At 67.5% G+C, this 57,671-nt stretch carries 50 protein-coding genes and 1 pseudogene (1 of these 51 only partly in view); 29 read left to right on the plus strand and 22 right to left on the minus strand.

From position 1 onward, the window contains the following. Positions 1-162 precede the first annotated feature (162 nt). The 17 genes and pseudogenes from rpsB to N5C18_RS01200 all read left to right on the plus strand — a co-directional run bounded on the left by rpsB (position 163) and on the right by N5C18_RS01200 (position 21,498). On the plus strand, positions 163-969 hold the full coding sequence (gene rpsB / locus N5C18_RS01120) for a 30S ribosomal protein S2 (protein WP_006427162.1): 807 nt from the start codon (positions 163-165) through the stop codon (positions 967-969). A 126-nt stretch (positions 970-1,095) separates the two neighbouring features. After that, positions 1,096-1,971, plus strand: a complete 876-nt coding sequence (gene tsf / locus N5C18_RS01125; protein ID WP_006427160.1) for a translation elongation factor Ts — start codon at positions 1,096-1,098, stop codon at positions 1,969-1,971. A 250-nt stretch (positions 1,972-2,221) separates the two neighbouring features. After that, positions 2,222-3,760, plus strand: coding sequence for a GGDEF domain-containing protein (locus N5C18_RS01130; protein WP_053508235.1), 1,539 nt, complete (start codon positions 2,222-2,224; stop codon positions 3,758-3,760). Positions 3,761-3,881: 121 nt separating this feature from the next. Then, positions 3,882-4,610, plus strand: coding sequence for a UMP kinase (gene pyrH / locus N5C18_RS01135; protein ID WP_006427124.1), 729 nt, complete (start codon positions 3,882-3,884; stop codon positions 4,608-4,610). 96 nt (positions 4,611-4,706) lie between these two features. Further along, entirely contained in the window at positions 4,707-5,261 is a 555-nt protein-coding gene (gene frr / locus N5C18_RS01140; RefSeq protein ID WP_279943608.1) for a ribosome recycling factor, read from the plus strand. Positions 5,262-5,266: 5 nt separating this feature from the next. Beyond that, entirely contained in the window at positions 5,267-6,034 is a 768-nt protein-coding gene (gene uppS, locus N5C18_RS01145; RefSeq protein ID WP_049456922.1) for a polyprenyl diphosphate synthase, read from the plus strand. Next, positions 6,031-6,867, plus strand: a complete 837-nt coding sequence (locus tag N5C18_RS01150; protein ID WP_279943609.1) for a phosphatidate cytidylyltransferase — start codon at positions 6,031-6,033, stop codon at positions 6,865-6,867. Before uppS ends, N5C18_RS01150 begins: the two co-directional genes overlap by 4 nt. Positions 6,868-6,869: 2 nt before the next feature. Then, positions 6,870-8,060 carry a 1-deoxy-D-xylulose-5-phosphate reductoisomerase gene (locus tag N5C18_RS01155; RefSeq protein ID WP_053508237.1) on the plus strand — a complete coding sequence of 397 codons (1,191 nt, stop codon included), beginning with the start codon at positions 6,870-6,872 and terminating at the stop codon, positions 8,058-8,060. Positions 8,061-8,115: 55 nt separating this feature from the next. Continuing rightward, entirely contained in the window at positions 8,116-9,474 is a 1,359-nt protein-coding gene (gene rseP / locus N5C18_RS01160; RefSeq protein WP_053508239.1) for an RIP metalloprotease RseP, read from the plus strand. Between the two features lie 74 nt (positions 9,475-9,548). Next, a complete protein-coding gene (gene bamA / locus N5C18_RS01165) occupies positions 9,549-11,912 on the plus strand; it encodes an outer membrane protein assembly factor BamA (protein ID WP_053508240.1) in 2,364 nt (787 codons plus the stop codon). Between the two features lie 427 nt (positions 11,913-12,339). Then, a complete protein-coding gene (gene lpxD / locus N5C18_RS01170; RefSeq protein WP_053449209.1) occupies positions 12,340-13,362 on the plus strand; it encodes a UDP-3-O-(3-hydroxymyristoyl)glucosamine N-acyltransferase in 1,023 nt (340 codons plus the stop codon). Continuing rightward, the gene (fabZ, locus tag N5C18_RS01175; RefSeq protein ID WP_008265823.1) at positions 13,359-13,817 is read left to right on the plus strand and encodes a 3-hydroxyacyl-ACP dehydratase FabZ; all 459 of its coding nucleotides are present in this window, start codon (positions 13,359-13,361) and stop codon (positions 13,815-13,817) included. Before lpxD ends, fabZ begins: the two co-directional genes overlap by 4 nt. Positions 13,818-13,833: 16 nt before the next feature. Then, positions 13,834-14,625, plus strand: a complete 792-nt coding sequence (gene lpxA / locus N5C18_RS01180) for an acyl-ACP--UDP-N-acetylglucosamine O-acyltransferase (protein ID WP_053508242.1) — start codon at positions 13,834-13,836, stop codon at positions 14,623-14,625. A 92-nt stretch (positions 14,626-14,717) separates the two neighbouring features. Further along, a pseudogene (gene lpxB / locus N5C18_RS01185) lies at positions 14,718-15,881 on the plus strand (lipid-A-disaccharide synthase); the annotation flags it as partial. After that, positions 15,878-16,546 (plus strand): ribonuclease HII, encoded by a 669-nt coding sequence (locus N5C18_RS01190; protein ID WP_279943610.1) that lies wholly within the window; start codon positions 15,878-15,880, stop codon positions 16,544-16,546. The pseudogene lpxB and the gene N5C18_RS01190, both read left to right, overlap by 4 nt. A gap of 268 nt (positions 16,547-16,814) precedes the next feature. Then, positions 16,815-20,405 carry a DNA polymerase III subunit alpha gene (gene dnaE, locus N5C18_RS01195; RefSeq protein ID WP_279943612.1) on the plus strand — a complete coding sequence of 1,197 codons (3,591 nt, stop codon included), beginning with the start codon at positions 16,815-16,817 and terminating at the stop codon, positions 20,403-20,405. 133 nt (positions 20,406-20,538) lie between these two features. Next, positions 20,539-21,498 (plus strand): acetyl-CoA carboxylase carboxyltransferase subunit alpha, encoded by a 960-nt coding sequence (locus N5C18_RS01200; RefSeq protein ID WP_053449205.1) that lies wholly within the window; start codon positions 20,539-20,541, stop codon positions 21,496-21,498. A 313-nt stretch (positions 21,499-21,811) separates the two neighbouring features. On the opposite strand, the gene N5C18_RS01205 is transcribed toward N5C18_RS01200, so the two are convergent. Beyond that, positions 21,812-22,267 (minus strand): CopD family protein, encoded by a 456-nt coding sequence (locus N5C18_RS01205; RefSeq protein ID WP_053508248.1) that lies wholly within the window; start codon positions 22,265-22,267, stop codon positions 21,812-21,814. A gap of 149 nt (positions 22,268-22,416) precedes the next feature. Here N5C18_RS01205 and N5C18_RS01210 point away from each other — a divergent pair, with 149 nt between their 5' ends. Both N5C18_RS01210 and phaZ read left to right on the plus strand, forming a co-directional pair. Beyond that, positions 22,417-23,007 carry a class I SAM-dependent methyltransferase gene (locus N5C18_RS01210; protein WP_279943613.1) on the plus strand — a complete coding sequence of 197 codons (591 nt, stop codon included), beginning with the start codon at positions 22,417-22,419 and terminating at the stop codon, positions 23,005-23,007. 93 nt (positions 23,008-23,100) lie between these two features. After that, entirely contained in the window at positions 23,101-24,408 is a 1,308-nt protein-coding gene (phaZ, locus tag N5C18_RS01215; RefSeq protein ID WP_049458151.1) for a polyhydroxyalkanoate depolymerase, read from the plus strand. 200 nt (positions 24,409-24,608) lie between these two features. Here the strand turns inward: phaZ and N5C18_RS01220 are convergent, their stop codons facing one another. Together N5C18_RS01220 and N5C18_RS01225 are read right to left on the minus strand one after the other, a co-directional pair. Then, positions 24,609-25,598 carry a sensor domain-containing protein gene (locus N5C18_RS01220; protein ID WP_279943614.1) on the minus strand — a complete coding sequence of 330 codons (990 nt, stop codon included), beginning with the start codon at positions 25,596-25,598 and terminating at the stop codon, positions 24,609-24,611. Beyond that, entirely contained in the window at positions 25,595-25,960 is a 366-nt protein-coding gene (locus N5C18_RS01225; RefSeq protein ID WP_049458153.1) for a PadR family transcriptional regulator, read from the minus strand. Before N5C18_RS01225 ends, N5C18_RS01220 begins: the two co-directional genes overlap by 4 nt. 136 nt (positions 25,961-26,096) lie before the next feature. Here N5C18_RS01225 and N5C18_RS01230 point away from each other — a divergent pair, with 136 nt between their 5' ends. Continuing rightward, positions 26,097-26,999, plus strand: coding sequence for a peptidylprolyl isomerase (locus N5C18_RS01230; RefSeq protein ID WP_279943616.1), 903 nt, complete (start codon positions 26,097-26,099; stop codon positions 26,997-26,999). 247 nt (positions 27,000-27,246) lie between these two features. On the opposite strand, the gene N5C18_RS01235 is transcribed toward N5C18_RS01230, so the two are convergent. Further along, on the minus strand, positions 27,247-27,501 hold the full coding sequence (locus N5C18_RS01235) for a hypothetical protein (RefSeq protein ID WP_279943617.1): 255 nt from the start codon (positions 27,499-27,501) through the stop codon (positions 27,247-27,249). A gap of 139 nt (positions 27,502-27,640) precedes the next feature. Continuing rightward, a complete protein-coding gene (locus N5C18_RS01240) occupies positions 27,641-28,513 on the minus strand; it encodes a DMT family transporter (protein ID WP_279943618.1) in 873 nt (290 codons plus the stop codon). Positions 28,514-28,628: 115 nt separating this feature from the next. Here N5C18_RS01240 and N5C18_RS01245 point away from each other — a divergent pair, with 115 nt between their 5' ends. Both N5C18_RS01245 and N5C18_RS01250 read left to right on the plus strand, forming a co-directional pair. Next, complete coding sequence (locus tag N5C18_RS01245; RefSeq protein WP_049456458.1) at positions 28,629-29,573, plus strand: LysR substrate-binding domain-containing protein; 945 nt, start codon at positions 28,629-28,631, stop codon at positions 29,571-29,573. A 69-nt stretch (positions 29,574-29,642) separates the two neighbouring features. Further along, positions 29,643-29,936: a hypothetical protein gene (locus tag N5C18_RS01250; RefSeq protein WP_005408721.1), complete on the plus strand. Its 294-nt coding sequence runs from the start codon at positions 29,643-29,645 to the stop codon at positions 29,934-29,936. 41 nt (positions 29,937-29,977) lie between these two features. On the opposite strand, the gene N5C18_RS01255 is transcribed toward N5C18_RS01250, so the two are convergent. Then, entirely contained in the window at positions 29,978-30,760 is a 783-nt protein-coding gene (locus tag N5C18_RS01255; protein ID WP_279944492.1) for a DUF4349 domain-containing protein, read from the minus strand. Between the two features lie 32 nt (positions 30,761-30,792). Further along, positions 30,793-31,149, minus strand: a complete 357-nt coding sequence (locus tag N5C18_RS01260) for a GFA family protein (RefSeq protein WP_164241123.1) — start codon at positions 31,147-31,149, stop codon at positions 30,793-30,795. Positions 31,150-31,261: 112 nt separating this feature from the next. On the opposite strand from N5C18_RS01260, the gene N5C18_RS01265 reads away from it, so the two are divergent. Beyond that, a complete protein-coding gene (locus N5C18_RS01265; protein ID WP_279943619.1) occupies positions 31,262-33,070 on the plus strand; it encodes a DUF885 domain-containing protein in 1,809 nt (602 codons plus the stop codon). Between the two features lie 84 nt (positions 33,071-33,154). On the opposite strand, the gene N5C18_RS01270 is transcribed toward N5C18_RS01265, so the two are convergent. Next, positions 33,155-33,391, minus strand: coding sequence for a hypothetical protein (locus N5C18_RS01270; protein ID WP_049456456.1), 237 nt, complete (start codon positions 33,389-33,391; stop codon positions 33,155-33,157). A 165-nt stretch (positions 33,392-33,556) separates the two neighbouring features. Between N5C18_RS01270 and N5C18_RS01275 the strand changes: the two genes are divergently transcribed. Next, positions 33,557-34,555, plus strand: a complete 999-nt coding sequence (locus N5C18_RS01275; RefSeq protein WP_164241121.1) for a polysaccharide lyase — start codon at positions 33,557-33,559, stop codon at positions 34,553-34,555. Between the two features lie 9 nt (positions 34,556-34,564). On the opposite strand, the gene agp is transcribed toward N5C18_RS01275, so the two are convergent. The 3 genes from agp to N5C18_RS01290 all read right to left on the minus strand — a co-directional run bounded on the left by agp (position 34,565) and on the right by N5C18_RS01290 (position 39,324). Next, on the minus strand, positions 34,565-35,776 hold the full coding sequence (agp, locus tag N5C18_RS01280; RefSeq protein ID WP_164241120.1) for a bifunctional glucose-1-phosphatase/inositol phosphatase: 1,212 nt from the start codon (positions 35,774-35,776) through the stop codon (positions 34,565-34,567). Continuing rightward, on the minus strand, positions 35,773-37,605 hold the full coding sequence (gene smrA / locus N5C18_RS01285; protein WP_279943620.1) for a multidrug efflux ABC transporter SmrA: 1,833 nt from the start codon (positions 37,603-37,605) through the stop codon (positions 35,773-35,775). The genes agp and smrA overlap by 4 nt, the downstream gene beginning before the upstream one ends. Positions 37,606-37,761: 156 nt before the next feature. Then, entirely contained in the window at positions 37,762-39,324 is a 1,563-nt protein-coding gene (locus N5C18_RS01290; RefSeq protein WP_279943621.1) for a serine hydrolase, read from the minus strand. Between the two features lie 110 nt (positions 39,325-39,434). On the opposite strand from N5C18_RS01290, the gene N5C18_RS01295 reads away from it, so the two are divergent. After that, positions 39,435-39,878: a VOC family protein gene (locus N5C18_RS01295; RefSeq protein WP_164242607.1), complete on the plus strand. Its 444-nt coding sequence runs from the start codon at positions 39,435-39,437 to the stop codon at positions 39,876-39,878. Next, positions 39,875-40,750: a DUF72 domain-containing protein gene (locus N5C18_RS01300; protein WP_279943622.1), complete on the plus strand. Its 876-nt coding sequence runs from the start codon at positions 39,875-39,877 to the stop codon at positions 40,748-40,750. Before N5C18_RS01295 ends, N5C18_RS01300 begins: the two co-directional genes overlap by 4 nt. On the opposite strand, the gene N5C18_RS01305 is transcribed toward N5C18_RS01300, so the two are convergent. Then, positions 40,671-41,285 (minus strand): Pr6Pr family membrane protein, encoded by a 615-nt coding sequence (locus N5C18_RS01305; RefSeq protein ID WP_164242605.1) that lies wholly within the window; start codon positions 41,283-41,285, stop codon positions 40,671-40,673. The two genes, N5C18_RS01300 and N5C18_RS01305, sit on opposite strands and share 80 nt — an antisense overlap. Before the next feature lie 79 nt (positions 41,286-41,364). On the opposite strand from N5C18_RS01305, the gene N5C18_RS01310 reads away from it, so the two are divergent. Next, the gene (locus N5C18_RS01310; protein ID WP_279943624.1) at positions 41,365-42,312 is read left to right on the plus strand and encodes a DMT family transporter; all 948 of its coding nucleotides are present in this window, start codon (positions 41,365-41,367) and stop codon (positions 42,310-42,312) included. Between the two features lie 30 nt (positions 42,313-42,342). Here the strand turns inward: N5C18_RS01310 and N5C18_RS01315 are convergent, their stop codons facing one another. From N5C18_RS01315 to N5C18_RS01340, 6 genes are all read right to left on the minus strand, one after another. Then, positions 42,343-43,503 (minus strand): AAA family ATPase, encoded by a 1,161-nt coding sequence (locus N5C18_RS01315; RefSeq protein ID WP_053508313.1) that lies wholly within the window; start codon positions 43,501-43,503, stop codon positions 42,343-42,345. Between the two features lie 164 nt (positions 43,504-43,667). Further along, the gene (locus N5C18_RS01320; RefSeq protein ID WP_053508276.1) at positions 43,668-44,738 is read right to left on the minus strand and encodes a sensor domain-containing diguanylate cyclase; all 1,071 of its coding nucleotides are present in this window, start codon (positions 44,736-44,738) and stop codon (positions 43,668-43,670) included. A 134-nt stretch (positions 44,739-44,872) separates the two neighbouring features. Beyond that, positions 44,873-45,595, minus strand: coding sequence for a pseudouridine synthase (locus N5C18_RS01325; protein WP_005408708.1), 723 nt, complete (start codon positions 45,593-45,595; stop codon positions 44,873-44,875). Between the two features lie 34 nt (positions 45,596-45,629). Continuing rightward, a complete protein-coding gene (locus N5C18_RS01330; RefSeq protein WP_230078882.1) occupies positions 45,630-47,258 on the minus strand; it encodes a GGDEF domain-containing protein in 1,629 nt (542 codons plus the stop codon). 145 nt (positions 47,259-47,403) lie between these two features. Continuing rightward, complete coding sequence (locus N5C18_RS01335; protein ID WP_345782061.1) at positions 47,404-49,698, minus strand: EAL domain-containing protein; 2,295 nt, start codon at positions 49,696-49,698, stop codon at positions 47,404-47,406. Between the two features lie 351 nt (positions 49,699-50,049). Beyond that, on the minus strand, positions 50,050-51,996 hold the full coding sequence (locus N5C18_RS01340; RefSeq protein ID WP_053508283.1) for a DEAD/DEAH box helicase: 1,947 nt from the start codon (positions 51,994-51,996) through the stop codon (positions 50,050-50,052). 266 nt (positions 51,997-52,262) lie between these two features. Between N5C18_RS01340 and N5C18_RS01345 the strand changes: the two genes are divergently transcribed. After that, a complete protein-coding gene (locus tag N5C18_RS01345; RefSeq protein ID WP_108760017.1) occupies positions 52,263-52,484 on the plus strand; it encodes an RNA-binding S4 domain-containing protein in 222 nt (73 codons plus the stop codon). An 11-nt stretch (positions 52,485-52,495) separates the two neighbouring features. Here N5C18_RS01345 and ubiM read toward each other — a convergent pair whose 3' ends face one another. The 4 genes from ubiM to N5C18_RS01365 all read right to left on the minus strand — a co-directional run bounded on the left by ubiM (position 52,496) and on the right by N5C18_RS01365 (position 55,923). After that, on the minus strand, positions 52,496-53,674 hold the full coding sequence (gene ubiM / locus N5C18_RS01350; protein WP_279943626.1) for a 5-demethoxyubiquinol-8 5-hydroxylase UbiM: 1,179 nt from the start codon (positions 53,672-53,674) through the stop codon (positions 52,496-52,498). Between the two features lie 80 nt (positions 53,675-53,754). Further along, positions 53,755-54,144 (minus strand): MAPEG family protein, encoded by a 390-nt coding sequence (locus tag N5C18_RS01355; RefSeq protein WP_279943627.1) that lies wholly within the window; start codon positions 54,142-54,144, stop codon positions 53,755-53,757. Between the two features lie 11 nt (positions 54,145-54,155). Further along, positions 54,156-54,701 carry a DUF4019 domain-containing protein gene (locus N5C18_RS01360; RefSeq protein WP_053449184.1) on the minus strand — a complete coding sequence of 182 codons (546 nt, stop codon included), beginning with the start codon at positions 54,699-54,701 and terminating at the stop codon, positions 54,156-54,158. Positions 54,702-54,759: 58 nt separating this feature from the next. Then, positions 54,760-55,923 (minus strand): hypothetical protein, encoded by a 1,164-nt coding sequence (locus N5C18_RS01365; protein ID WP_279943628.1) that lies wholly within the window; start codon positions 55,921-55,923, stop codon positions 54,760-54,762. Between the two features lie 328 nt (positions 55,924-56,251). Between N5C18_RS01365 and N5C18_RS01370 the strand changes: the two genes are divergently transcribed. Then, a protein-coding gene (locus N5C18_RS01370; protein WP_279943629.1) for a DNA-3-methyladenine glycosylase 2 crosses the window boundary here: on the plus strand, positions 56,252-57,671 show its 5' portion. It continues 59 nt past the right edge of the window; 1,420 of the gene's 1,479 nt are visible here — the first part of the coding sequence; the start codon lies at positions 56,252-56,254; the stop codon falls past the right edge of the window.

A 57,671-nucleotide genomic window follows, 5' to 3' on the forward strand; every position in this document is an offset into this window, starting at 1 on the left:
TGAATCCACACCTGCTGCCCCCATCCGTGCCGGGGTGCTCCGCGAGGAGTTCGGCCACGGAGGCAACAGGGAAGCCCAACCCCGGAACCGATCGCGCTTCCACGCGTCCCGCACACCTATCCCCGCGGGCGGAATCGCTGGTTCCCTATCAGGAGTATTGCAATGCCCCAGGTCACCATGCGTCAGATGCTGGAAGCCGGCGTCCACTTCGGCCACCAGACCCGCTACTGGAACCCGAAGATGGCTCCGTACATCTTCGGCGCCCGCGGCAAGATCCACATCATCAACCTGGAAAAGACCGTCCCGCTGTTCAACGACGCGATGAACTTCATCTCGTCGGTGGCCCAGAAGCGCGGCACCGTCCTGTTCCTGGGCACCAAGCGCAGCGCCCGCGAAACCATCAAGGAAGAAGCCGAGCGTTGCGGCATGCCGTTCATGAACCAGCGTTGGCTGGGCGGCACCCTGACCAACTTCCGTACCGTCAAGCAGTCGGTTGCCCGCCTGAAGGAACTGGAAGCCGGTGAAACCGACGGCACCTTCGAGAAGCTGGTCAAGCACGAAGTGCTGGGCCTGCGTCGCGAGCGCGACAAGCTGGAAGCCTCGCTGGGCGGCATCAAGGACATGAACCGCCTGCCGGACGCCATCTTCGTGATCGACATCGGCCACGAAGACATCGCGATCAAGGAAGCCAAGAAGCTGGGCATCCCGGTCATCGCCGTGGTCGACACCAACTACAACCCGGAACTGGTTGATTACGCCATCCCGGGCAACGACGACGCCATCCGCGCCGTGCAGCTGTACGCCCGCGCTGCGGCCGACGCCGTGCTGGAAGGCAAGGCTGCTGCTCCGCACGCCGCCTCGGTGCGTGAGGAAGAGTTCGCTGAAGCCGCTGCTGAAGGCGAAGACAAGCCGGCCCGCCGCGCTCCGGCGAAGAAGGCCGCCAAGAAGGGCGACGACGCCCAGGCCTGATCCAGGCCCCGGGGTGGACGCCCGGCGTCCACCCTCCCTGCGCGCAGCCCTTGGCGCGTGACAGGACCGTGTCACACGGGCCGGCCACCATGCCGGCCCAACCCCTTTCTTTCGTGAGGTAATCCCGTGGAAATCACTGCTTCCCTGGTCAAGGAACTGCGCGAGCGCACCGGCGCCGGCATGATGGAATGCAAGAAGGCGCTCACCGAAGCCAACGGCGACATCAACGCCGCTGCTGAAGCCATGCGCAAGTCCGGCGCTGCCAAGGCCGACAAGAAGGCTGACCGCGTGGCTGCCGAAGGCCGTCTGGGCCTGGCCCAGGATGGCGGCAAGGCCGTGCTGGTCGAAGTCAACTCGGAAACCGACTTCGTCGCCAACGACGACAACTTCAAGTCCTTCGTCAACGCCGTCGCCGCTGCTGCCCTGGCATCGGGCGCCAACGACGTCGAAGCCGTGAAGGCTGCCAAGCTGGCCGATGGCCGCACCGTTGAAGAAGCCCGCGCCACCGCCGTGCAGACCCTGGGTGAGAACATCCAGATCCGTCGCATGGTGAAGGTGGATGGCAACAACACCATCGGCGCCTACGTCCACACCAACGGCAAGGTCGGCGTGCTGGTCGACCTGGTCGGCGGCGACGTCGAGCTGGCCCGTGGCCTGGCCATGCACGTGGCCGCGCTGAAGCCGCCGCACAACAAGGCTGCCGATGTGCCGGCCGAGTTCGTCGAGAAGGAAAAGGAAATCGAACTGGCGAAGATGTCCGAGAAGGACAAGTCCAAGCCGGCCGACATCCTGGAAAAGATCATCAGCGGCAAGATCAACAAGATCGTCAGCGACGTGACCCTGTACGGCCAGACCTACGTGCTGGGCGACACCACCGTCGAGCAGGTGGTCAAGGCCGCCGGCGCCGACGTGGCGGGCTTCAAGCTGCTGATCGTGGGCGAAGGCATCGAGAAGGTGGTGGAAGACTACGCCGCCGAAGTCGCCAAGGCGATGCAGGTCTGATTCCAGCCCTCCGGCTGTGAAGCGACCAGAAGAGCCGCGGGAAACCGCGGCTCTTTTTTTATGCCCACTGCACCCGTGGGTGCGCACCGTTGGTGCGCACACCGACACCGGCGCCCAGGGACCTTTGCGTTGCGCACCAATCAAGCCGATACTCGGCGCAGGGAAACCGCAGTCATTTAGCAGGAACGAAAATTGCGGACTGTGATGCATTCCTAGGTATTCTTGTCCCAATGGAATTGAACGACCCGACATGCCTCCCGAGCTGACAGCTGCCCTGGCGCTCTGCCGCAACCTGCCTTCGCCACCCGGTATTGCCCTGCGCATCATCGAACTGGCCCAGGACCCGGAAGCGGACATCGCCACCGCCGCCGACATCATCGCCATCGACATGGCGTTGAGCGCTCGCATGCTGCGCATCGCCAATTCCCCCCTGTACGCCAGCCGGCGCCGGATCGAGAACCTCGGCCAGGCGCTGACCATGCTCGGCCTGAACGCCACGATCAGCCTGGCCCTCGGCTTCACCGTCACCCAGGGCCTGACCGGCGGCAGTGGCGAGGGCCACGACCTGCGCCAGCGCGCCTGGAAGCGCAGCATCCTCAGCGCCCTGGCCGCCAGCCAACTGGGACAGGCCCGCGGCCTGCGCCGCCTGGAAGAACTGATGCTGGCCGGCCTGCTGCAGGACCTGGGCGTGCTGTGCCTGGCCCAGGCCGAATCGGAACGCTACCTGCCCCTGCTGCGCGAAGCGCGCGACAACACCGACCTGGTCGCGCGCGAGCGCGAGGAACTGGGCTGCAGCCATGCCGACGTCGGCGCCTGGGTGGCCGAGCAATGGGGCCTGCCGCGCTATCTGGTGGAGAGCATCAGCCACAGCGAGGACCAGGACGCGGTCGAATCGCCCTTCCAGGCCTGCGTGCAGCTGTCCGGCGCCGTCGCCGACATCTGGCTGGACGAGGATGCCGACACCGCCCGCGAACGCGCCCTGCAGCAGGTGCACGACCAGCTGGAACTGGACAGCGCCCGCTTCGACCAGGTGCTCGCCCGCATCAGCGAGGCCCTGCCGGACATCGCCAGCCTGTTCGAGGCCGGGCTGAACTCGCCTTCGCGCGTGCGTGAACTGATCGACCACGCACAGGAGCTTGCCACCCTGCGCAACCTGCGCGAACTGCAGGATGCCGACCAGGCGCGCCGCCGCGCCGACGAATTCGAAGCCCGGGCCAAGCGCCTGGCCGACCAGGCCCATCGCGACGCGCTGACCGGCGTGCTCAACCGCCGCCAGCTGGAAGCGGTGCTTGAGCAGGAGTTCCTGCGTGCCGGCCGCCAAGGCTGGCCGCTGTCGGTGGCGTTCATCGACCTGGACGATTTCAAGAAGATCAACGACGCGCATGGCCACCTGACCGGCGATGAGGTGCTGCGCGCCTTCGCCGGCAAGCTGCAGGGCCAGCTGCGCAACAGCGACACCGTGGCCCGTTTCGGTGGCGAGGAATTCGTCGCACTGCTGCCCAATACCAGCGAAACCGTGGCACTGGACGTGATCCGCCGGGTGCTGGCCAACATCGTCGCCACCCCGATGGCCGAGCTGGAAGGCGGCCCTCTGTTCGTCACCTTCTCGGCCGGCGTGGCCACCCAGGGCGGCTACGAGCGCTTCGCCGACGTGCAGGACCTGTTGCGCGCGGCGGACGACGTCCTGTACCGATCCAAGAATCTCGGCCGCAACCGGGTGATCGCCCGCTCCCCTGGCGCTCTTGGCCACGATGAGCTGTCGGCGACCGCTGGCGCCGAACTGGGCTGAACGGGGAGCCCCGGCTGGCTGGGGCAAACGCCGGAATTTTGCGCCGCAGTGCACAAAACACTTTGGCAGGACGCTGCATGCGCGTAGAATCGCCCGCGATTTCCACGCACCCGAGGTCCCCATGTCCAAGCTCGCCTATCGCCGCATCCTTCTGAAACTGTCCGGGGAGGCGCTGATGGGAGATGAGGACTACGGCATCGACCCGAAGATCATCAACCGCCTGGCCCGCGAGGTCATCGAAGCCCAGCAGGCCGGTGCCGAAGTGGCCCTGGTGATCGGCGGCGGCAACATCTTCCGCGGTGCCGGCCTGGCCGCTGGCGGCATGGACCGCGTCACCGGCGACCAGATGGGCATGCTGGCCACGGTCATCAACGCCCTGGCCATGCAGGACGCCCTGGAGAAGCTGGGCGCCAAGGCCCGCGTGATGAGCGCGATCAAGATCAACGACGTGTGCGAGGACTACATCCGCCGCCGCGCCATCCGCCACCTGGAAAAGGGCCGCCTGGTGATCTTCGCCGCCGGCGTCGGCAGCCCGTTCTTCACCACCGATTCCGGCGCCGCCCTGCGCGCGATCGAGATCGGCGCCGACCTGCTACTGAAGGCCACCAAGGTCGACGGCGTGTACGACAAGGACCCGAACAAGCACAGCGATGCGGTGCGCTTCGACAGCCTGAGCTACGACGAAGTGATCCGGCGCGGCCTGGAAGTGATGGATACCGCCGCCTTCGCCCTGGCCCGTGACAGCGACCTGCCGATGCGCGTGTTCGACATGGGCCAGCCGGGCGAGCTGCTGAAGATCCTCAACGGCGAGAACATCGGCACCCTGGTCCAGGGCCGCGATCAGGCCTGAGCCTGAGCGCGAGGCGACAACCGGGCCGATCCAGGCCCGGCAGCGTCCCGTATTCGCCTATAATCGCCCGATTCCAGATACATCCAGGACCGGGCGATGCTCAACGACATCAAGAACAACGCGCAGACGCGCATGGCCAAGAGCATCGACGCTCTGAAGCACACCCTCACCTCCATCCGCACCGGGCGTGCCACTCCCGCCCTGCTGGACCGCGTGACGGTGAATGCCTATGGCAATGCCAGCACCCCGCTGAACCAGGTCGCCTCGATCTCCAACGCTGATGCCCACTCGCTGCTGGTCACGCCCTTCGACAAGAGCATGATCAAGGAAATCGAGAAGGGGCTGTACAACCACGAGTTCACTCCGAACACGCTGGGCGCCGCAATCCGCATCAACATGCCGCCGCCGACCGAAGAGCGCCGCAAGGAGCTGGTCAAGCAGGTGCAGAAGGAAGGCGAAGGCGCCAAGATTGCCGTGCGCAACATCCGTCAGGACGCAAACAAGGAAATCGCCAAGCTGGTCAAGGACAAGGCGATCAGCGAAGACGAGAAGAAGCGCGGCGAAGACGACATCCAGAAGCTGACCGACGCCAACATCAAGGACGTCGACAAGGTCGTCGCCGACAAGGAAAAAGAACTGCTGTCGGTCTGAAGTCGATGCCTTCAGTCCCGCCTCCGTTGCCGGCTGCCCTGCCCCGCCACGTTGCCATCATCATGGATGGCAACGGCCGTTGGGCGCAGCAGCGCCGCCGCCCGCGCGTGATCGGCCACCGTGCCGGCGCGCGCGCGGTCAACCGCACCATCGAGCGCTGCCTTGAACTGGGCATTCCCGCGCTGACCCTGTTCGCGTTCTCCAGCGAGAACTGGGGCCGGCCGCAGGAAGAAGTCGATGCGTTGATGAAGCTGTTCCTCGGCGCGCTCGACCGCGAAGTGGACGAGCTGCACCGGCGTGGCGTGCGCGTGCGCTTCATCGGTGAACGCGAGCGCTTCGGTGCCGGCCTGGTCAGCCGCATGCAGCTGGCCGAGCAGCGCACCGCTGACAACACCACCCTGACCCTGTCGATCGCCGCCAGCTACGGTGGCCGCCAGGATATCGCCCGTGCCGCGCGCGCCCTGGCCGTGGAAGTGGCCGCGGGCCGCCTGCTGCCCGAACAGATCGACGAATCGCTGCTGGGCAGCCAGGTGGCCCTGGCCGACCTGCCGGCCCCGGACCTGTTCATCCGCACCGGCGGCGATACCCGCATCAGCAACTTCCTGCTGTGGCAGCTGGCCTACACCGAGCTGTGGTTCACCGAGGCCCTGTGGCCGGACTTCGATGCCGAACTGCTGCAGCAGGCGCTGGACGCCTATGCCAGCCGCGAGCGTCGTTTCGGTTTGACCAGCGCCCAGATCGCCGCACTGGCCACCGAGACCTCCAGCCCATGACCAAGACCCGAGTACTCGCCGCGCTGATCATGGCGCCGGTGGCCATTGCCGCGATCCTGCTGCTGCCGACGCAATGGCTGGCCGCCGCCGCTGCCGCCGTGCTGCTGATCGGCCTGTGGGAGTGGCTGAAGCTGGCCGGCATCGAAGACACCCTGGCGCGCACCGTGCTGCTGGTGCTGAACCTGCTGCTGATGGTGCTGCTGGTGTGGGCCGATGGCAGCACGCTGGTGCTGTTCCAGATCACGACACTGGCCGGTGTCGCCTGGTGGCTGGCCGCGCTGGTCTGGCTGCGCTTCTTCCACTTCGGCGCACAGCCGACGGCGCCCTCGCGGATCGTGAAGATGCTGGCCGGCACCCTGGCCATCGTGCCGGCCTGGGCCGCACTGGTGCTGATCCATGCCGGCGGCGATCCGCCGGGCAAGCAGGGCCACCTGTGGCTGCTGGCCGCGCTGGCGCTGGTCTGGGCAGCCGATTCGGGCGCCTATTTCGCCGGCCGGCGCTTCGGCAAGCACAAGCTGGCCCCGCGCATCAGCCCCAACAAGACCTGGGAAGGCCTGTTCGGCGGCCTGCTGGCCGGTGTTGCCGTGGCCGTGGGCCTGGGCTGGTTGGCGGGCATCGACGTCGCGCACCTGCCGGGCCTGCTGATCACCTCGGTGGTGGCGGTGTTCGCATCGGTGCTGGGCGATCTGTTCGAAAGCCTGATCAAGCGCCACGCCGGTGCCAAGGACTCCGGTCACCTGATTCCGGGCCATGGCGGCGTGCTCGACCGTGTCGACGGCGTCCTCGCCGCCGTTCCGGTGTTCGCGCTGGGCAAGGAAATCTTCGGGTTCTGACCATGAATGCTGCTGCAGACCTGCGCCGGGTCGCCGTTCTCGGCGCCACCGGCTCGATCGGTGCCTCCACGCTGGACGTGATCGCCCGCCACCCGCAGCGCTACCGGGCGACCGTGCTGGCTGCCGGCCGCCAGCTGCAGGCCTTGCTGGCACTGTGCCGCCAGCACGAACCCGAGCACGCGGTGATCGCTGACGAGTCGCTGTACGCCGGGCTGCGCGATGGCCTGCGCGAGGCTGGGCTGTCCACCGAGGCCCATGCGGGTGCCGCCGCACTGGACCAGCTGGCCGCCAGCGATGCCTGCGACACCGTGGTCGCGGCCATCGTCGGCGCCGCCGGGCTGTCCTCGACCCTGGCCGCCGCAGCGGCCGGCAAGCGCATCCTGCTGGCCAACAAGGAGTCGCTGGTGCTGGCCGGCGAGCTGCTGACCCGCACCGCCGAACGTGCCGGCGCCGAAATCATCCCGATCGACAGCGAACACAGCGCGATCTTCCAGTGCCTGCGCTCGCGCGATGCCAGCATCGAGGGGGCCGGCGTACGCCGGATCCTGCTGACCGCCTCCGGCGGCCCGTTCCGTGGCCGCAGCCGTGCCGAGCTGGCCCAGGTCACCCCGGCGCAGGCGGTGGCACACCCGAAGTGGTCGATGGGGCCGAAGATCTCGGTCGATTCGGCGACGTTGATGAACAAGGGCCTGGAAGTCATCGAGGCGCATCACCTGTTCGCGGTGCCCGGCGAGCGCATCGAGGTGCTGGTGCATCCGCAGAGCCTGGTGCATTCGCTGGTCGAGTTCGTGGACGGCTCGACCCTGGCGCAGATGGGCCTGCCGGACATGCGCACCACGCTTGCGGTCGGCCTCGGCTGGCCGCAGCGCATCGAGTCTGGCGTGGCCGGGCTGGATCTGCTGGCCCAGGGCCGGCTGGATTTCGAGGCCCCGGACACCGACGCGTTCCCCTGCCTGGCCCTGGCCTGGCAGGCGATGCAGGCCGGCGGCACCGCACCGGCGGTGCTGAACGCCGCCAACGAAGAGGCGGTTTCAGCATTTCTTCAGGGCCGGATCGGTTTCCTGACCATCCCGGAGCTGGTTGCTAACGCTCTTTCAACACTGCCGACCCAAGCAGCCGATACACTGGAGGTCCTGTTGTCCGCCGACCAGCGGGCACGCCAGCTGACCCTGAACGCCATCGACGCCGCCTGAACGATTGCCTCGCCCCGCATGACGACGCCGCCTCTGCCCGCCACTGTGAGCCTGCATGACTGACTTCATCGGATCGGTCTGGTGGATGATTGTCAGCCTCGGGCTGCTGGTCACGTTCCACGAATTCGGGCATTACTGGGTCGGCCGCCTGTGCGGGGTCAAGATCCTGCGCTTCTCGGTCGGCTTTGGCCGCCCGCTGTGGTCACGCCGCGACCGGCACGGCACCGAGTTCGCCATCGCCGCCATTCCGCTGGGCGGCTACGTGAAATTCCTCGACGAACGCGAGGTCGAAGTCCATCCGCACGAGCGCGGCCAGGCCTTCAACCACAAGACCGTCTGGCAGCGCATCGCGATTGTCGCCGCCGGCCCGATCGCCAACCTGCTGCTGTGCATCCTGCTGCTGTGGGCGATGTTCGTGATCGGCAAGCAGGATTATTCGCCGACCATCGGCCGGGTCAGCGGCATCGCCGCCACGGCCGGGCTGCTCAGCGGCGACCGCGTGCTGCGGGTGGATGACCGCCAGGTGGTCACGCTGGGCGATGCCAGCATGGCACTGACTGCGGCGGCGATGGACCGCCGCGACGTGAAGCTGGAAGTGCTCGACCCTGCCGACCAGGTGCGCGTGCGTACCCTGCCGCTGTCGCAGCTGCCGGCCGGATTCGATGAACGGCGGGTACCGATCCTGGCCGGCCTGTACTGGCAATCCTGGCTGCAGCCGGCGCTGGTCGACTCGTTGACCGCCGATTCGGCGGTCGCCGGGCAGCTGCAGCCGGGTGATCTGATCGTAGCGATCGATGGCCAGCGCATTGACAGCGTCGACCAGGTCATCGGCGAAATCCAGGCCCTGGGCCGCGCCGGTGGCCCGGGCATGATCGAGGTCCTGCGCGGCGGCGAACGCCTTGCGCTGGAAGTGACACCGCGACAGGGCAAGGATGGCAAGGGCAACCCGGTCTGGCAGATCGGCGTCGGTTTCCCCACCACCTACAGCCCCGCCTACGACACCCTGCTGCGCTATGGACCGCTCGACGCGGTGACCGTGGCCGTTCGCGAAACCGGCCGCCTGGCCGCCGACTCGCTGGGCATGATGGGTCGCATCGTCACCGGCAAAGCCTCGCTGCAGAACGTTTCCGGGCCGGTCACCATTGCCCGCGTGGCCAATGTCTCGGCCAAGCGCGGCCTCGACTGGTTCCTGCAGTTCCTTGCCCTGCTGTCGCTCAGCCTGTGCATCATCAACCTGCTGCCGATCCCGATCTTGGACGGCGGGCACCTGCTGTATTACCTTATCGAGTTGGTCAAGGGCAGCCCGCTGAGCGAGCGTGCCATCGCCGCCGGCCAATACATCGGCCTGGCGTTGCTGGCCGGGCTGATGGGGTTGGCGTTCTACAACGACATCCTCGGCCTGGTCCCGCGATGAACTTTTCCACGTTGTTGCCGTCTACAGCGTCGGCATCCCGCACCAATGAAATCGACCTTCCTACCGGACGTGACATGACGCGACTCCCCAATCGCCGCCTGCTGGCCCTCGCCCTCGCCGCCGTCACCGGCGCTCCCGCCCTGGCCCAGGCAGCCGAGCCCTTCACTGTCAGCGACATCCGCGTCGATGGCCTGCAGCGCATCAGCTCGGGCACGGTGTTCACCTACCTGCCGGTGGAGCGTGGCGAGACCATCACCGACAACAAGGTCGGCGAGACCATCCGCGCCCTGTACAAGACCGGCTTCTTCGAAGACGTCCAGCTGGACCGCCAGGGCAGCATCCTGGTGGTCACCGTCAAGGAACGCCCGGCAATCAACAAGCTGACCGTCACCGGCAACAAGGACATCAAGTCCGAACAGCTGCTGAAGGGCCTGTCCGACATCGGCCTGACCGAAGGCGGCACCTTCGACCGCCTGAGCCTGGACCGCGTGACCCAGGAACTGCGTCGCCAGTACAACGACCGTGGCAAGTACACCGTCGAGATCACCCCGACCGTGAGCCCGCTGGACCGCAACCGCGTGGACATCGCGATCGCCATCAAGGAAGGCAAGGCGGCCAAGATCCGTCACGTCAACCTGGTCGGTACCGAGAAGTTCGAGAGCAAGGACATCCTGGAGACCTGGGAGTCCAGGGAGCACAACTGGGCGTCGTGGTACCGCCGTGACGACCAGTACTCCAAGGAAAAGCTGTCCGGCGACCTGGAGAAGCTCAACTCCTGGTACCTGGACCGCGGCTATGTCGACTTCAGCATCGATTCGACCCAGGTCTCGATCAGCCCCGACAAGCGCGACATGTTCCTCACCGCCGGCGTGACCGAGGGTGCGCAGTACAAGATCTCCGAGATCAAGGTCAGCGGCGACACCATCCTCCCGCAGGAGGACGTCGAGCGCATGGTGATCCAGAAGTCCGGCGACACGTTCTCGCGTGCACTGCTGGAGTTCAGCTCGGACACCATCACCAATTCGCTGTCCAACATCGGCTACGCGTTCGCCAAGGTGAACCCGATCCCGACCACCAACCGCCCCGACCAGACTGTGGCGATCAACATGCAGGTCGTGCCGGGCCCGCGCGTGTCGGTGCGCCGCATCCTGTTCCGTGGCAACACCCGCACCTCCGACGAAGTGATGCGTCGCGAAATGCGCCAGTTCGAGAACAGCTGGTACTCGCAGGCCGCGATCGACCGTTCCAAGATCCGCCTGCAGCGCCTGGGCTACTTCGAGTCGGTGGACGTCGAAACCCCGGCCGTCAGCGGCAGCAACGACCAGGTCGACGTCGTATACAACGTCAAGGAAACCACCTCCGGCAGCTTCGTGTTCGGCCTGGGCTACTCGCAGTCCTACGGCATGACCACCTCGGTGCAGCTGTCGCAGAACAACTTCCTCGGCGGCGGCAACCGCGTGTCGGTCGAAGCCTCGCGCAGCAGCTACCTGCAGCGCTATGGCTTCAGCTACACCAATCCGTACTTCACCGATGACGGCGTGTCGCTGGGCTACAACCTGTCCTGGCGCGAACTGGACTACTCCGACTTCAACACCGCGCAGTACAACAGCACCAATGGTTCGGCACAGGTGGTGTTCGGCGTGCCGATCACCGAGACCGATACCGTCTCGCTGATGTTCGGCATCGACAGCAACCAGATCACCACCTACCCTGGCTCGACCCCGCAGTCGATCATCGACTACATCAACGTGCTGGGCAGCAAGACCTTCCACGCGTGGCGCACGGAACTGGGCTGGGCTCGTGACTCCCGTAACGACTACTTCATGCCGACCCGCGGCACCTATCAGCGCGTTGGCCTGGAAACGACGCTGCCGGGCTCGACCATCGAGTACTACAAGCTGAATTACCAGATCAGCAAGTACTGGCCGATCATGCCGTCGCTGGTGATCAACACGCGCGCCGAAGTCGGTTACGGCGACAGCTACGGCAAGGACAAGACCGCGATGGTGCCGGACAAGGATGGCAAACTGCGCCCGGTCACCGCCACCGGACTGCCGTTCTATGAGAACTTCTACGCTGGCGGTACCAACTCGGTGCGCGGCTTCGAGGACAACACCCTCGGCCCGCGCGAAGTCACCAACGGCTATCCGGAAGGCCAGCCGCTGGGTGGTTCGCTGAAGACCGTCGGTTCGGTCGAAGCCTACTTCCCGCGCCTGTTCGACAGCCCGTCGGCGCGCGTGTCGGCCTTCGTCGACTTCGGCAACGTCTACAACGGCACCAAGAACTTCAAGGCCAACGAACTGCGCGTGTCCACCGGTGTGGCCCTGTTGTGGCGCGCCCCGGTCGGTCCGATCTCGATCAGCTACGCCTTCCCGCTGAAGAAGGAAGACGACGACAAGATCGAACGCCTGCAATTCACCTTCGGTGGGCAGTTCTGACGAACCGCCCTGCGGTTCATCAGAACTGCACGCGCATCCCTCCTATCCCCCGCGCCGTCGGCGCGCCCCCCTTAACAAAGGGGGGCTCTCCACCAGACGGGGTGCGAAGCGCCGGGCCCTGCCCGGCGTTTTCGTTTGGTCCGGATGCCGGAAGCGCCCGCTCTGCTTTTGAGCTTTGATCTTTTCTGTTTTTCCGTGGCTGGCACACGCGCCACGCCGCCGGAGGTCAGACGGGGTGGGGCTGCGGGGGTGTGAGCCGCATGGATGCGGCGACCAAGGCTACATGGACGTACTTGCGCCGTCCCCCGCAGCCCCGCCCCGTCCGACCCAGCCCATGGGACTGGCTCTGCCGGCCGCGAGGGGCCCCGCCGTTGGCTGCATGACCGCCCCGCATGACCGCAATGGCGTCACACGTTAAACTCCCGCCGTGAATACTCCCACCTACACCGCCCAGCAACTCGCCGAGCAGTTCGGCCTGCAGGTCCATGGCGACCCCGCCACCGCCATCCATGGCGTGGCCACCCTCGCCCATGCCGGTCCTGGCCAGCTGACGTTCCTCTCCAATCCGCGCTACCGCGCCCAGCTGGCCGATAGCCAGGCCTCGCTGGTGGTGCTGCGGGCCGACGACGCCGAGGCCGCCCCGGGCGCCGCGCTGGTGGCCAAGGACCCGTACACGGCCTTCGCCAAGATCGCCGCGCTGTTCGACATCGCGCCGACACGGCCGCCAGGCATCCACCCCAGCGCCGTCATCGACCCCACCGCCCAGGTTGCAGCCAGCGCCCATATCGGCCCGTTCGTCTCCATCGGCGCGCGCAGCGTGGTCGGCGAGAACTGCATCATCGGCACCGGCAGCGTGATCGGCGAAGACTGCAGCCTCGACAGCGGCTGCGAGCTGATCGCGCGGGTCACCCTGGTCACCCGGGTCAGGCTCGGCAAGCGCGTGCGCGTGCATCCTGGCGCCGTGCTCGGCGCCGATGGCTTCGGCCTGGCAATGGACGCCGGCAAGTGGATCAAGGTGCCGCAGCTGGGCGGCGTGCGCATCGGCGACGATTGCGAGATCGGCGCCAATACCTGCGTCGACCGCGGTGCGCTGGAAGACACCGTGCTGGACGACGACGTGCGCCTGGACAACCTGGTGCAGATCGCACACAACGTTCAGATCGGCGCGCACTCGGCCATCGCCGGCTGCACCGGCATCGCCGGCAGCGCCAAGATCGGCCGTTACTGCCTGCTTGGCGGCCACGTCGGCGTGGTTGGCCACCTGGAGATCTGCGACAAGGTCGTGATCACCGGCAAATCGGTGGTCCGCAACTCCATCCATGAGCCGGGCGAGTACTCGTCCGGCACCCCGTTGACCGATAACCGCACGTGGCGCAAGAACGCCGCGCGCTTCAAGCAGCTGGACGCATTGGCTCGCCGCGTCCTGGCCGCTGGCAAGGAGAAAGAATGAACGACACGCTGCAGCTTCCTATCGACGTCTGCCAGATCCAGGAACTGCTCCCGCACCGTTACCCGTTCCTGCTGGTCGACCGGGTGCTTGAGCTCGACATCGAGGCCAAGCGCATCCTGGCGCAGAAGAACGTGAGCATCAACGAGCCCTTCTTCCAGGGCCACTTCCCGGGCCGCCCGATCATGCCCGGCGTGCTGATCATCGAAGCGCTGGCCCAGGCCGGTGGCGTGATGACCCAGCTCACGCTCGGCCGTGACTCGCAGTCCAAGCTCTTCTACATGGTCAAGGTGGAAAACGCCCGCTTCAACAAGCAGGTCGTCCCCGGCGACGTGCTGATGCTGGATGTGCAGATGAAGCGCCTGATCCGCAACATGGGCTGGTACTACGGCGAAGCCAAGGTCAACGGCGAAGTCGTTGCCTCGGCCGAAGTCATGTGCGCCGGCGCCAAGGGCTGATCCACTGGAGGCAGGAATGACTGACAACGCACCCCGGATCCACCCGACCGCCGTCATCGATCCGGCCGCACGCCTGGCCGACGATGTGCAGGTGGGCGCCTTCAGCCTGATCGGTGCCGATGTGGAAATCGGCGCCGGCACGGTGGTCGGCCCCCATTGCAGCATCCATGGCCCGACCCGGATCGGCCGCGACAACCGCTTCATCGGCCACGCGGCGATCGGTGGCGAGCCGCAGGACAAGAAATTCGCCGGCGAGCGTACGGAGCTGGTGATCGGCGACCGCAACGTGTTCCGCGAATTCGTCACCGTCAACCGCGGCACCGGCGGCGGCGGCGGCATCACCACCATCGGCGATGACAACTGGATGCTGGCCTACACGCACGTGGCGCACGACTGCCACGTCGGCAACTTCTGCGTGTTTTCCAACAACACCACCCTGGCCGGCCACGTCATCGTGGGGGATTACGTGATCATCAGCGGCTTCGCCGGTGCCCACCAGTTCTGCCGCATCGGCGCGCACGCCTTCCTCGGCATGGGCGCGCTGACCAATGGCGACGTTCCGCCGTTCACCATGGTCGGCACCGATTCGCTGGGCCGCCCGCGCGGCATCAACAGCGAGGGCCTGAAGCGCCGCGGTTTCGATGCCGAGCGCATCTCGGCCATCAAGCGTGCCTACCGCACCCTGTACGTGGCAGGCCTGCCGCTGGCCGAGGCCAAGGTGCAGCTGACCGAACAGGCGCGTGCCAGCGATGACGTGAAGGCGATGCTGGACTTCATCGAGCACGCCGAGAGGCCCTTGCTGCGATGAGCAGCACGACCGGCCAGGCGCCGGCCGGCGCCGCTGTGATTCCGCTGGCCTCGATGGCCGGCAGCGTCCCTGCGCAGCGGGTGCTCAGCGAGCGCCCGTTGCGGATCGCACTGGTGGCCGGTGAAGCGTCCGGCGATCTGCTGGGTGCGGGGCTGGTGCGTGAACTGAAAGCACGCTTTCCTAACGCCGAATTCGCCGGCATCGGCGGCGATGCGATGCGCAGCGCCGGCTGCCAGACCTGGCATGACGCCAGCGAACTGGCGGTGATGGGGCTGACCGAAGTACTGCGCCACCTGCCACGACTGCTGAAGCTGCGCTCGGCGTTCCGCCAGCGTGCACTGGAATGGCAGCCGGATGTGTTCATCGGCATCGACGCCCCCGACTTCAACCTTGGCATCGAGCGCTGGCTCAAGCAGCGTGGCGTGCGCACCGTGCACTACGTCAGCCCCTCGGTCTGGGCCTGGCGCGAGAAGCGCGCCGAAAAGATCGGCAACAGCGCCGACCTGGTGCTGTGCCTGTTCCCGATGGAACCGCCGATCTACGCCAGGCACGGCATCGATGCGCGTTTTGTCGGCCACCCGATGGCCGACGACATTCCGCTGCAGGGCAACCGCGAGGAGGCGCGCGCCACGCTTGGCCTGCCGACCTCGGCCAAAGTGCTGGCGGTACTGCCGGGCAGCCGCCTGGGCGAGATCTCACGCCTGGGCGAACCGTTCTTCGAAGCCGCCTGGCAGGTCTCCGAACGCATCCCCGGCCTGCATGTGGTGGTGCCTGCCGCCAATCCGGCGTGCAGGCAGCTGATCGAAGAACAGCTCTCACGCTCGGCGCTGCCGGTGGCCTATTCGCATGTACTCGACGGCCAGGCGCGCAACGCGATGATCGCCGCCGACGTCGTCGTGCTGGCCTCGGGCACCGCCACGCTGGAAGCGATGCTGGTCAAGCGCCCGATGGTGGTCGGCTACCGCGTCAACGAGCTGACCTACCGCCTGGTCAAGGCGCTGGGCCTGATCAAGGTCGACCGTTTCGCGCTTCCCAACATCCTGGCCGGCCAGGATCTGGCCCCGGAACTGATGCAGCACGACTGCACGCCGGACAAGCTGGCGGCGGCCATCCAGCAGTGGTTCGACCATCCGCAGCGCACGGCCGACCTGCAGGGCACCTATGCCCGCCTGCATGAACGCCTGCGCCGCAACGCCTCGGCACGTGCCGCCGATGCGGTCGGCGAGCTGCTGATGCGCGACCAGGCCAAGGCATGAGCCGGCGCCACGCCGCGTCGGCGAGCCTGGCCTTGTTCGATGGCACGGCCGTGGTCGAGCCCGAGCGCCTGATCGCAGGCGTTGACGAGGCCGGGCGCGGCCCGCTGGCCGGGCCGGTGGCCGTTGCCGCGGTGGTGTTTGACCCGGCAAGGCCACGCATCAACGGCCTGGATGATTCCAAGCAGCTCGCCGCCGCGCGCCGCGAGCAACTGCATGACCGCATCATCGAGCGGGCCCTGGCCTGGCATGTGGTGCTGGTCGACGTGGACACCATCGATCGCCTGAACATCTACCAGGCCACCCTGCAGGGCATGCGCGAGGTGGTCGCCGCCGTGGCCCATGTGGCCGGCTTCGCCCGCATCGATGGCAACGTGGTTCCGAAGGGGCTGGTGCTGCCTGCGCAGGCCCTGGTCGGCGGCGACGGCATCGACCGCGCAATCATGGCTGCGTCGATCCTGGCCAAGGTCTCGCGCGATCGCTACATGCAGGACGTGCACGCCCGGCACCCGCAGTACGGCTTCGAGCAGCACAAGGGCTATGGCACCCCGGCCCACCTGGCCGCCCTGCGTGAACACGGCCCCTGCGTGGAACACCGCCGCAGCTTCGCCCCGGTGCGCGAATGCCTGGAAGCGCCGCAAGGGGCGGCCATCCTCGCGACCACCTGAACGGCTGCTGCAATCCCGCTGGGGAATAGTCCCCCTGGGTCATGGGGACGCGCCCACGGCGCGAGGGTCGGGAAGCATGGTGGGACCGGGCCCACGGTTCGCCTGCGGACCCTGCGTAGCGATAGCGCGAATGCGATATCGCGTGCCGTCAAGAGCTTGTCGGCACCCCCTGCCCTCGCTACCCTGACCGGGCACTCCAGCGCTTCCCGACCCCGGCGACGATTTCCCCGTCGGCACCCGGGGCCCGCGCGCTCCAACCTGGTCCGGCATGTCCAACTCCCGCTTCGTACATCTCCACGTCCACACCGAGTTCTCGCTGGCGGACTCGACCATCCGTGTGCCGGCCAAGCCGGACCAGGCGGACCCGAAGAAGGCCAAGCAGGCCAATCTGCTGTCACGCTCGGTCGAGCTCGGGCTGCCCGCGCTGGCCGTGACCGACCTCAACAACCTGTTCGCCCTGGTCAAGTTCTACAAGGCCGCCGAAAGCGTGGGCATCAAGCCGATCGCCGGCGCCGACGTGCTGATCGCCGAGGAAGGCCAGGACCCCTGGCGGATGACCCTGCTGTGCCGCGACCGCGAGGGCTACCTGAGCCTGTCGCGGCTGCTGACCCGCGCCTGGATGGAAGGCCATCGCCCGGAAGGCGGCGTGGCCGTGCACCCGGACTGGCTGAAGGCCGGCAACGCCAACCTGTTCGCGCTGGCCGGGCGGCAGAGCCTGGCCGGGCGCCTGGCGCTGGACGGCAAGCATGAGCTGGCCGAACAGCAGCTGGCCGACTGGCAGCGCGTGTTCGGCGATGGCCTGCACCTGGAACTGACCCGTACCGGCCGCGAAGGCGAGGAGACCTTCAACCAGTTCGCGCTGATGGCCGCCGGCCAGCGCGGCCTGCCGGTGGTGGCCAGCAACGATGTGCGCTTCCTGTCGCCGTCGGATTTCAGCGCGCACGAAGCACGCGTGTGCATTTCCACCGGCCGCGTGCTGGACGACCCCAAGCGTCCGCGCGAGTACAGCGACCAGCAGTACCTGAAGTCGGCCGAGGAGATGTGCGCGCTGTTCGCCGACATCCCCGATGCGATCGACAACACGCTGGCGCTGGCCGAGCGCTGCAACATCGAGATGCGGCTGGGCACCTACTTCCTGCCCAACTACCCGGTGCCGGACGACGAGACCCTGGACACCTGGATCCAGAAGATGTCGCGCGATGGCCTGGAAGAGCGCCTGGAGAAGAATCCGCTGGCGCCGGGCAAGACCCGCGAAGAGTACTTCGAGCGCCTGGAGTTCGAGCTCAACACCATCATCAAGATGGGCTTCCCGGGCTACTTCCTGATCGTGGCCGACTTCATCCAGTGGGGCAAGAACCAGGGCATTCCGATCGGCCCCGGCCGTGGTTCGGGTGCCGGTTCGCTGGTGGCGTGGGCACTGAAGATCACCGACCTGGACCCGCTGCCGTACAACCTGCTGTTCGAGCGCTTCCTGAACCCGGAACGCGTGTCGATGCCCGACTTCGACATCGACTTCTGCATGGACCGCCGCGACGAGGTGATCGACTACGTCGCACGCAAGTACGGGCGCGAGCGCGTCAGCCAGATCATCACCTACGGCACCATGGCCGCCAAGGCAGTGGTGCGCGACTCCGGCCGCGTGCTCGGCTTCCCGTACGGCCTGGTCGACGGCGTTTCCAAGCTGATTCCGAACATCCTCGGCATCCACCTGAAGGATGCGCTGGGCAAGGGCAAGGAAGGCCCCAGCTCGGAAATGGCCTCGGCCGAACTGATCCAGCGCTACGAGACCGAGGACGATGTCCGCGACCTGATCGACCTGGCGCTGCAGCTGGAAGACCTGACCCGCAACGCCGGCAAGCACGCCGGTGGCGTGGTGATCGGGCCGGAGCCGCTGAGCGAGTTCTGCCCGCTGTACGCCGAACATGACGAGAACGGGCTCGGCAAGAACCCGGTCACCCAGTTCGACAAGAACGACGTGGAAGAAGTGGGCCTGGTGAAGTTCGACTTCCTCGGCCTGCGCACGCTGACCATCATCGACTGGGCGGTGAAGGCGATCAACAAGCGCCATGAGCGCGCCGGCATCCCGCCGGTGGACATCGCCGCGATCCCGCTGGACGACACGCCCACCTACAAGGACATCTTCGCCAACGGCAATACCGGCGCGGTGTTCCAGTTCGAATCCTCGGGCATGCGCCGCCTGCTGAAGGACGCGCGCCCCGACCGTTTCGAAGACCTGATCGCGCTGGTGTCGCTGTACCGCCCCGGCCCGATGGACCTGATTCCCTCCTTCAACGCGCGTAAGCACGGCCAGGAAGAAATCATCTATCCCGATCCGCGCACCGAAGCGATCCTGAAGGACACCTACGGCATCATGGTGTACCAGGAGCAGGTGATGCAGATGGCGCAGATCGTCGGCGGCTACTCGCTGGGCGGCGCCGACCTGCTGCGCCGCGCGATGGGCAAGAAGGTGCCGGCGGAGATGGCCAAGCACCGCGAGATCTTCCGCGAAGGCGCGGCCAAGGACGGCGTGGACGAGGCCAAGGCCGATGCGATCTTCGACCTGATGGAGAAGTTCGCCGGCTACGGTTTCAACAAGTCGCACGCCGCCGCCTACGCGCTGGTCAGCTACCAGACCGCATGGCTGAAGCGCCATTACCCGGCCGAGTTCATGGCGGCCACGCTGTCCTCGGACCTGGACAACACCGACAAGGTGGTGGGCTTCCTCGACGAGGTGCGCAACCTCGGCCTGACCGTGCTGCCGCCGAAGGTGAACCAGTCGGCCTTCATGTTCGAAGCGGTGACGCCGGACACCATCCAGTACGGCCTGGGCGCGATCAAGGGCGTTGGCCAGGGTGCCTGCGAAGCCGTGGTCGACGAGCGCCTGAAGGGCGGCGAGTACAAGGACCTGCTCGACTTCTGCACGCGCGTCGGCTCGGCCAAGCTCAACCGGCGCACGCTGGAAGCGATGATCAACTGCGGCGCGCTGGACGAGCTCGGCCACAACCGCGCCTCGCTGATGCTGCAGCTGCCGGAGGTGATCAAGGCCACCGACCAGATGGCACGCGAGCGCGCGTCTGGCCAGAACTCGCTGTTCGGCGGCCCCGACCCGAGTGCAACCACGATCCAGCTGGACTTGCCCCAGGCCGAGGAATGGCCGTTGCTGCAACGCCTGAACGGCGAGCGCGACACGCTGGGCTTCTACCTCAGCGGCCACCCGTTTGATCCGTGGCGCGACGATGTGCGTGACCTGGTCGGCAACGACCTGGGTTCGGTGGAGAAGATCTGGAGCGCCAACAGCGGCGGTGGCGGCGGTGGCGAGAAGCGCTGGCGCCCGGAAGTGCAGACGGTGCTGGCCGGCCAGGTGGTCGGCGTGCGCCGCAAGGGCGAAAGCCAGATCTTCATCCAGCTCGAGGACGGTCGCGGCCGCGTCGAGTGCAGCGCGTTCTCCGACGCGATGGCCGAGTTCGGCCACCTGATGACCAAGGACCGCATCCTGGTGGTCAAGGGCGGCCTGCGCGAGGACGAGTTCAACGGCGGCTTCGCGCTGCGCATCCGCCAGGTCTGGGATTTCGACGAAGTCTGCGCCAACTACGCCACGCGGCTGTCGCTGCGCCTGGACCTGCGCCAGCAGCGCCCGGTCTGGGAACGCATCGATGCCCTGCTCGATCGCCATCGCCCGGGGCGCACCCCGCTGCGCCTGGACCTGCTGCTGAAGGGCCCACAGGGCGGCGTGGCCGGCATGCTTGATGTCTCCGGGCAGAGCGCGGTGCGCATCGACTCCAAGCTGATGGAGGCGCTGCGCGCCGATCCGGCCGTGCGCACGCTGAAGGTGCGCTACAGCCCGCCGTGGGCCAGCTGAGGCTGTGGCCCACGCCCCGGGCTGACTGGCGCCCCCTGCCCGGCTGCGCTACCGTCGCCTTCCAGACGAGGGCGTACGGGCGGTTTGCACGCATTCGGCTAGAATTCCCCTCTTCTTTACACGACGGCTTCCGATGAATCCGAACTACCTCGACTTCGAGCAACCCATCGCCGACCTGGAAGCCAAGATCCAGGAGCTGCGCAACGCCAGTGCCGGGCCGGCGGTCAATGTCGAGGCCGAAGTGCACGCGCTGCAGGACAAGCTGCGCATGCGCACCGCGCAGATCTTCCGCAACCTGACCTCGTGGCAGGTGCTGCAGCTGGCCCGCCACCCGTCGCGCCCGTATACCGCCGACTACATCCGCATCATCTGCGATGAGTTCCAGGAACTGGCCGGTGATCGCGCCTTCGCCGACGACAAGGCCATCATGGGCGGCCTGGCCCGCATCAACGGCCGCGCGGTGATGGTGATCGGCCACCAGAAGGGCCGCGACACCAAGGAAAAGATCAAGCGCAACTTCGGCATGCCCAAGCCGGAGGGTTACCGCAAGGCGCTGCGCCTGATGAAGATGGCCGAACGCTTCGGCCTGCCGGTGCTGACCCTGATCGACACCGCCGGCGCCTGGCCGGGCATCGACGCCGAATCGCGCGGCCAGTCCGAAGCGATCGCACGCAACCTGATCGAGATGGCTGAACTGAAGGTGCCGATCATCTGTACCGTGATCGGTGAAGGCGGCTCCGGCGGTGCGCTGGCGCTGGGCGTGGGCGACCGCACCGTGATGCTGGAGTACTCGGTGTACTCGACCATCACCCCGGAAGGCTGCGCCTCGATCCTGTGGAAGGACGCCGGCAAGGCCAAGGACGCGGCCGAGCAGCTGGGCCTGACCGCCCCGCGCCTGAAGAGCCTGGGCCTGGTCGACAAGGTCGTGCGCGAGCCGACCGGTGGCGCCCACCGCAACCCGATGCAGATGGCCAAGCGCCTGAAGGCCGTGCTGCTGAACGAACTGGACGCGCTGGAAAAGCTGCCCACCGAACAGCTGCTGGAACAGCGCTACACCCGCCTGCGCAGCTACGGCACGTACGAAGCGGCCTGATTCTTCGGCTTGTTACTTTCTTGCTCGTGCAAGAAAGTAACCAAAGAACACGCCGCCGAACGCGAGCCGGTGCCATGCACCGGTTCCCTGCGCTTCTCGGTGAATCAGGGGACGGCGCCGAACTCGCTGCGCTCAGACATCGGCGCCTCTTCGCCCCTGTTTCACCTGCGATGCTCGGCTCGCTCATGGCGGACCTGAACATCAAAAGCCACAGCTACACCCAGTAGATCCACGCCATGCGTGGATGCCTCTGCTTTGGCGAAGAATCACGCGAACCCGAAGAGCCAAGCACGGCTCTACGGATAGCGGGATCTCAGAACGGCTTGGCCAGCACCAGCCACACGATCGGAATGAACGCCAGCAGCGGGATCTCGTTGATCCAGCGCAGCGCGCGCGACGACGGCAGCGCCCTGCCCTTGGCCACGCCCTTCAGCAGCCGCCCGATCCAGATGAAATACGCCAGCAGCACCACCACCAGCCCCAGCTTGGCATGCAGCCAGCCAGCGCCGCCCGGCGCCACCATGGTCGGGAAATCCGGGATGACCTTGTAGCCCAGCCACAGCACCAGGCCCAGCAGGAAGGCCAGGCCGAACATCGAATGGCCGAAGCGGTACAGGCGCAGGCCCATCAGCTGCAGGCGCTCGGTCACGGCCGGCTGGCCCACGGTCTCGGCCAGGTTGACCAGGATGCGCGGCAGGTAGAACACCGTCGCCATCCACGCCACCACGAACACGATGTGGAAGGTCTTCACCCAGTAGTAGCTCTGCATGCGCTTGCTCCGGCGGCTGGCGTAGATGGGCGGTCATTCTCGCATGCCGTGGCGAAGCCGCTGCAGTCCCGCACGCCGCGACACATCGACGCATGGCGCGCCGCAACACCGTACGATAGGCGCCGTTTTCCCCGATCATGCACCGCCCCATGGACAAGACCTACGACGCCGCCTACTTCCAGCGCTGGTACCGCCGCGCCGACATCGGCGGCAGCGCCCGCCTGGCGCGCAAGGTCGCGTTGGCCGTGGCCAGTGCCGAGTACTACCTGGAGCGACCGATCCGCAGCGTGCTGGATATCGGCTGCGGCGAAGGCGCCTGGCGTGCGCCGCTGCTGAAGCTGCGTCCGAAGGTCGAATACCTCGGCTTCGACAGCAGCGAGTACGCTGTGCGCCGCTACGGCAGGACCCGCAACCTGCACCTGGCCAGCTTCGGCGATTTCGCCTGGCTGCGGCCCTGTGCCCCGGTCGACCTGCTGGTCTGCTCGGACGTGATGCACTACGTGCCCGACCGCGAGCTGCGCGCCGGCCTGGCCGGCGTGGCCGAGCTGACCGGCGGCGTGGCCTTCCTGGAGACCTTCGCCGCCGAGGACGCATTCGAGGGCGACCACGACGGTTTCCAGGCCCGCCCGGCACGCTGGTACCGCCGCGCGATGGCCCGGCACGGCCTGCAGCCGGTCGGGTCGCACTGCTGGCTCGGCCCCGCCCTGGCAGGCGATACGGCCGCGCTGGAACGGATGTGAATCCGGATTCATTATTTTCAGCCAACTTAACCTGCGGGACACTCGGATGGGATATGCTGCGCGGCAACATATGACCATACATATTCGGTCGTCATGCTCTATCAACTGCACGAACTGACCCGCAACCTGCTCGCCCCCTGGGTGCACCAGGCCCAGGCCAACGCCAAATTCTTCGCCAACCCGGGCCACTGGTGGTCGCAGATGCCGGGTGCCGATCGCCTGGCCGCGGTCAACGAGTTGTTCCATCGCATCGGCAAGGATTACGAGAAGCCCGAGTGGGGCATCAACGAAATCGACGTCGATGGCGAGCGCGTGCCGATTGTCGTGCACGAGGAAGTGAGCAAGCCGTTCTGCAAGCTGCTGCGCTTCAAGCGCCACAGCAATGAAGCCGACCAGCTGCACACCATGCTCAACCAGCCGTTCGTGCTGGTGGTCGCGCCGCTGTCCGGCCACCACGCCACCCTGCTGCGCGATACCGTGCGCACCCTGCTGCGCGACCACCGCGTGTACGTCACCGACTGGGTGGATGCGCGCATGGTGCCGTCCAGCGAAGGTGAGTTCGGCCTGGACGACTACATCGCCTACATCCAGGAATTCATCCGCCACCTTGGCGTTGAGCGCCTGCACGTGGTGAGCGTGTGCCAGCCGACCGTGCCGGTGCTGGCCGCGGTTTCGCTGATGGCCAGCCGTGGCGAACCGACGCCGCGCACGCTGGTGATGATGGGCGGCCCGATCGATGCGCGCTGCAGCCCGACTGCAGTGAACAACCTGGCCACGCAGAACCCGCTGTCGTGGTTCGAGAACAACGTCATCCACACCGTGCCGCCCAGCTACCCCGGCGCCGGTCGCCGCGTGTATCCGGGCTTCCTGCAGCATGCCGGCTTCCTGTCGATGAACCCCAGCCGCCATTTCAGCTCGCACTGGGATTTCTACACCGACCTGGTCAAGGGCGACCTGGAAGACGCCGACGCGCACCGTCGTTTCTATGACGAGTACAACGCGGTGCTGGACATGCCGGCCAAGTACTACCTGGACACCATCCGCGTGGTGTTCCAGGACTTCCTGCTGCCGCGTGGCGAGTGGGTGGTCAATGGCGAGAAGGTCGACCCGTCGGCCATCCGCGATACCGCGCTGCTGAGCATCGAAGGCGAGCTGGACGACATCGCCGGCCTCGGCCAGACCGAAGCGGCGCAGGCACTGTGCACCGGCATCAGTGCAGACCGCCGCGAGCATTTCATCGTCGAAGGTGCCGGTCACTACGGCATCTTCAGCGGCCGCCGCTGGCGCGAAGTGGTGTACCCGAAGGTGCGCGACTTCTTCGCCGCGCATGCCGAGGCACCGGCGGCGAAGGCCACGAAGAAGAAGAGCAACGTGACCCCACTGCGCCGCAAGGCGGGGTAACTCGCCCATGGTGGGTGCCGACCTTGGTCGGTACGACCTGGTAGATGCCAACCTTGGTTGGCGCTCTACCGTCAATCCCGGCATCTGATGGAGCGTGCCAACCGAGGTTGGCACCTACCAAAGCCGAGCCCGTCAGGCATTTCGATAGCTGATGGAGCGTGCCAACCGAGGTTGGCCCCCACCCAAGCGTGGATTCGCGGTTACAGCCGCACCAGCAGGTTCTTGGCGATCAGCCCGTGCAGCTTGCCGATGCCGCGTGCCAGATGCAGGGTCAGCACCAGCAGCAGCGCACCCACGGCGGCAACCACGATCGCTACCAGCGGCGAGGCCGCCATCGGCAGCACATTCACGCCGTCCACATAGATGCCCGGAATATCGCCGCTGAAGATCGCCGCCACCGGTGCCCAGATCATGCCCAGCGACAACGACAGCAGCGTCACCGCGATGGTGAAGTAGATGATGCCCAGCGGCAGCATCAGCACGAAATACAGCAGGGTCAGCCAGGTGCGGCCATCGGTGAACATGTCGCCGATACGCTGCAGCCAGGTGCGGCTGCGGTCGGTGTAGCGCGGACGGCGGGGCATGCGTTCGCCCAGCAGTGCTTCCACCAGCCGCCCTTCCAGCAATGCCAGCCCGCGCACCGAGCCGAAGAACAGCACGGTCAGCGGAATGCCGATGATCAGGATCAGCAGGCCCAGCGACAGCGACAGGCCGGTCACTACCCAGGTGAAGAAGAAGATGCCGGTGGCCAGCGACAGCAGCATGTAGAACAACGCGCCATAGGTGTGCGGATCCGCCACCACGCCGAAGAAGCGTGCCAGCAGCGAGCGCTGTACCGGCGCCGGCGGCGGCGCGGCCGGCTCGACGCCGCTGGCCTCGGCTGCCGCACGCAGCATCGGCGAGGTATCAGCACGCGGCGTGCGCAGCGCGCGGTTCACCGTCACTTCGGTCTCGCGGTAGATCTCGGCCACTTCGTCCGGCGCACCATAGCTGCCGGCGACGTCGGCGATCACCTCGGCCTCGCTGCGGCCGGGCTGTGCCGCCAGCTCCGAACGCAGGTACTCCTCGGCGTCGTACAGGGCGTCCTGCACCATCGCCGGGTCGGCACCTTCCAGCGCCGCGCGCAGCTGCGCCAGGTACTGCGGAATGGTGGTCGGCAGGGCACGGCCTGCCAGGCTCGGGTCGTTCATTGCGGTACCCCCTCCAACACGGAATCGACGGAATCGCGGGTGGCCTGCCAGGCCTGGCGCCATTGCGCCAGCACCTCGCGGCCACGTTCATTGATGCGGTAGTAGCGCCGCGGAGGCCCGCTGCTGGACGGCTCGACATGGCTTTCCAGCAGGCCGGCCCCTTCCAGGTTGCGCAGCACCGGGTACAGCGCGCTCTGCTTGCCGCTCAGCACGCCCTCGCCCACCCGCTCCAGCTCCTTGGCAATGAGGTAGCCGTACAGCGGCTGCCCGGCCCGGGCCAGCACCGCCAGCAGGGCCAGCGACACGGTTCCAGCGCTCAGCTCCTTCTGGAACTTCTTCAGGTGGACATCGTCTTCGACCATGACCGGCCCTCCACTACGTTGAAGTCCACAGTAGTGCGAAGTTCGGTATAGCGAATGTGTCGTTAGTCATCGTGCCGGTTGGCGTGGCCGGGCCGCTCGCGCAGAATCGAAGCCTCGTTCATGTTCCGGGGTTCCCATGCCGCACCGCCGTCGCCTTGCCCTGACCGCCCTCGCCCTGGCCTGCCTGCTGCCCGCGCTGGCCAACGCGGCCACGCCCTACCGCAGCCCGCAGCAGATCCTCGACGCGTCGGCGGCCAGCGACTGGCGCACGCCGGACCCGGCCAACCTGCTGTACATGGACCTGCCGGCTGGCCGGGTGATCATCGAACTGGCGCCGCAGTTCGCCCCGCGCCATGTCGCCAACATCCGGACCTTCGCCCACGAACACTTCTGGGACGGCACCAGCATCTACCGTTCGCAGGACAACTTCGTGGTGCAGTTCGGCGATGCCGACGCCGATGACGCGGCCAAGGCCAAGTCGTTCGGCAGCGCCGCACGCAAGCTGCCGGCCGAATTCGAACGCGCCAGCGCCGGCCTGAAGGTGAGCGTGTTGCCGGACAGGGATGGCTGGGCGGCGCAGACCGGCTTCGTAGACGGCTTCCCGGTCGGCCAGGACCCGCAGGCCGGCAAGGCCTGGCTGGCGCATTGCTACGGCATGCTGGGCGCCGGCCGCAGCAACGAGGAAGACAGCAGCATCGGCGCTGAACTCTATGTGGTGACCGGCCAGTCGCCGCGCCAGCTGGACCGCAACATCACCCTGGTCGGCCGCGTGCTGAAGGGCATGGAGCTGCTCAGCGCGACCCCGCGCGGACCGGCACCGATGGGTTTCTACACCGACCCGAAGCTGCGTACGCCGATCGTGTCGATCCGCCGTGCAAGCGACGTGCCGGCGGCCGAGCGCACGCCGATACAGGTGCTGCGTACCGATTCGAAGACCTTCGCCGATACGGTGGAGGCGCGGCGCAATCGCGTGGATGATTTCTACAAGCGCCCGGCGGGGCATATCGATCTTTGCAATATTCCGGTGCCGGTGCGGTGATGGTTTCCGCACGTTACGCGTGCTGAAGGCGCTTCATCGTTCATGGGCGTTACTTTTCTTTTCGCGCGAAAAGAAAAGTAACCAAAAGAAACGCGCCGCCAGGTCGCGAGCCGCCGTGCTTCGCACGTCGGTTCCCTGCGCTTCTCGGTGAATCAGGGGGCGGTGCCGAACTCGCTGCGCTCAGACATCGGCACCTCTTCGCCCCTGATTCCCCTGCGATGCTCGGCTCGCTCAAGGCGGACCCAGATCAAAGGCCGCAGCTGCACCCAGTAGATCCACGCCATGCGTGGATGCCTTTGCCGTTGATCTTGACCTTCCAGTCCGCCTTGAGCGAGCCGAGCACCGCAGGTCCGGCGAGGGCGAAGAGGCGCGGGTGTTTGAGCGCAGCGAGTTCCCGCGCCGTCCCTCGGCGGGCCGAGGAGCGCAGGGTACCGGTGCGCAGCACCGGCTCGCGACCTGGCGGCGTGTTTCTTTGGTTACTTTCTTGATGGCGCACATCCATGTGCGCCACCCTACGGGCCGGCTGCGCCGTTCCACGCTGCTCCTGCAGCGCGGTGCACGAGCAAAGAAAGTGACACCTCCCCGCAGGCGCGGAAAAGAGCTGCCGGGCACCGCCCGGCACTACCAGTGCGTCGACGCCCTCAGCCCTTCTGGCTCACCGCCACGCTCCCCAGAATCAACGCACCGGCAATCAACATCTGCACCGTCACCGCCTCCCCCAGGAACAACCACGCGAACGCCGCGCCGAACAGCGGAATCAGGTAGGTCACCGTCGATGCGCGCGACGGGCCGATGCGACCGATCAGGCGGTAGAACATCAGGAACGCCAGGCCGGTGCAGGCCACGCCCAGGGCAATCGCCGCACCCCACGCCTTGAGCGGAATCGCCGCCTGTGGCCAGTGGCTCACCGCCATTGGCAGCATCCACAGCGAAGCGCACGACAACGTCGCCGCAGCAGCGGCCGCCGACGGCAGGCCGGTCATGTGCCGCTTCACCAGGTTTACGCCCAACCCGTACATCAGCGACGCCGCAGCGCCGGCGATCACCGCGGTGCCGATGCTCAGGCCCGACACCTTGGCCGTGGCCAGCACCACCACGCCGGCAAAACCGACCAGCAGCGCGCCAGCACGGCGCATGCCGATCTTCTCGCCGAAGAACAGGAAGGCGATCAGCGCGGCGAACAGCACCGTCATGGCATTGCAGATCGCACCGATCGCAGCCGGTGCCTGTTCGGCGGCATAGGCGAACAGCACGAACGGCAGCGCCGAGTTGATCAGGCCGATCGGGGCGAGCCACAGCCAGCGCCGCGGCGGAAACTGCGCGCGGGCACGCCACAGGAACGGCAGCAGCACCAGCGCGCCCAGTACCAGCCGCACCTCGACCAGGGCGAACGGGCCGAACGACGGCACCGCCACCCGCATGAACAGGAACGAGCAGCCCCAGATGGCGCCCAGCAGAGTCAATTCCAACGGCGTGCGCCAGTCGCGCTCGGCCGCCTGTGGGACCGCATTCATGCCCTGCCTCCGTCCATCGTCGGTTCCTCGCCAAGGCACACAGGATCGGGCGAAGACGCCCGCCGCACAAGCGCGTAGTATCGCTGCCAGCCACAAATATGGTTTGAGGCTGGACATGCAGCTACGCCCCTCCCTGCTCCCGGCGCTGGCCGTATTCGCGGTCGCCGCGCGCCACCAGAACTTCGCCCAGGCCGCGCAGGAACTACACCTGACCGCCAGCGCGGTCAGCCATCATGTGCGCCGCCTGGAAGAGGTGCTGGAGACCCGCCTGTTCCTGCGCCATGCGCGCGGGGTCCGGCTGACCGCCGAGGGCCGCCAGCTGGCCGATGCCGCCAGCGCCGCCTTCACCGATGTTGCCGCCGTCGCCCACCACCTGCATCCCGCTGCGGACAGCGTGCCGCTGCGGATCACCACGCTGCGCTCGTTGTCGTACTGCTGGCTGCTGCCCCGGCTGCCGCGCTTCACCCAGGCCCACCCGCACATCCGCATCGAGCTGCATACCGGCAGCGGGCTGGATCGCTACGACGACAACGGCCCGGAAGTCGGCATCCGTTATGGGCTGGGCCAGTGGCCCGGCCTGCGCGCGCAGCACCTGATGGACGACTACCTGTTCCCGGTGGCGTCGCCGGCGCTGGCCGGCGTGGAATCCCTGGCCGATCCGGCACGCATCGCCGGCCTGCCGCTGCTGACCGATCTGTCGCCGCAGGGTTGGCGCGACTGGTTCCGCCATGCCGGCGTGCGCCCGCCCTCGCCGCTGCCGCCGATGCATACCTTCGCCGACAGTACCGATGCGATGCGCGCCGCGGTGTACGGCATGGGCGCGGTGCTGGCGCGCACCCACATCGCCCAGCCCTACCTGCAGCGCTACGAGGTGGTGCGCCTGCCCGGACCGGCGCTGAAGGCGCGCTACGCGTATCACGTGGTGCACGCGGAAGGGCAACCGCCAAGCCAGGCCGCGCGCCTGTTCATCGACTGGTTGCTGGAGCAGGCGCAGGACGAACGCACGCCGATTCCCGCCTTGCCAGACAGCCTGCTGGGACGCCCACCCACGCACGCCTGACTGCGCCCTCACCCGTTCTTTGCTTCGCGCTGGCTAGGCTGCTGTCGAACCCCACAACGTACCCATGCCATGGCCATGCTGCGACTGCGCATCACCGGAACCGAAGACGACGCCCGCGCCATCAGCGACCTGCTGCTCGGCCTGGAAGGCATCGAACACGTCGAGGAAACCGACGACCTGATGCCGCACATGGACGACGACGACTCCAGCTCGGCCGGGCTGTCCGATGACATCGGCCCGGGCATCCATGAACTGGAAGTGGAAGTCGGCAATGAAAGCACCGCGCAGAAGGTGCGCGATGCGGTGCAGGAACTGGCACTCGAGCTGGACGTGTTCGTCGAATACGAAACCGACGAAGGCTGACCCGGGCAGTGCCGGCCAAGGGCCGGTACACCACGGACGGATCAGGAAGTGGGCGGCAGCTTGCGGCGACGACGACGGCGCAGCCACGCGCGCACGCCCCAGGCGGCGATCAATGCCAGCACGCCCACCGGCAGCAACGCGGCGGCGGCACGGATCAGGAACGCAACGCTGGTGTTGAGGATGCTGCCCGATTCACGCAGTGCGTCACCGATCTCGCTGCGGCTGCGCTGGCCGGAGGTGGTGTCGAAATGGATCGTCACCAGCTGGGTATCGATGCGGCGGCGCTGCTGTGCGGCATCCTTGTTGGCCTGCTCGACGCCGGCCTCGATCTCCGACAGGCGCGTGGTGATCGCCATCAGGTCCTCGACCTTCAGATCCTTGCGATCCTGGTAGGACAGCAGCCGCGCATGCTCCTTCTCCAGCCGCGCCCTGGTCAGTGCGGTGTCGGCCACCTGCTGCGCGAGGTCCTCGGCGCGCGTACTGCGCGACTGCAGCGTGCCGCCCTCGCCGGCCATGGCGATCAACGGCTCAGTCCCCTTGGGCGCGATACGCACCTTGACCTCACCACTGGGCTGCTCGCCACTGCGCTGGTCGACCTGCAGCACCGCGCAGTCGCCGAACGTCGCGCTCTGGCAGGCCTGTGCGATCTGCCGGATGCGGGGCGCGATCTGCGCCGCGTCCAGCTGTACCTGCACGTCATGCTCGTAGGCAAGGAACGCGCCTTCCGGCGAAGCAATGGCGGCGTCGGCCGCACTGGCGCCTGCTTCCGCCGCCCGCTGGCCACTCTGGGCGCAGGCAGCCAGCGCCAGCAGCAGCACCGGCATCGCCGCGGCCCGCGTCCACGCACGCAGCGGCCTCAAAGCGCAGCTCCGTCGTAGGACATCACCGCCAGCGTGGCCAGGTCCACCTGCGGCACGCAGCGCACGTTCACCGCCACCATCGGCGCGCCGGTACGCGGATCCACCGCTTCGCTGTAGGGCGCGATGCCGCATTCGCGGCAATGGTGGTGGTCGATGTGCGCCTTGTTGAAGTGGTAGGTGGCCACGTCGGCCGGGGCGGTGGTCAGCTGGAACGCCTCGCGCGGGGCGAACCACAGCAGGCCGCCGCGGCGCCGGCACATCGAGCAGTTGCAGTCGATGACATCGCTGATCGGCGCTTCGGCCTGCACGGTGAATGCGATCCTGCCGCAATGGCAGCTTCCCTGGTATTCCATGTCCTGCGCTCCGCTGGAGAATCCTTGTCGGCGCCCATGGTAATCCTATGGCACGGGGACAAAGCAGCCTCAGCGGCCTATGCTCGCGGTTTGACCCTGTACAGGAACGCCGATGCGCCCGCATCTCCTTGCCCTCGCCCTGGTCGCCGCCCTGGCCGGTTGCCAGCCGGCCGACGCCCCGACCACCGGTTCCACCCCGGCCGCCAGCCAGCAGGCCGGTGACGCCGCCGTCGATGCCGCCTTCGCCGATCTGTCCAAGCGCGCCCTGGACACCTGGATGCAGCTGTCGCCGGTCAGCGCCACCCAGATCGGCGACCACCGCTACGACAGCGAGCTGGATGACCTGAGCGCCGCCGGCCAGCAGAAGACCGTGGCCGCCTACAAGGCGCTGCTGGGCGAGCTGGACAAGATCGAGGTGGCCAAGCTGGGCCGCGAGAACCAGGTGGACGCGGCGATCCTGCGCAACCAGCTGCAGTCGGAAATCTGGAACGCCGAAGTGCTGCAGTCCGGCAAGTGGGACCCGCAGCTGTACAACGGCATTGCCGGCAGCGCGATCTATGGCCTGATGGCACGCGAGTTCGCGCCACTGCCGGAGCGCCTGAAGTCGGCCACCGCACGCATGGAAAAGCTGCCGGCGATCTTCGCCCAGGCCCGCGAGAACCTGGACCCGGCCCGCGTGCCGAAGATCCACGCCGAGACGGTGGCCAAGCAGAACAAGGGCATCCTCAGCATCGTCGATACCTTCATCACCCCGCACATCGGTGAACTGCCGCAGGCCGACCAGCAGCGCCTGCAGGCCGCCATCGACGGCCTGAAGAAGGCGGTGGACGAGCAGCAGACCTGGCTGGACAGGACCCTGGTGCCGAACGCCAAGGGCGATTTCCGCATCGGTGCGGAAAAGTACGACCAGAAGCTGAAGTTCGCGCTGAGTTCGTCGCTGTCGCGACAGGAGATCGGTGAGCGTGCGCGCGCCGAACTCAAGCGCGTGCGCGAAGACATGTATGGCATCGCGCAGACCGTGCTGAAAGACAAGCCGGGTGCGCCGGAGATGCCGGCCCAGCCGACCGACGAACAGCAGCAGAAGGCGATCGAAGCCGCGCTGGAACTGGCCTACGCCGACAAGCCGGCACGCGACAAGGTGGTCGACGATGCCAAGGCCGCGCTGGAGCAGTCCACCGCGTTCGTGCGCGAACACGACCTGGTGACCCTGCCCGACGCGCCGGTGGACATCATCCTGATGCCGGAATTCCAGCGTGGCGTGGCCGTGGCCTACTGCGATTCGCCGGGCCCGCTGGACAAGAACCTGAAGACCTTCTACGCCGTGTCGCCGATTCCGGACGACTGGAACGACAAGCAGGTCGACTCGTTCCTGCGTGAGTACAACTCGCGGATGATCCACCTGCTGAGCATCCACGAAGGCACCCCGGGCCACTACCTGGAGGGCTGGCACTCGGCCAAGTTCCCCTCCACCCTGCGTGCGGTGCTGCGTTCGGGCCTGTTCGCCGAAGGCTGGGCGGTCTACACCGAGCGCATGATGCAGGAGCAGGGTTACCTCAACAACGACCCGCTGTTCCACCTGGTGCAGCTGAAGTTCTACCTGCGCACGATCTCCAACGCGATCCTCGACCAGGGCGTGCACGTGGACAACTGGGATCGCGAAAAGGCGATGCACCTGATGACCCACGACGCGTTCCAGCAGGAAAGCGAAGCGGCCGGCAAGTGGGTGCGTGCACAGCTGACCTCGGCGCAGCTGCCGACCTACTTCGTCGGTGCGCAGGAACACTTCGATACGCGCAAGGCGGTGCAGGAAAAGCTGGGCGACAAGTTCAACCTGAAGGCGTACCACGACCAGGTGCTGTCCTACGGCGCACCGCCGGTGCGCTTCGCCCGCCAGCTGATGCTGGACCAGCCGATCGAGTGATCGGGACGGTGTGAGATGAAGCGGAGCGGCCCGGGGAAACCCGGGCCGCTTTTTCTGTTCGCCCCTGCTTGGGCTGCTGCCGGGTCAGAGCAGATGGATGTACATTTTCTTTGAGCCCAGCCGCAGATCTACGAAGTACTCAACACCACAGCCACGACAGGCTGCAGGGCAATCCTCATCGCTGCCCCGCTCGTTTTCCAATGAGCCAGCCACTACCGGGTATCCGCACTCGAAACAGTTGAAAGCCACATGGTTGCCATGCGGATCAGCAGGGATCTCGTCACCCTCACCGTCCATCACGAGAAAATCCGTGATTTTCATCGCCACTTCCTCCCGCTGAGTTGATGACGACAGACTAGCCGACTCTTGAGCTTCAGGCGCCGCTCCGGTCCTGAACACATGCAGAGCGGGCTTGCGCGGCCTCACAACTGGCAAACGACTCCGGGCGCATCGTTCGCACGGCCTTCCCTTTCCCTGCAGGTTCCAATGCGCATACTTGCGCTACGCCTCGGCCTCCTTTCCGCTGCCTTGGCGGCCGGCACTGCCTTCGCCGCCTGCCCTTCCCCACCGATCGGACACCCCGACATCCGCGCCCTGGGCTACTACACCGACAAGGCCGGTTCGGTGATCGACCCGGCACTGCACCAGCAGAATCACGATGCCACCGCGCCGCTGGACCGTTATGCCGCGGACGTGGCGCGCATGAGCGACGACTATCTGCGCGACGGTAGCCCTGCCGCCGCGCAGTGCACGCTCGCCTGGCTGGGCGCATGGGCGAAGGACGGCGCGATGCTCGGGCAGATGATCCGGGTCAACAACGATCAGTCGTTCTACATGCGGCAGTGGATGCTCGATGCGGTGGCCATGGCCTACCTGAAGGTGCATGACCAGGCCGACCCGCAGCAGCGCGCGCGCATCGATCCGTGGCTGCAACAGCTGGCGCGTGCCAACCTGGCGTACTGGGACAATCCGAAACGGCGCCGCAACAACCACTACTACTGGGGCGGGCTGGGCGTGCTGGCCACCGGTCTGGCCACCGATGACGAGGCCCTGTGGCGGGGCGGCCACGCCGCCTTCCAGAAGGGCATCGATGACATCCAGGACGATGGCAGCCTGCCGCTGGAAATGGCGCGCGGGCAACGCGCCCTGCACTACCACGATTACGCGCTGGCGCCACTGGTGGTGATGGCCGAACTGGCGCGGCTGCGCGGCCAGGACTGGTACGCCAGCCGGGATCACGCCATCGACCGCCTTGCCCGCCGCGTCATTGAAGGCAGCAAGGACCCTGCGTGGTTCAACGAACAGACCGGCGTTGCACAGCTGCCGCTGCAGGCCAGCGGCTGGGTCGAGTTCTACCGGTTGCGCTCACCCGATGGTGGCCTGTTCGACGCGGCACACGCACGCGGGCCATTTCACTCGCCGCGGCTGGGAGGCGATCTTACCCTGATGGCCACGCACGGCATCGTGCGTGCGCCGCTGCGTTAGCGGCGTGGCTCAGCGGGCTGCCGGATGCAGCAGATGTTGGAATTCGGCGACGGTGCAGCCCTGTGCCGCGCACCCCGGCACACGCAGCGCGACGCGGCCCGGCGGCTGCGCCTCGGTCAGCGGCTGCGCATCACGCAGCTGCGCGCTGGTCGGGTAGACGTAGGCCAGGCGGATACGCTCCACCCCGCTGTGGCGGTCACGCCAGCGCTCGAACTGCAGCAGGCCACCGATCGGTGTCTTCTCGTACTGGCCTGGCAGCGTGTAGTCGGTGATGCCCAGCGCCGCCAATACGGAACCGATGTTGGAATCGTGGCCGACCAGCAGGTTCACCTTCGGCGAGGCCGGATCCTCCAACAACGCATCCACGCGTTCCAGCAGCGGCCCGGCCACATCCCGCGCCACCTCGGGTGGTCCGAACAGGATGTCCTGGTAGCCGTTGCGGATCTGCGCCAGCGCCTGCCATTGCGCCTCTGTGTTCAACCGGCCCCAGCCTTCGCGCGGAATGCCACTTCCCTGGTAGTGCTCCATCAGCAGGGCATCGACCAGCCCGCTGGCCAGGGCCAGGGATCCAAAGACGCGCGGCTCTTTGCCCGCGTCTGCGCTGAAGCGGGTGCCGGCCAGGGTCAGACGGCAGTCACCATGGCCCTCGCACGCCGCCGACTGCGGATAGCGGGTGATCGCCTCCACCACGGACAGGGCCGGTGCCAGCTGCGAACGTACCAACGCCTGCTGCATCGCCGACTGCGCGCGTTCGCGGAAGGCCGCGTCATCGCGGTGGATCACCGGGTTGAACAGCGGGTCCATGGTGCCCAGCGGCATGCGCTGTTCAATCACAACATGGCAGCCCGGGAAGGCACCGGCCACAAAGAACTGCGCGGTGGCCTGGGTGCGCTGCAGGCTGTTGGCATGGGCGTGGAAGTCGGCGGGCCGCGGGCAATCCGACACCGGCAACAGCTGTGCCTGCCGCAGCCACTGGCCCATGTAGCGGCCCATGTAGACCTCCAGCACGCCGCCCTTGGTGGTCAGCTCACCCGCAGCCACATCCCAGCGCGGCCAGGTTTCCGGTGTCGCGTTGGCAAGAGCGCCGGAGTCCACCACCGGCGCGCGCAGGTTGTGGCGGCTGAGCAGGACGACCTGCTCGAGCTGGTCGCCTTCCACCGGCGCTGTCGCCGCAGTCGCGGCCGGAGTTGCCAGGCTGAGTGCCAGCAGCAGAGCAATCATTGATCGGCCGCCACGAAACCACCGGTCTGCCGCGCCCACAACCGCGCATACAGGCCGCCGGCCGCAATCAGTTCGGCATGGGTACCGGTCTCGACGATGCGGCCCTGGTCCATCACCACCAGCCGGTCCATGCGCGCGATGGTCGACAGCCGGTGCGCGATCGCGATCACCGTCTTGCCGCCCATCAGCTCGTCCAGGCTGTCCTGGATCGCCGCTTCCACTTCCGAATCCAGCGCCGAGGTCGCCTCGTCCAGCACCAGGATCGGTGCGTCCTTCAGCAGCACGCGGGCAATGGCGATGCGCTGGCGCTGGCCACCGGACAGCTTCACGCCACGCTCGCCGACGTGGGCGTCATAGCCACGACGACCCTGCCCGTCCACCAGCGTATCGATGAAGGCCTCGGCACGTGCCTTGGCCACGGCAGCACGCAGCTGTTCCTCGGCCGCATCCGGGCGTCCGTACAGCAGGTTGTCGCGGATCGAACGATGCAGCAGCGAGGTGTCCTGGGTGACCACGCCGATCTGCTGGCGAAGGCTTTCCTGGGTGACATGGGCGATGTCCTGGTCGTCGATCAGGATGCGGCCGCTTTCCAGGTCGTACAGGCGCAGCAGCACGTTCACCAGGGTCGATTTGCCGGCGCCGGACGGGCCGACCAGGCCGATCTTCTCGCCCGGCTTCACCACCAGGTCCAGGCCGGCGATCACGCCGCCCTTCTTGCCATAGTGGAAGTGGATGTCCTGGAAATGCACGCCGCCACGGGTCACCTGCAGCGGCACCGCATCCTCGCGGTCCTGCACGGTCAGCGGCTGGGCGATGGTGGTGATGCCATCCTGCACCGTGCCGATGTCCTCAAAGATGCCGTTGATGGTCCACATGATCCAGCCGGACATGTTGTGGATGCGGATCACCAGGCCGGTGGCCAGGGTGATCGCGCCGACCGTGATGTGGCCGCCGTTCCACAGCCACAGCGCCAGCCCGCAGGTACCGGCAATCAGGAAGCCGTTGACGATGGCGATGGTCAGGTCCATGCCGGTGGTGATGCGGGTCTGTGCGCGGTGCTTGACCGCCAGTTCCTGGATCGACTCGGCCACATAGGCCTGCTCGCGCCCGCCATGGGCGAACAGCTTCAGCGTGGGAATGTTGGTGTAGCCATCGACGATGCGGCCCATCGCCTTGGAACGCGCCTCGGAGGCGATCCAGGCCCGTTCCTTCGCGCGCGGCACGAAGTAGGCCAGGATCACCGCATAGGCCAGCAGCCACAGGATCAACGGCACCATCAGCCGCCAGTCGGCCTGCGCGAACAGGTACAGCGCGGTGCCGGTGTAGACCACGATGTACCAGAGCGAATCGACCATCTGCACCGCCGACTCGCGCAGCGAGGTGCCGGTCTGCATCACCCGGTTGGCGACGCTGCCGGCGAAGTCGTTCTGGAAGAAGCTCAGGCTCTGCCGCACCACGTAGTTGTGCATCAGCCAGCGCGAACGGTTGCTCAGGCCCGGCACGATGGCCTGGTTGACCAGCAGGTTGTGCAGGCCGACCAGGATCGGTCGCGCGATGACCGTGATGAACAGCATCCAGCCCAGTTCGTTGGCGTGGCGCGTGAAGAAATCGGCACCCGGCTGCTCGGCGACCATGTCGACGATGCGGCCCAGGTAATCGAACATGGCCACTTCCACCAGCGCCAGCAGCAGGCCGGCGATGAGCGTGGCCAGCAGCACCGGCCACACCGGGCGCAGGTAGTGCAGGTAGAACGGCAGCACCTTGCGTGGTGGCATCCGCCCATCCACGGGCGGGAATACCGGAATCAGGGATTCAAACCAACGGAACATTGCATTCCCTCGCCTCTTGCAAGCGGCGGAGTATCCCACGCCGGATGTGTACGCCAGCCGATGATCGCCACCGCTCCGGTAGTGCCGGCCGCTGGCCGGCAACCTCATGATCTGCGGAAACGTCGCGAGGTTGCCGGCCAGCGGCCGGCACTACCCTTATTCCTTGACCGGGGTGAACAGCAGGTCCTGGAAATCGAAGCTGAAATCAGTCAGGTCGGAGATCGGCTGCATGCGCACGTCGCGTACCTTGCCGTCCGGGTCCAGGGTGAAGTTCACGAACGCGTCGGCGTTGAGCGAGCGATCCTCCCAGCGCACGATGAAGGTGTCGTGCTGCCAGTGCTCCAGGCGGCCGCTCAGTTGTGCGGTCTTCATGAAACGCAGGCGCAGGCCCTTGCCCTCGGCACTGATCTGCATGTCGCCATACCAGCGGTCGCGGAACGTCCCGGTGTAACCGGCCAGCGCCAGCGACGGCGTGCTGCGCTTGTCCCGTGCAGCCTGGTGCTTGGCCCAGGCTTCATCCGCCTTGTCCTGACCCTTGGCCACGGCCTTGGCGTAGGCATCGACCCAGTCGTGCTTCTCTCCCCCCAGGTAGGCATCGAGCACGCTCAGGGTGATCGCGTTGAACGCCGCGCCCACTTCCTGGTTGGTCAGCACCACCACGCCCAGCTTCTCGCCCGGCACCAGGGTCAGCCGCGAGACCATGCCCGGCCAGCCACCGGTGTGCCAGACCAGCTTCTGGCCGCGGTAATCGCTCAGGCTCCAGCCTTCGCCATAGCCGGCGAAGTTGGCCCGCGCCGGTGCCAGCTCCGGTACGCTCGGCGCCGGGATCGACTGCGGCGTGATCATCCGCCACATCTGCTGCTGGCTCTTCTCGGTGAACAGCGGCGTGCCATCGGCCAGCTTGCCCTCGGCCAGCTGCACCTGCATCCAGCGTGCCATGTCATGCGCGCTGGAATAGATGCCACCGGCGCCGGCATTGTTCGACCAGGTCAGCGGCGCAACGGTGCGCAGGTCCTTGAAATCGTACTTGGCGTGGCCGACCGCCGCCGTGTCGCCCGGCTTCAGGTGATCGGCGTTGTAGCGCGTGCCGGTCATGCCGACCTTGTCGAAGATGCGGGTCTGCAGGAACTGCTGGTAGCTCATGCCCGAGACGTGCTCGATCACCTGCTGGGCGACCGCGTACAGGATGTTGTCGTAGGCATAGCTCTCGCGGAAGCCCCCCTTCAGCGGGACCTGGCCCAGCCGCTGCACCACTTCGGCGTTGCTGTAGGACGTGGTCGGCCAGAACAGCAGGTCACCGGCGCCCAGGCTCAGGCCACTGCGGTGCGAGAGCAGGTCGCGGATCGTCATCTGCCCGGTCACGAACGGGTCTGACATGCGGAACGACGGCAGGTGGTCGATCACCTTGTCGTCCATCTTCAGCTTGCCGTCTTCGGCCAGCAGGTTCAGCGAAGTGGCAGTGAACGCCTTGGTGTTGGATGCAATGGCAAACAGCGTATCGGCCTGCACCGGCTCCGGCCTGCCCTGCTCGCGCACGCCCCAGCCGCGTTCCAGCACCACCTGGCCATCCTTGACCACGGCCACGGCAATGCCGGGCACGTCGAACTGCGCGCGCACGCGCTCGACCGTCGCATCCAGGTCCTGCAGCGGCGTCGGGGTCGACGCGCTCGCCATGGTCGTGCAGGCCAGCAGCACGGCGCCTCCAATCCAGGTTTTCATCCAGCACCATCTCCGAACAGGGGTCGCGGCCATGTGCAGGCCGTCACCGGGGTTTCGCGCAATGGTAACGGTCGCCGGCGCACCCTGCCCTGTGCCATAGGAGGGGTGTCATGGGCGAGAACAGCCAGCCGGGCAACGGCTCCACCATCATTCCGTGCCTGCGCTACCGCGACGCGCTGGCTGCCATCGACTGGCTGCAGCGCGCCTTCGGCTTCCACGCCCAGGCCGTCTACGCCGATGGCGAGACCGTGTTCCATGCGCAGCTGACCTTCGGCCACGGCATGATCATGCTCGGTTCGGCCAGCAACGAGAGTGCGTGGACGGAGCACACCGCCATGCCTGATGAGGTCGGTGGCCGCCAGACCCAGAGCGCGTGCGTGATCGTCACCGATGCCGATGCGCATTACGCCCGCGCCAAGGCCGCCGGGGCACGCATCGTGATCGACATCGCCGACCAGGACTATGGCGGCCGCGGCTACGCCTGCGCCGACCCGGAAGGCTACCTGTGGTGGTTCGGCAGCTACGACCCGTGGCGCGCGGACCACGGCCAGTGACGGTCGCTTCCCGGCAGGCGGCCATCCGCTGTGGCATCGGTGGCTGGGTGTTCCCCGAATGGCGCGGCGGCACGTTCTATCCGGCGGGGCTTGCGCAGCGCGAAGAACTTGCGCACGCCAGCCGTGCGTTGCGCTGCATCGAGATCAACGGCACCTTCTACCGCACACCTACACCGACCCAATGCGCGCAATGGGCGGCGCAGACGCCGCAGGGCTTCCGATTCTCGATGAAGGCGCCGCGTTACCTGGTGCAGCGCCGCGACCTGTCCAGCACGGTGGAGGCCGCCGCCCCATTCCTGCAGGCTGCGCTCGCGCTCGGCGACCGGCTCGGTCCGTTGCTGTGGCAGTTCGATCCGCGCCATCCGGCCGATGCCGATGCACTGGACGCGCTGATGGCCCAGCTGCCGAAGCAGCTGGATGGCGTGCCGCTGCAGCACGCGCTGGAAGTGCGCAATGCAGCGGTGCACGGTCCGGCGCTGGTTGCCGCTGCCCGCCGTCATGAGGTGGCCCTGGTGATCGAGGACAGCGACGAGGCGCCGTTGCACGGCGATGTCAGTGCCGGCTTCGTCTACGCGCGGATCAAGCGCAGCCAGGCCCGCTTGATGGAGGGCCTGCCTGTGCCCGTGCAGCAACGCTGGGCCGAACGCGCACGACGCTGGTCACAAGGCGCGCCCGTGGACGACCTGCCCTGCCTGGCCGAACCGCCCCCGGCCAGTCCCCGCGAGGTCTATCTGCTGTGCATCGGCGCGGGCAAGGCACGCAATCCGGCGGCGGCGATGGCGTTGCAGCGGCTCATCGACGGCGCCAGCGATCCAGCGCCCACAGCATCGTCCAGCCCAGCACGAACACCGCGGCGACGCGCAGCACGTTGATCGCGAAAGCCACCGCGCCGATCCGTTGCACCTCAAGGAACGGGTACGGCGCCTGTCCCAGCAGCCAGGCCAGGGTCATCGCCCAACCGAGATAGGCCAGCGGCAGCCACAGCACCACCGCCAATGCACGCCAGCGCAGGCCGCCGTGCGGCAGCAGCAGCAGCCAGCCGCCCAGGTACAACAGTGGCACGGCGTAGTGCAGCCCCATATCCACCCACCACTGCAGGCCAGTGGGTCGCCAAAGCGCCTGCAAGGCCAGCACATAGACCAGACAGGTCACGCCGATGCACAGCGCCATGGCCGCGGCCACGGTCGCGCCCAGCGGGCGGCCGCGTGCCAGCCATGCACACCCCAGGCACACGCCCAGATTGCTGAGGATGGTGAAGTAACCGAAGAAGCGCAGGGTCGCCGCGACCACGCCCGCCTCGCCGCCGGGCCCGCCCAGCAGCAACAGGTACTGCAGCAGCAGCGAGGTGGCAGCGACCAGGGCGGTCAGCGCCGCCCATCCACGCACGAACATCGGGCCTGCAGGCATGCGGATACCTCGCCGGGAACGGGGCGCAGCGGCGACCATGACCATCGCCGCGAACCTGCGCTTGCCGCACAATACACGGATGAGCACACCCGACACCCGCAAAGCACTCTGGCAGATCCATTTCTGTGTCCTGCTGTGGGGCGTCACCGCCATCCTCGGCAAGCTGATCACCCTGCCCGCGCTGCCGTTGGTGTGGTGGCGCATGCTGCTGGTGACGGCGATGCTGGCCCTGCTGCCGCGGGTCTGGCGCGGGTTGCGCACCCTGCCCTTGCGACTGGTGGCCGGTTACGCCGGCATCGGTGCGCTGGTCGCCCTGCACTGGCTGACCTTCTATGGCGCGGTGAAACTGGCCAATGCGTCGGTGGCCGCCACCTGCATCGCGCTGGCACCGGTGTTCACCTCGATCATCGAACCGTGGGTGGCCAAGCGGCCGTTCCAGCTGCGCGAACTGGCGTTCGGCCTGGCCGTGCTGCCCGGCGTGGCGCTGGTGGTCGGTGGCGTACCGGATGGCATGCGCCTGGGTGTGTTGATCGGCGCACTTTCGGCACTGCTGGTGGCGGTGTTCGGCTCGCTCAACAAACGCATGGTCAGCCATGCCGATCCGCTGACAGTCACCGCGCTGGAGCTGGGTGCGGGCACCCTCACCCTGACCCTGCTGGCACCGCTGATGCCGTACCTGCTGCCAGCACTGGCCAGCCCGCTGTGGGTCGTCCCGGACCTGCACGACGGCATCCTGCTGCTGGTGCTGGCCGGGCTCTGCACACTGCTGCCGTTCGCGCTGGCCCTGGTCGCGCTGCGCCACCTGAGCGCCTATACGGTGCAGCTGGTGACCAACCTGGAACCGGTCTATGCCGTGCTGCTGGCGGTGGTGCTGCTGCGCGAGCAGCAAGAGGTCACCCCGTGGTTCTACCTAGGCGTGGCGATCATCGTCGGCGCGGTGTTCCTGCACCCGCTGCTGAATCGACGCAAGCCGGTGCAGCACCCGGAGATTCTCGGTACGGCGGAAGCACGCAACATCGCCGATTGAACGCATCCACGCGGGATATCGATCGCCGTATCACCGCTGCGGCCAGTGCCATGCCGGAACATCCAGAAGGCCCTGCCCGCTCAGCAGCGTGCGCCCGTGTTCCTTGTGCAGATGCAGCGAATGGCACCCCGGCGCCTGTTCCAGCGCCGCGATCAGGCGGCTGGCGTGTGACACCACCCATACCTGGCTGCGCGCACTGGCGGCAATGATCAGCCGTGCCAGTGCCGGCAGCAGGTCCGGATGCAGGCTGGTCTCCGGCTCGTTCAGCACCAGCAGCGGCGGCGGCCGTGGCGTGTGCAGGGCGGCGGCCAGCAGCAGGAAGCGCAGGGTGCCATCGGACAGTTCCGCCATCGACAACGGCCGCAGCAGGCCGGGCTGGTGGAAGCGCAGGGCCAGCCGACCATCCAGCTCCTCGAAGCCCACCGAGGCACCCGGGAAGGCATCCTCAACGCTACGCGCCAACCCGACCGGATCTCCGATCTCGAGGATGGTGACCCAGGCCGCGGCCAGATCGCGGCCGTCGTGATGCAGCACCGGCGTCCGCGTGGCCATCGCCGGTTGTCGCGCCGGCGCATCGGCATCGCTGCGGAAGTGGTCATAGAAGCGCCAGCGGCGGATGTACTCACGCAGGGCGATGGTTTCCGGCATGCGCTGCGGATCACCGACCTGGGTGAACAGGCTGTCGAACAGCGACAAGCGGTCATCGACCCGATCCCAGCCGCGCGCATGGCGTTGCCGCACCACCACCCCGCGGCGATCGACCAGCAGGTTGGCGCTGCGCAGGAACGGTCCGGCCCAGATCGCCTCGGCCTTGATCTGCGGGTCCAGTGCGAACGCCGAACGACTGGGCGGCGGGTAACCCAGATCGATGGCGTAGCCGAATTGGTCGGTGGCAAATCCCAGTTTCAGGCCCACGGAAGCCTGCCGGGGGCCGCCCTGCAGCGGAATCTCGCCGGCCATCACCCGGCGATCAAGGGTTTCGGGGCCGGCCCATAGCGCCGAACCGAGCCCGCCCTCACGGGCCAGCACCGCCGCAACGCCGCCCTGTGCGGTTTCCGCCAGCAGGCGCAGCGCGCGGTACAGGCTGGATTTGCCACTACCGTTGTCGCCGGTGACCACATTCAATTGCTGCAGCGGCAGCACCAGCCCATGCAGCGAGCGATAGTGCGCGATGGCCAGGGTCTGCAGCATGCTCGAGGTCCGTGGAAACAGGACCGCCATGCTGGCCGGTCCTGATCGCACGAGCTGCGACGCGCTGTGCATCGGGAAGAGCATCCCCGCATGGCGTGGATCCGCTGGAGCGGCACCGGATCCTCCACACGTCGCGTGCGTTTACCGCGCCAGTGGCGGGTGTTTCAGCTCGCCAGCTCCACGCGGTTGCGGCCGTTGCCCTTGGCGCGGTACAGCGCCTTGTCGGCGCGTGCCAGCATCTGGTCCACGCTTTCGCCGGACTGGTGCTGGGCAACGCCGATGCTGATGGTCAACGGGAAACCGAGCGGCAGCTCGGCTACGGCCAGGCGCAGGAACTCGCATTGCCGTTCGGCCGCACGCAGGTCGGTGGCCGGCATCACCGCCACAAACTCCTCGCCACCGTAGCGTGCCGCCATGCCGCGACCGGCGAAGTGCGAGCGCAGCAGCGTGCCCAGCTCGGCCAGCACCCGGTCGCCGGTGGCATGGCCCTGGAAGTCGTTGATGTGCTTGAAGTGGTCGATGTCCAGCAGCGCGACACAGGCTGCACCGGACTGTGCGCCATTCATTGCCACGGCCTCTTCCAGCGCCGCCGCCATCGCACGCCGGTTGGGCAGGCCGGTCAGCGCATCGGTGCGGCTCTGTTCGGCCAGATCGGCATTCTGGGCCAGCAGCACGTCCTGGTACTCCGACAGCAGTCGCTCGTAATCGTCGCGTTCCAGCATGTGCTTCTGGATGTCGAGCGCGAAACGGCGCAGCTCCATCACCAGCATCACCTGCCGCGACAGCGCAGCCAAGGCCTCGGCCTTGTCACTGGCCAGGCGTTGCGGATGCGCGTCGAACACGCACAGCGTGCCCAGCGGCAGGCCGTCGGAACTGATCAGGGGCGCACCCGCGTAGAAGCGGACATGCGGATCGCCGGTCACCACCGGATTGTCATGGAAGCGGATGTCCTGCAGCGCGTCCTCAACCACCATGATCTGTTGCGGCTGCAGGATGGCGTGGCCGCACATCGATTCGCTGCGCAGGTTCTCCGCAGCGTCAATGCCCTGGATCGACTTGAACCACTGCCGCTCGACGTCGATCAGGGTGACGGCGGCCATCGAGGTGCCGCAGACCGCCTTGGCGATCACCACCAGGTCATCGAAGGATTTCTCGCGCTCCGAATCCAGGATACGGTAGCGGTACAGCGCCTCAAGCCGAAGGGCTTCGTTGGCAGGCTTGTCGGGCTTGATCATGCAGCGTCATGTTCCGGCAGGTCACTGCGAAGTCTAGCCGATGCGGGCGCGCAATCCGCGCGCCGGGTAGTGCCGGCCACGGGCCGGCATCCCGGGTACATCGCAGGCACGTTACAGCCGGCGAGCGGCCGGCCCTACCAGTCCAGCTGCTTCGGCAGCAGGCCCTGCAGCTCCTGCTCGGTCAGGTTGCGCCACTGGCCCGGCTTCAGCGCACCGATCTTGATGTTGTCGATGCGCACGCGGCGCAGCTGGGTCACGCGGTAGCCGAACTCGGCCGCCATCAGGCGGATCTGCCGGTTCAGGCCCTGCTGCAGGGTGATGCGGAAACCGAACTTGGCGATCCTCGAAGTCTTGCACGGCAGCGTCATCTGGTCGTGGATGCGCACGCCGCGCGCCATGCCCCGCAGGAACTCGTCTGTGACCGGCTTGTTCACCGCCACCAGGTATTCCTTCTGGTGCCCGTTCTCGGCACGCAGGATCTGGTTGACGATGTCGCCGTTGCTGGTCATCAGGATCAGCCCTTCCGACTCCTTGTCCAGGCGGCCGATCGGGAAGATGCGCTGTTCGTGGCCCACGAAGTCGACGATGTTGCCCTTGACCGATGTTTCGGTGGTGCAGGTGACGCCCACCGGCTTGTTCAGCGCGATGTAGACGTGGCGGCGTGCGCCGGGCTTGCGGGCGACGCGGGCGCGCAGCGGCTGGCCGTCGACCAGCACCTGGTCTTCCTCGCCCACCACCGCGCCGGTGCCGGCCGGATGGCCGTTGACGGTGACGCGGCGGGCGGCGATCAGGCGATCGGCCTCGCGGCGGGAGCAGAAGCCGGTGTCGGCGATATGTTTGTTGAGTCGGGTGGTCATCGCCCTATTATCCGGCATCGCCGCCCGCTGCGCTTCATGCCGGCGCGGCCGGATCAAGCTCTTCGCCGTCGAAGACCCGGTTGCGGCCGGCGCGCTTGGCCACGTACATGGCATGGTCGGCCCGGCGCAGCAGCCCGGCCAGATCGTCCTCGCCCGGTCGCCATTGCGCCAGTCCAATGCTGGCGGTCACTTCCAGCCCCGGTACCTGCAATGCCTGGCCAGCCTCGGTGATGCGCTGGCGCAGGCGGTCCAGCCGCGCCGACGCGGCTTCGCGCGGCATGCCCGGCATCAGCAGCAGGAACTCCTCGCCGCCCATCCGCACCACTTCGTCCTGGCTGCGCACCGCCGCGCGCAGGGCGCGCGCGACCGCCACCAGCACCTGGTCACCCACCGCATGGCCGTGGCGATCGTTGATGTCCTTGAACAGGTCGATGTCGAGGAAGCCGATCACCAGCGCGCCGCGCTCACGGTCAACCTGTGCCAGGTGACGGGCCAGCTGCTGCAGTCCTGCGCGCCGGTTGGGCAGCCCGGTCAGGCCATCGGTCTCGGCCAGCTGGCGCAGTTCATCGCGCTGCTGGCGCAGCCGCCCGAGCCGTTGGTTCATGGCGTAGGCGGCCATCATCAGCAGCCAGGTCACCGCCAGCTGCAGCGCCTCCACCCGGTACTCCAGCAACCATTCGGCTGCACTGGCGTCGGCGATGATCAGTACCAGCATCGGCGCCAGCGCGGCCAGCCCGGCCTGCGCCCAGCGGTCGCCGCGCCAGCGCGCCCATACGCCGGCCAGCAACGCCAGGCCACACCCCAGCAGATAGGTCACCTGCAGGCCCTGTGCGACCCAGGCCAGCTGGCCCCAGCGCAGCCACGGCACCAGCACGGCCAGTGCCAGCAGCCCCCACAGCACGATCGCCTGCAGGGGCCGCGAACGGGGCAGCGCGCGGTCGCCGCCGTTCAGCCGCCACAGCGCCGGCAGCACCAGTGCCTGGGTGGCCGCGGTCAGGGAAAGCAACCACCAGGCCCCGCGCTCGCCCACCGGCAGCCAGGGCTCCGGATAGCCGCTGAGGCCACCGAGGATCGCCTGCCACAGCACCAGCACGGTGGTGCCGGCGATGTAGACCAGGAAACTGCGGTCGCGCGTGGTCAGGAACGCCATCAACGCCGACAGCGCCAAGGCGATGGCCACCGCGATGCAGGCGGCGCGCACCAGCAGGCGGGCGGTGTCGTTCTGCTGCACCGGGCTGGGCGCGCCCAGCCGCAGGGTCGGAACCCAGCGCGCCTTCAGCGGCGTCTGCCAGGAGACCACGAACGGCGCGTGGCTGCCGGCCGGCGGCACCGCGACCAGGCCGATGCCTGCGCGGAAGCGCGAATCGCGGGTGCGGGCATCGTGCATGTTGCCGCAGATTTCGCGGTCACCGTGCTGGACCCGGACTTCGCCGGCGAAGACGTTGAACACGTCCAGCGCCTGTGGCTGGCCCGACCAGCCGCCGGGCGGCGCGGGCACTTCCACCTGCTGGCGGGCACCGGACAGCATCTGCGGCGTGCACGCGCGATGCGGGGTCGGCGCGTCGGTGGCGCCCCCGACCAGCAGGTAATCGCGGCCCGATACGGCCTCGGCAGCCTGAAGCGGCCACGATATCGCCCACCACATCAGCAGGACGGCCAGCATCCCCCCTGCTCCATACCGCCACTGCCTGCTGCCCACGCCACGTCCTGTTCCTGCTTACGTCCGCGCCCACTGCACGTCGCCCCTGGCGCGCATTATCGCAGCCGAGCGCGCCGCGCATGTGTAGACCAAAGTCGCCGCCGGCGGTTCAGCCCGCGCCCTGCGGCCCGTTCACCGCCACCAGCCGGAAGGGCTTCAGGTCGGTCAGGGTCATCCGTTCCAGCGGCTGCGGCCGTTCGATCGCATAGCCCTGCAGGCCCTGTACCCCCAGCCTGGTCAGCGCGCCGGCCACCTCCGCGGTCTCCACCCATTCGGCCACCACTTCCATCTGCAGCTCGCGCCCCAGCTCGCTGATCGCCCGCACGGTGGCGTGGCTGACCGGGTCGGTGTCCATGTCGCGCACGAATGCACCATCGATCTTCAGGATGTCGGCCGGCAGCTGGCGCAGGTAGCCGAACGAGGACAGGCCGGACCCGAAGTCGTCCAGCGCCATCCGGCAGCCCCGCGCCTTCACCGCATCGATGAAGGCGCGCGCCTGGCTGAGGTTGCTGATCGCAGCGGTCTCGGTGATCTCGAAACACAGCTTGGACGCCAGTGCGCGGTTGCGTTCGAGCAGGTCGCAGACGAAGGCCAGGAACCCTGGCTCGGCGATCGACTGGGCTGAAACGTTGACGTTGCACAGGCCCAGCTGGCGCACGTGCGCCGGGCAGACCTGCAGGTGCCGGAACAGCAGCCCGAGCACATGGCGATCCAGCGCAACGGCCATGCCGTAGCGCTCCACCGCCGGCATGAACTGGCCGGGCAGATGCAGGCTGCCGTCGGTGCCGCGCATGCGCACCAGCACCTCGTAGTGCAGGTAGGACGGATCGCCCACCCGGGCGATGCGCTGCGCATACAGCAGCATGCGGTTCTCGGCCATCGCCAGGCTGACGCCCTGCAGGCGTTCGGCCTCCAGCCGCCGTTCTTCCAGCGCCATGCGGTTCTCGTTGAAGCAATGCACGCGGTTGCGACCTGCCTGCTTGGCCGCGTAGCAGGCGCTGTCGGCGGCACTCATCAGCCAGTTCACGTCGGGCGCATCGGCACTGACCTCGACCACGCCGATGCTGCAGCTCAGCTGCGGGCTGCCCTCGCTGATCGGGAAGGTGGCCTGGCCCAGGTTGCGGATCACCCGCTGCAGCACCCGCTTGGCTTCGTCCTGGCCGGCATGGGCGAGGAACACGGCGAACTCATCGGCGCCAAGCCGGCCGACCCAGTCGCCATCGCGCACGGCCGCCACCAGGTAATCGGCGAAACTGCGCAGCATCTGATCGCCGGCTGCATGGCCGAAGCTGTCGTTGACCAGCTTGAAATGATCCAGGTTTATGTAGCACAGCGAATGCGTGCCGCCGTCGCTGCGCACCTGCAGCAGCGCGCGTTCCAGCAGGCGTTCGATCTCGCGGCGGTTGATCAGGCCGGTCAGCGGATCGTGGCTGGCGTGGTGCTCGATCTCACGCGCCAGCGCATGGTTCTGGCTGACGTCCTCGATGATCGCGAACACCGACAGCCCCCCGCTGCTGTGCACGCCGGTACCACTCCAGCGCCCCCAGACCAGGCTGCCGTCGCGCCGCCGGAAGCGCAGTTCGCTTGGCCGCAGCTGCCGGTCCCAGTCAATGCGGCCGACACCGTCGATGACCAGCTCGCCGTCCATCAGCAGATCGTGCAGTGACATCTGCAGCAGCACATCACGACGATAATCGAGAATATCCGCCATGGCCTGGTTGGCCTCGATCACCTTGCCATCGGTGTCGAGCTTGAGCATGCCCACGTTGGCCTGGTAGAACGCCGCGCGGAAACGGCTCTCGTGTTCGGTCAGGTCCTTGCCGACGCGACGCGCCAGCGCCACGGCCATCAGGCTGATCGCCAGCACCGACAGGCCCGCGACCATCAGCGTGGCCAGCCTCACCAGCGTCGCCATCCGCAGCAGCGCCTGCGAGAACGCCTGGCTCTGCACCTGCATCCGCCGATCAAGGTCACCCAGTTGCTGCAGGTAGCGGTCACGTGCGGCAGTCGGCAGCGGGCCACTGCCGTGCCGCAGCTGCAATTCATCGACCAGGCGCTGCACCGCCATCAGGTCGCCGTCGGTCTTCCGCCACAGCGCGGTTGCTTCGCGGAAGGCACCGATATCGCGTGCATAGCGGAACGAGAACACCAGGCGCGGGATATCGGCGCGCGCATTGCCGCCCTGCAGGAATCCCTGCCTGGCCTTGGCTTCATCCGGCTCAGCCTGTTCCAGCGCCAGCCGCGCCTGCAGATCGCCCAACGGCACCTGCAGGGCCTGACGCGCATGGTCCAGGTCCTGGGCATCGCCCCGCGCCAGGTAACGGCTGAGCGCGGCGGTTGCATCCTGCTGACCGCGCGACCAGTAGCCCTGGCCGGCAATCCAGGCGGTGGAGGCCGCCTGCAGTTCCTAGATCAGCGCGGACAGTGCGACCAATCCAATCGCCATGCCCGTCAGCAACGCAAATCGCAGTCCCAGGCCACGGGTCATGGGAACCCGTCGGCTCTGCTGGTCCGTGCCACTCCTACCCATCCCGGATCCCCCCGAATGTGCTGCGGTGACAACCTCCCTTGGAACCGCCCCAGCCTAGGACCGGGAATGTGTTGGCCATGCGAAAAAGGGACGGAGGGGATTAAGTCGTTTATGGCATAAGCACCTGGCCTGCCATTTACGACTTAATCCCCTCCGTCCCCTTTTTGCGGCCCGGAACGGGCAACGCCAGCCCGAAGGCTGGCGTTGTCAGGGCTGAGGTGCGGCTCAGTAGCTGCGCGGGCCGCGCGGCTTGAAGCCGTCACGACGCGGCGGACGGCTGTCGCGGTCACCGCCGCGGTCGCCACCGTGACCACCCGGACCACCCGGGCCGCCACGACGCGGGCCACCCGGGCCGCCCGGACCACGCTTGTCGAAGCGCGGCTTGAACGGACGCGGGGCCGGGTTGGTGTCTTCACCCGGCGCCAGCGCGCGCATCTGCAGCTGCTGGCCCGACACCCACACCTTCTGCAGGTGCGACAGCACGTCCGGCGGCATCTGTGCCGGCAGGTCCAGCAGCGAGAAATCGTCGTGGATGTCGATGCGGCCGATGAAGCGGCTTTCCAGGCCGGCCTCGTTGGCGATGGCGCCGACGATGTTGGCCGGCTTCACGCCATGCTGGTGGCCGACCGAAATGCGGTAGGTCTCCATGCCCTGCTCCGGCGCGCCACGCGGCGGAACCTCACGGCGCGGGCGCTGCTCGAAACCACCCTCGCCGTCCTCACGACGCGGGCCACGCTCGAAACGCGGGCTACGCTCGTTGCGGTCGAAGCGATCGCCACGCTCCGAGCGGTCGCCACGGTCGAAGCGCTCGCGCGGCGCACGCTCTTCGCGCGGGGCACGCACCGGCGGCTGCAGCAGGAACGGGGTGTCACCCTGCAGCATTTTGGCCAACGCGGCGGCCAATTCGATGGCCGGCACGTTCTGCTCGTTCTCGAAGCGCTCCAGCAGCTGGCGGTAGAAATCCAGGCCGCCGGCGCCGAGGGTTTCGGTGATGCGCGTGGTGAACTTGTTGATGCGGTTGTCGTTGACCGCTTCCACGCTCGGCAGCTGCATTTCTTCGATCGGCTGGCGGGTAGCGCGCTCGATCTGGCGCAGCATGCCCTTCTCGCGCGGGGTGGCGAACAGGATCGCCTCACCGCTGCGGCCGGCACGGCCGGTACGGCCGATGCGGTGCACGTAGCTTTCGGTGTCGTACGGGATGTCGTAGTTCAGCACGTGGCTGATGCGCTCCACGTCCAGGCCACGGGCGGCCACGTCGGTGGCAACCAGGATGTCCAGCTTGCCTTCCTTCAGCATGGCGATGGTGCGCTCACGCTGGGCCTGCTGCATGTCACCGTTGATCGCGGCTGCGGCCAGGCCACGGGCCTGCAGCTTGCTGGCCAGTTCTTCGGTGCCGGCCTTGGTACGGGCGAAGATGATCATCGCGTCGAACGGCTCGACTTCCAGGATGCGGGTCAGCGCGTCCAGCTTGTGCATGCCGCTCACCCACCAGTAGCGCTGGCGGATGTTGGCCGAGGTGGTGGTCTTGGCCGCGATGGTCACTTCCACCGGGTCCTGCAGGTAGGTCTGCGCGATGCGGCGGATCTGCGGCGGCATGGTGGCCGAGAACAGCGCAACCTGGCGCTGTTCCGGCAGCTTCTTCAGCACGGCCTCGACGTCATCGATGAAGCCCATGCGCAGCATTTCGTCGGCTTCGTCCAGCACCAGGGTCTTCAGCTCGGACAGGTCCAGGGTGCTGCGGTCCAGGTGATCGATCACGCGGCCGGGTGTACCGACCACGATGTGCACGCCGCGGCGCAGCGCCGACAGCTGCTGGCCGTACGGCTGGCCGCCGTACACCGGCAGCACGCGGAAGCCCGGGATCTTCGACGAATACGACTGGAACGCCTCGGCCACCTGGATGGCCAGCTCGCGGGTCGGCGCCAGGATCAGGGCCTGGGGCTTGATCTGCTGCAGGTCGATGTTGGACAGTACCGGCAGTGCGAACGCAGCGGTCTTGCCGGTACCGGTCTGGGCCTGGCCCAGCACGTCGCGGCCTTCCAGCATCGCCGGGATGGTGGCGGCCTGGATCGGCGACGGGGTTTCGTAGCCGATGGCGGTGACCGCCTGCATCACGGGCTCGGACAGGCCGAGCTGCGCAAACTGCAGCGGCGCTTGGGAATCTTGGGACATGGGGAACTCCGAAGGCACTGCCGTCGTTCTGGCAGTGCGATAAAAAAGGGATGGTCCGCGCTTTGGGCGCCCTTCTTATCGCGTGCCCTGGCGCTGCTCGGTCGGAGGAGATTTCACTCGCTCAGAGCGGAATGATACCGCATTGATCCTGAACGAGGCATACAGCTTTCCAAGCGCGTGCGGTGGTGCCCGGTGCTGGCGCACAATACGCGCCCTCTTTCCGGCCCGGCCACTGGCCTGCGCCCTCTTCCCAGGAACCCCGCTCCATGCAGATTCTCGAATTCGACCTCGACGGCGACTACGTCGAACTCAAGCAGCTGCTCAAGCTGGCCGACCTGGTGACCAGTGGCGGCGAGGCCAAGATGGTCATCAGCGAAGGGCAGGTGCTGGTCGACGGCGAGGTTGAACTGCGCAAGGCCTGCAAGATCCGCGCTGGCCAGGTGGTCGAATTCGCCGACAGCCAGATCCGCGTGCTGGCTGCCAGCTGATCTGAACCCGTTCAGGCCACGCGCTGGGTCAGGTGCGAGGCGATCAATTGCCTGAACGGCGCCACCCCCTGCGCCACGCGCAGGCCGGCCGCACGCAGCAGCCGCGCCGGACGGCGATCGTCGGTGTACAGGCTGGCGATCGCGTTGGTGGCCTCGTACAGCGGCCGCGACGCCAGTCGATGGCCACGCTGATAACGGGCCAGCATGCCCTCGGCCGCGATGTCGGCACCACGCCGCTGCTGCTCGACGATGCCCTGCGCCAGCCGCTGTGCGCTGGCCAGGCCCAGGTTGAAGCCATGCGCGGTGACCGGGTGCATGCCCACCGCCGCATCGCCGACCAGCGCAGAGCGCTCGCCCACGAACCGGTGCGCGTACACCCCTACCAGCGGATACGCCTGCGGCGTGGCCACCGGCTGCATCCGGCCCAGGCGGTGTTCGAAGCAGGCACTGATGGCCTCACCGAACGCCACCTCGTCCATCGCCAGCAGTTCCTCGATCTGCCGCGGCGGCAGCGTGATCACCGCCGATGCCTGGCCCTCGTTGAGCGGCAGCAATGCCATGGTGCGGCCATAGCCGAACCACTCCCACGCAGTGTGGTGGTGATCGCGCTCGACCTGCATGCGGCAGACCAGCATCGACTTGCCGAAGTCGCGCATCTGCGCGCCGATGCCGAGCATGCGACGGGTTGCCGAAAAGCGGCTGTCGGCGGCCACCAGCAGGCGCGCGTGCAGCTTGCTGCCATCGTCCAGCGTGACCACGTGGCCCTGTGCATCGGCCTGCACGCCCAGCACCTTGCGGCCATCAAACAACTCCAGCCCATCCTGGCCCTGCACGGCATCCCATGCGGCGCGGCGGATCAGATGGTTGGGCACCAGCCAGCCCAGCGGCTGGCCGTCCACCTGGCTGCTGGCGAAGGTCAGCGCGAATGGCGAGCCGCCGTTCATCACCCTTGCGTCGCGCAGCTCGGCCACTTCGGCCTGCGCCAGGCGCTGCCACAGCCCCAGCTGCTCCAGGCTCTGCCGCGAGGCATGGGTCAGCGCGATCTCGCGACCATCGAAGGCCGCCTCGGCCAGTACCTGGCGCGGCTGCACGTCCACCAGCCCGACCTGCAGGCCGCTACCGGCCAGCGCGCGTGCGAAGCACAGACCCGCCGGGCCCGCGCCGACCACCACCACGTCCATCCTGCGCATGCGCGCCTCCTGCCGTTGATCCAGTCCGCGCCAGCATAGCGCCACGCAGCTGACCGGCCTTGATCTGGATCAGGCCCGGCTCACAACAACGCGAACACCAGCGCCAGGATGGCCAGCAGCGATACCGCCCAGACCAGGCTGCGCACATAGGGCACGCCGGCGGCATACAGCGGCAGATAGACCACTCGTGCCCAGAAGTAGGCCTGCGCGGCCAATGCGGTGGTGTCGTTGCTGCGCCCGGCCAGCACCACCGCGATCGCGGCGGCGGCGAAGAACGGGAAGGTCTCCAGGAAGTTGGCCTGGGCCCGCTGCAGGCGGCCGGCCAGCGCACTGAGCGGCCGGGCCTGGCCATCACGCGCCGAGGCATTCCAGTTCAGGCCACGCTCGCGGGTGACCACGGTGGAGGTAGCGAAGATGTAGACAAAGCCCAGCAGCACCGACCAGGCCAGCATCGTCAGTTCAGTTGCCATCGTTGTGCTCCTCAGGGTGCCGATGCACGCAGGCTGTAACCGGCCAGGCGCCACACCTGGTCCTCGTCGAAACGGAACGACACCAGTTCGCGTACCGGCTGCGCGCTGTTGGCGAAGCGGGTCGGGAAGCTGACGTTGATGTACAGGCCTTCGGGCACGGCGGCACCGGCGCCGTACTTGACCCGGGTGATGGTCGGCTGGCCGCGGCCGGCCATCGCGCCCAACCGCGTGCGCTCGGTGGTCAGCTGGCTGACAAAGGCCGCCTTGGGCACCGCACGTCGCGCGACGGCGGAGGCGCCCTCCCACAATTCACCGGCACGATTGGCATCGACCAGCTGCGCCGCCTTCACTGCGGCCGCGCCCATTTCCGCGTCCTGCTTCTGCACCTGCGCCTGCTGCGCGGCGGTCAACGCCGGGGCACCGGCGGTGGCCGGCTTCGCGGCCGCCGGCGATGCCGGCGCCGGGCGCGCGGGTGCCGGGGCAGGAGTGGCCGGCGCAGGCACCTGCGCCAACACAGTGAAGGGCATCAGGGACAGCAGCAGGAGTACGCGCTTCATGGACACCGCCGGTTACCGGGAAAGAACCGCAGTCTACGCCAGCGCAGTGAGCTGTTCGTCAGCGCGCGTGGGCGCTGCCCTCGACCACCGCAGCGTCGGCCTGCGCGGCAGGCTTTCCGGCCTCCGCAGGAGCCTGCTCGGCCACCGGCGGTGGCTCGGACGGCGCCGGCGGCAGCGTGGCCACATCGATCTCCGACAGCGGGCTCTCTTCAGGACACACCGCATCCGGGAAACCGAAGCGCTGCTTCAGTGCCTGGCCACAGCTGTTGATCGACTCCATGTCAGCACCTTCGCGCTTGCACTGCTGGTCGAAGGCGATCAGGAACGCATCCTTGCGCTGTACGAAATCATCGCCGCAGGCGCGCATCTGCTTGATCCGCTCCAGGTCATCCTGCACCGCGTTGGTGCCATCCAGGCCGTACTGGCGCAGCTCGTCCGGGGTCAGCAGGCGCAGGCTGCGGTTGGGCACGGTCATCATCAGATCGGCCACGCCCACCGCCACGCCGTTGCGCTGCAGGTAGTCCTTCACGTTGTCGTAGACCTCGTGCAGCTCGCGGTTGAGTTCAGCACGCGAGGTGGCCTTGGAACTGATGCGCATCATGCGGTGGATGCCGACCTTGCCCGACAGCAGGCGATTGTCACCGGCGGCCAGCACGAACACGCAGGCACTGTGGCAGATCGAGCCTTCGCGCACCCAGATGGTCCAGCCCGATTCACCGATGCTGTCACCGGCCACGATGGCCGATTCCACTTGGCCGCCGCTGGAATCCAGGTCGAGGATGCGCTTGTGGATCTTCTGCTCGTCGGCGACCACGGCCAGCCGCCACATCATCTCGGCGAAGCCCGGATTGATCTTTCCGGAATAGCGCACGCGCATCAGGCCACGCTCGGTACACGGCGCCAGCGCCTGGCTGATCTGATCGCGCTGCAGGCCCTCCAGCTCGATACCGTCGCCGGCCTCGCCGGCGTACTCGGTGCTGCAGCTGACCCAGGCGCGGCCATTCTCCAGCTGCGCCTGCGGCCACGGCCGATCGGCCCGGCTGCGCGGTGCTGGCGGCGGTAGCGGCGCGTCGGCCGCATTGATCGACACCATGTTCTCGCCATCGCTGGCCGGCGCGCGCGCCGCTTTGTCGGCGGCGATCACATTGCCCGGATTCTCCAGCTTGCTGCAGCCCGCCAGGGCCAGGCACAACAGGGGCAACCAGCGGAATTTGGCGGACATCGGCAACCGGTCTTCATGAGAGCAAGGGCCACAGTCTACCCGTCCAGCGCGCGCGTTCAGCGCGTGGCACTGAACCCGCTCTGACCCTCGGGAAAGCGTGTCGACCAAGGTCGACACCTACCCACAGCAAAAGCGTGCCGACCAACGGTCGGCACCCACCAACTGCAGCGACCAACCGCCCCGCCATCCCACGGACTGCCAGCTTTTGATTGAGACGTTGACGGTGACGTTGCGGGTGCAGGGCTGCAAGCCCTGCCAGCCCCCCCCTTTCAGCATCCATGTCCGAATCCGGCGAGTATCCCCACCCGCACCCGCCTAGACTGGCGCCATGGACACCGCCCTCGCCCTCGACACCGCCGCCTGCGACCGCGCCCGCCTGGCCCGCGACGCACGCTTCGACGGCGTGTTCTTCACCGCCGTGCGCAGCACTGGCATCTACTGCCGCCCGGTGTGCCCGGCGCCACCGCCGAAGCCGCGCAACATCACCTACTACCCGACCGCCGCCGCGGCCGCTGCGGCCGGCTACCGGCCGTGCCTGCGCTGCCGCCCGGAACTGGCACCCCAGGCCCAGCAGGCACTCGCCGGACAGACCGTGCAGCGCGCCCTGGCCCTGATCCAGGGGGGCTTCCTGCAGGAGCAACCGGTGGCAGATCTCGCCCAGCGCATCGGGCTCAGCGCGCGCCAGCTGCAACGGCTGTTCGTCGAGCATCTGGGCGCGACACCCGGACAGATCCACGCCACCCATCGCCTGCTGCTGGCCAAGCAGCTGTTGACCGAAACCACGCTGCCGGTGACCGACGTCGCGCTGGCAGCCGGCTACAACAGCCTGCGCCGCTTCAATACCGCATTCCTGCAGGGTTGTGGCATGGCCCCCACCGCGCTGCGTCGCCAGCACCAACCCCTCGCCGCCGATGAGGGGGGCCTGGTGCTGCGCCTGGCATACCGGCCGCCGCTGGACTTCCCACGCATGCTGGCCTTCCTGCGCAAGCGCAGCCTGCCCGGCATCGAACTGATCGGCGAGGACAGCTACCAGCGCGTGTTGGGCACGCCTGAGCGGCCCACCCTGCTGCGCGTCACCGCCGATCCGAAACGGCCGGAACTGCACCTGCAGCTCAGCGCCGTCGATCCACGCCTGATCCCGGACATCGTGCGTCGCGTGCGCCGCGTGTTCGACCTGGATGCCGACCTGCAGCAGGTGCACGCCGCACTGGGCGAAGAACCGCTGCTCGCACGCGGCATCGCCGAACGCCCCGGGCTGCGTGTTCCGGGCGGCTGGGATGGATTCGAAGTGGGCGTGCGCGCGGTGCTCGGCCAACAGGTCAGCGTCGCCGCAGCCACCACGTTCGCGCGCCGGCTGGTGGATGCCTTCGGCGCACACCTGCCGGGCATGCCATCGGACTTCGATCGCCAGTTCCCCGCACCCGAGGTGCTGGCCGGGGCGCCGCTGGAATCGATCGGCCTGCCGCGCAGCCGTGCCGCTACCGTGCGAGCACTCGCAGCCGCCTGCGCCAGCGGCCAGCTCGATTTCGGGCCGGGCCAGGCGCTGGAAGAGTTCGTCACCCGCTGCGTGGCACTGCCCGGCATCGGCCCGTGGACCGCGCAGTACATCGCCCTGCGGGGCCTCGGCCAGCCTGATGCCTTCCCCGCCGGCGACCTGGTGCTGCAGCAGGTGCTCGGCCATGCGCAGGGCCAGCGCCTGAGCGAGCGTGCCACCGAAGCACGCTCGCAACCCTGGCGGCCGTGGCGCG

This window comes from Stenotrophomonas sp. GD03930, assembly GCF_029839665.1.
GTDB classification, from domain to species: Bacteria; Pseudomonadota; Gammaproteobacteria; order Xanthomonadales; family Xanthomonadaceae; genus Stenotrophomonas; species Stenotrophomonas forensis.

Coding starts and splice junctions, on each gene's coding strand:
- N5C18_RS01220 (WP_279943614.1), bottom strand. CDS start 25,598: ATGAACGACCCGAGCCTGGCAGGCCGTGCCCTGCCGACCACCATTCCG.
- N5C18_RS01240 (WP_279943618.1), bottom strand. CDS start 28,513: ATGAATGCGGTCCCACAGGCGGCCGAGCGCGACTGGCGCACGCCGTTG.
- N5C18_RS01275 (WP_164241121.1), top strand. CDS start 33,557: ATGCGCATACTTGCGCTACGCCTCGGCCTCCTTTCCGCTGCCTTGGCG.
- N5C18_RS01315 (WP_053508313.1), bottom strand. CDS start 43,503: ATGCTGCAGACCCTGGCCATCGCGCACTATCGCTCGCTGCATGGGCTG.
- N5C18_RS01255 (WP_279944492.1), bottom strand. CDS start 30,760: ATGCCGGTGCTGCTGCTGGCGCTGGCTGCCTGCGCCCAGAGTGGCCAG.
- frr (WP_279943608.1), top strand. CDS start 4,707: ATGCTCAACGACATCAAGAACAACGCGCAGACGCGCATGGCCAAGAGC.
- N5C18_RS01325 (WP_005408708.1), bottom strand. CDS start 45,595: ATGACCACCCGACTCAACAAACATATCGCCGACACCGGCTTCTGCTCC.
- N5C18_RS01230 (WP_279943616.1), top strand. CDS start 26,097: ATGCCGCACCGCCGTCGCCTTGCCCTGACCGCCCTCGCCCTGGCCTGC.
- N5C18_RS01205 (WP_053508248.1), bottom strand. CDS start 22,267: ATGCAGAGCTACTACTGGGTGAAGACCTTCCACATCGTGTTCGTGGTG.
- ubiM (WP_279943626.1), bottom strand. CDS start 53,674: ATGCGCAGGATGGACGTGGTGGTGGTCGGCGCGGGCCCGGCGGGTCTG.
- phaZ (WP_049458151.1), top strand. CDS start 23,101: ATGCTCTATCAACTGCACGAACTGACCCGCAACCTGCTCGCCCCCTGG.
- N5C18_RS01330 (WP_230078882.1), bottom strand. CDS start 47,258: ATGCTGGCCGTCCTGCTGATGTGGTGGGCGATATCGTGGCCGCTTCAG.
- N5C18_RS01270 (WP_049456456.1), bottom strand. CDS start 33,391: ATGAAAATCACGGATTTTCTCGTGATGGACGGTGAGGGTGACGAGATC.
- N5C18_RS01155 (WP_053508237.1), top strand. CDS start 6,870: ATGAATGCTGCTGCAGACCTGCGCCGGGTCGCCGTTCTCGGCGCCACC.
- smrA (WP_279943620.1), bottom strand. CDS start 37,605: ATGTTCCGTTGGTTTGAATCCCTGATTCCGGTATTCCCGCCCGTGGAT.
- N5C18_RS01150 (WP_279943609.1), top strand. CDS start 6,031: ATGACCAAGACCCGAGTACTCGCCGCGCTGATCATGGCGCCGGTGGCC.
- N5C18_RS01245 (WP_049456458.1), top strand. CDS start 28,629: ATGCAGCTACGCCCCTCCCTGCTCCCGGCGCTGGCCGTATTCGCGGTC.
- N5C18_RS01365 (WP_279943628.1), bottom strand. CDS start 55,923: ATGTCCGCCAAATTCCGCTGGTTGCCCCTGTTGTGCCTGGCCCTGGCG.
- rpsB (WP_006427162.1), top strand. CDS start 163: ATGCCCCAGGTCACCATGCGTCAGATGCTGGAAGCCGGCGTCCACTTC.
- N5C18_RS01320 (WP_053508276.1), bottom strand. CDS start 44,738: ATGATCAAGCCCGACAAGCCTGCCAACGAAGCCCTTCGGCTTGAGGCG.
- N5C18_RS01225 (WP_049458153.1), bottom strand. CDS start 25,960: ATGGTCGAAGACGATGTCCACCTGAAGAAGTTCCAGAAGGAGCTGAGC.
- N5C18_RS01235 (WP_279943617.1), bottom strand. CDS start 27,501: ATGGATGTGCGCCATCAAGAAAGTAACCAAAGAAACACGCCGCCAGGT.
- N5C18_RS01295 (WP_164242607.1), top strand. CDS start 39,435: ATGGGCGAGAACAGCCAGCCGGGCAACGGCTCCACCATCATTCCGTGC.
- N5C18_RS01360 (WP_053449184.1), bottom strand. CDS start 54,701: ATGAAGCGCGTACTCCTGCTGCTGTCCCTGATGCCCTTCACTGTGTTG.
- N5C18_RS01250 (WP_005408721.1), top strand. CDS start 29,643: ATGGCCATGCTGCGACTGCGCATCACCGGAACCGAAGACGACGCCCGC.
- N5C18_RS01265 (WP_279943619.1), top strand. CDS start 31,262: ATGCGCCCGCATCTCCTTGCCCTCGCCCTGGTCGCCGCCCTGGCCGGT.
- bamA (WP_053508240.1), top strand. CDS start 9,549: ATGACGCGACTCCCCAATCGCCGCCTGCTGGCCCTCGCCCTCGCCGCC.
- N5C18_RS01310 (WP_279943624.1), top strand. CDS start 41,365: ATGAGCACACCCGACACCCGCAAAGCACTCTGGCAGATCCATTTCTGT.
- N5C18_RS01355 (WP_279943627.1), bottom strand. CDS start 54,144: ATGGCAACTGAACTGACGATGCTGGCCTGGTCGGTGCTGCTGGGCTTT.
- N5C18_RS01345 (WP_108760017.1), top strand. CDS start 52,263: ATGCAGATTCTCGAATTCGACCTCGACGGCGACTACGTCGAACTCAAG.
- N5C18_RS01190 (WP_279943610.1), top strand. CDS start 15,878: ATGAGCCGGCGCCACGCCGCGTCGGCGAGCCTGGCCTTGTTCGATGGC.
- N5C18_RS01130 (WP_053508235.1), top strand. CDS start 2,222: ATGCCTCCCGAGCTGACAGCTGCCCTGGCGCTCTGCCGCAACCTGCCT.
- lpxA (WP_053508242.1), top strand. CDS start 13,834: ATGACTGACAACGCACCCCGGATCCACCCGACCGCCGTCATCGATCCG.
- agp (WP_164241120.1), bottom strand. CDS start 35,776: ATGATTGCTCTGCTGCTGGCACTCAGCCTGGCAACTCCGGCCGCGACT.
- rseP (WP_053508239.1), top strand. CDS start 8,116: ATGACTGACTTCATCGGATCGGTCTGGTGGATGATTGTCAGCCTCGGG.
- N5C18_RS01305 (WP_164242605.1), bottom strand. CDS start 41,285: ATGCCTGCAGGCCCGATGTTCGTGCGTGGATGGGCGGCGCTGACCGCC.
- N5C18_RS01290 (WP_279943621.1), bottom strand. CDS start 39,324: ATGAAAACCTGGATTGGAGGCGCCGTGCTGCTGGCCTGCACGACCATG.
- N5C18_RS01340 (WP_053508283.1), bottom strand. CDS start 51,996: ATGTCCCAAGATTCCCAAGCGCCGCTGCAGTTTGCGCAGCTCGGCCTG.
- pyrH (WP_006427124.1), top strand. CDS start 3,882: ATGTCCAAGCTCGCCTATCGCCGCATCCTTCTGAAACTGTCCGGGGAG.
- N5C18_RS01210 (WP_279943613.1), top strand. CDS start 22,417: ATGGACAAGACCTACGACGCCGCCTACTTCCAGCGCTGGTACCGCCGC.
- dnaE (WP_279943612.1), top strand. CDS start 16,815: ATGTCCAACTCCCGCTTCGTACATCTCCACGTCCACACCGAGTTCTCG.
- N5C18_RS01200 (WP_053449205.1), top strand. CDS start 20,539: ATGAATCCGAACTACCTCGACTTCGAGCAACCCATCGCCGACCTGGAA.
- N5C18_RS01260 (WP_164241123.1), bottom strand. CDS start 31,149: ATGGAATACCAGGGAAGCTGCCATTGCGGCAGGATCGCATTCACCGTG.
- fabZ (WP_008265823.1), top strand. CDS start 13,359: ATGAACGACACGCTGCAGCTTCCTATCGACGTCTGCCAGATCCAGGAA.
- uppS (WP_049456922.1), top strand. CDS start 5,267: ATGCCTTCAGTCCCGCCTCCGTTGCCGGCTGCCCTGCCCCGCCACGTT.